Source organism: Tardiphaga sp. 172_B4_N1_3 (assembly GCF_052076035.1).
GTDB classification, from domain to species: domain Bacteria; phylum Pseudomonadota; class Alphaproteobacteria; order Rhizobiales; family Xanthobacteraceae; genus Tardiphaga; species Tardiphaga robiniae.
Genome location: NZ_CP197238.1, coordinates 3,470,447 through 3,525,918, shown reverse-complemented (window position 1 = coordinate 3,525,918; position 55,472 = coordinate 3,470,447). Strand labels below are relative to the sequence as shown.

The window sequence follows — 55,472 nt, the reverse complement described above, 5'->3', positions numbered from 1 at the left end:
TACTGTTCGGCCGCGTTAGTGTCGCGCTTCCAATGAAGGCCGCAAGCGCCACGCCAAGAACAACGGCAAGCGCCCACGCAGCGAGTCCATGTAGACCATCGCGCTGTTCAATTTCGGCGGTATCCAAAGCAGCGAGACCGACATTTGTCCGCCCGGCAATATAGCCTCCCACTCCGAAACTCAGCGCGGCTTGGAGAATGAGATAAAGTCCCGACAATATCCAAAGCGCAGCGGAGGCGTCCCGCCAAGTCGGAGCCGTGGATGAAACGCCAAGTCCGAGCGCTACGCCAAAGGCCAGCAGAATTGACGAAAGCGCGGTCGCTATGAGGGCACCGAGGATTACGGGCGTCCAGCTCAAATACCTTGAGGGGACTTCAATGGAAGCTTCGGCAGGTTCAATCGATTTAACCATCTCAGCGCAGCCCGAAAAATGACAACACGGCCAAGATGACGACGATTAATCCCACCAGATAAATCAAACCATTCATCGTTCTTCTCCTCGTTTTGTTACCGTCAGAGCCTGCAGTCCTCACCGCTGTATTCAAAAGCATCGCTCGGCCGTCTGCTGCATGAATCGACTTTTTTGCCCTGCGTTTTCAAACTCTCGAATATTGCTTATTGTTCCCGACGCGTTGAGGCTCGCGGCCTTAAGTGACGGTGGCTCTACCTGCCGCCAGGGGCTGCGGCGCATCCTCATCGCTCGCTTGTGTCTTCTCGGCCTCCAACGTATTCCCCAACCGGGAAAAAGATGATTGTGGCCGAAGGCGCCCATCGGGATGGCCTTCGGGCGGTAAAAACGACCTCGCGTCCAAACGGCGAATCGGCCTGCTGTCTCCTTGATTGATCGTTCGCGGCGGTCCTTAGCCTCCAGCGCCACGGCGGCGCTTCCGGGCCGTCGAGGAGCAAAACGATGAGCTACCATCTTTCAAATGGATGCCCAGTCCGGGCTGCGGGACAAAAATGTACTGATCTATTGAACGTCAATTTACGGCGACACACCGCGCGCTTCTCCGCTATGGCCGACGTTTCGGGAAGAACTGGCAACTTTCGCCGTCGTGCTGAGTTGGCACCGACTGTAAGCAATCGCCGGAGCGAGAATGGTTGACGAAGTGGCGGTGAGAAGGGCGGCAGAGACAGCATGGACGGTGTACAGGGCGGCGCATCCCGACGTCGATACACAGGACAGCCGCCGCTGCCTGCTGGAGCGCTATCTGCACAGGAGGGGTGAAAGGCGAGAAAGCGATACCGAAGAACTCGCCAGCTTCGGCATAGCGCACCTGCGCCGGCTTCCCCAAGACGAATGTTGACGGGCATGAAAATGCTCGCTGGATGGGCTCAAGGAAGCACAAGGCCGAATTGGACACTGCTCGCGATTTCATTCCTCATTTCCGCGACCATCGTGACAGTCCTGCGGTTCGTGTTCGGAGGCTAGCCGATGCGGATTGACCAACTTGCTTCGTTGTAGGTTGCGGCGAGCTTGACACCCCGGCCCGTGAACGGGTCGGCAGGATGCCGAGCGTCGTCTAGTCCTGAGCCGGCGCATGGACATGGCGACGACGAAAGTTACGATGAGGGGGTGCGAAGCCAGGACGGAACCCGCATCATCCGTCCATCAGGACCCGGCGGCGTCCGCGGCTTCGCGAGCTTTCTCGCCCATGCGTTGCACAGTCCTTTCACCGACCTTCTCGGCAGCAGCGCGTGCCTCGCACTTGGTCCGGATATCCTCTAATTCCTCGTCGGTCAGATGCTCGATGCCGACGAATGAGTTATGAGCGGCACTCGTTCGGATGAGTTCGTCTAGCTTCACCTGAATGGCGGCGCTGTCTCGGTTCTGAGAGTTCTGGATGAGAAAGACCATCAAGAACGTCACGATCGTCGTCCCCGTGTTGATGACAAGCTGCCACGTGTCCGAGTAACCGAACAGAGGACCGGTCACGGCCCAGATGATCACGACGGCGGCTGCGACGATGAACGTCGTGGCTCGACCCGCGAGTTGAGAAGTCTTGTTAGCAAGGTCTCCAAAAAAACGGGAAAATCCGCTTCGACGTTCGTTGTTTGACACTATTGAATCCATTTGCCGGTGCGACCTTCCACAACATGCCGTGCAAATTCAAGGCGATGGTAGTTTATTGCTCGAGCGCTTGGGCGCGCCAGGCGCGACATTTCTTGGCACCCATGGATGACGTGACGCTCAATAGCCCAACAATCATTACGCGCAAACGCTGTAGCAAGCTCACCAGGTCAAGGGTAGTTGCTCGGAATCCTCACGTTGCATCACTTGTGGCCTTGAAATGCGCCGGCTTGCATAGTGCGGCGTCTGGCGCATCTTACGCCGGCGGGGCGTTTCTGTGACTTGGCGGAACTCAGTTGGCTTGCGCTCGGCGGTGTTTGTAAAGGCGAGGATAGGTGTCGGCTTCGCCGGCTCGACAGCAGCCGGTTGTAGGTGAACTTGACGCGGAGCGGATCCGCCGCCTTCGCCGCGCAGGCATTCTTCGGAGTAGTATGGCCAGTTTTGCTTTTCGCACACGCTATCGGCAGCAGTTTGCGAAACCCGTGCGGCGTCTTGGTCCATAGGCGCTCTGCCTGATGCGATTAGCGCGTCAGAAGCTCCTGCGGGGGCATTAGGCACCGCGGAGCCCTGGGTCGCAAATGCTAACGTGATGGAACCAGCGAAGATGATTAAGCCAGCTGCACGTCGATCGAATGTCTTTAGAAAAGTCATGCGGATAACCTTGTCAGAAAGGGAGGAGGTGGCCCAAGCGGGCCACTTCCTAGGATCAATCCCAACGATGACGGCGCTGCTTAATCACTACCACCCGGTCGCGATTGCGCCAGCCGCGGTGCCATCCATGATCGCGGCGATATTCCGCGCGAGGGCCGCGGTAGCCGCGGTCATAGTCGCGGGACATTCCGTGATCCTCGCCGATGCGAACGCGCACGTCCTGCGCACTCGCAAAGGTCGGGGTAATTATGGTCGCCACGACGGCAGCGGCAAATGCGTAAGTTGATAACTTCATCTTCAAGCTCCCTTGTTCAACCGCGACGCCAACGGGATAAAGTGGCAATCGTTCCGCTGTAGCTGCAGTGATCCGCACAAGGCCAAAAAAAACTGCCCGCGGATGTGGACCCGGGGCAGTAGAGTGAACGAGGAACGAGTGTCTAGCGCCACAAGGCGGCGCCGGGCCTAACCTTCGATGATGTAGACGATTTCATGCGTCTGCGGTCGAAGGATAACGTAACGACCATTGACCAGAATGAAGTCGTATCCGCGCCATTCTGGATAGATTTCGATCACTCGCGTTGGGAGCGGGTGCACGCGCACTGTAGACGGTACCGTCACGCCTACTGAGATGTTGAAGTTCACATTGCGAACTTCCTCGACCTTTTCTTGCCGGATCGCACTAGTGATCTGCGTGCGCTTTTCAGCAGGAAGGGCAACGGTTGCAGACGTCGCGGCATTGCCCGTCGTAGAAGCGGAGCCGGCCTTGCCGTCGCCGGTCTTCGCGTCAGTGGCAGCCTTGGTATCAGTTGTCGACTTGGTGTCCGTCGCGGACTTCGCGCCCTTGGTGTCGGTGCGCTCTTGCGCAGAGGTCCCGGCTTTATCCGACGGAGCGACGGCAGGCTTATCCTGGGCGGTCGTTGCTGGTTTGGCAGGCGCGGCCTTCTGGTCGGAGGCGGCCTTGGCATCAGGTGCAGACCTGGAATCGGTCATCGACTTGCCGTCACTTGCCGTCCCCTTTGCAGCGGGCATGTTGGTCGAAGGAGCCTCGCCGGCCCGCGGTGCTGATGCGGCAGGTGCATCGCCGCCCTTTGATCCGCTCGCGCCGCCGCCCTGCGCCAGAGCGAAAGCAGTCGTGGCAATCAAGGCAATGGCCGCAGCCGATCCCATCAATCTCCTATTCATTTTATGACCTCCACTGTCGAGACCGCTCATTCGGTCTTGCGCAACAACAGCGAAAGCAGTTTCTTGGTTCCGTTCTTGGATGACGATTCCGGGTAAAAGAAGCAATACGGGTGGCGCCATATTCCAGAAGGCGCACTGATGCCAGTAGTTGTCTTCGTAACGCCGAGCTCAGGAACTCATCGCAACCCGGGAACTTGTGTCAACGGCCGCATGGTGCGGTCAAAGGAGAGCAATATGAAACGGATGATGATCGCCGGGGTCGCGGCCCTTTTGCTGACGGCGGGAAGTGGAGCGGCCGTGGCCGCTATGCCGCTAGCGCCGATGACAGCTTCGGGCGATGCGATCGAGATAAAGGGCGGCCACGGTCATGGTCATGGCCACATGCATCGTGGTGGACGCGGACATCATTACGGCTGGTCCCGCGGGCGCGGACATCATTACGGCTGGAGCCGCGGCCGCGGTCATCGTCATCATTGGTGATAAGTCCGGCGGACGCGATTAAGCGTCCGCCACTCGTTCCGCGCCTGGCCCACGCACGCAATGCAGCAGCGTTTCCGCAGTGAATTTCGCGCGGATCCGGCGACAGGCGTCGCGCCTCCCTAAGACTGTGGCGGCACTTTCTCCCATGTCATAGCAACGCTAGCCACTTGTCGATCCACGTCCTTAGGCTTTAGCCTGCGGCTGATGGGAGCTGTGCCGAAAGAAGTGGCCAAGACTTGATCGTGAAGAACTCTAATTTAAGCCCATCTCGACGGCTATACGGATAAGATCGGAGTGGTTCCGTGCGCCCAGCTTCTGCTTCAGTAGGGACGTGGTATTTGCTACCGTCTTGTAGGAGATGCCGAGCGCGTCGGCGACCTCAACGATCTTGTCGCCCCGGCCGAGGAGCCGAAGAATTTCCAGTTCCCGGGCCGACATGCTGGTGGCCGGATTTGCCCGGATAGCAGCGCCTGAGAACGTTACTGTCTTTGCGAGATGCGGAGAAATGAAGTTCTCACCCGCAGCCACTTTGCGTACTGCCTTGATGAGCAGGCGCGGATCGTCGCCCTTAGAGACATAGCCTTGGGCACCGAGCTCGATGGCTCGGACCACAAAGGCTGGATCGTCATTCATGCTGAACATGATAATACGCGCGTCGGGATCATCCTTGCGGATACGACGCATCAACTCGAAGCCGGAAAGATCCGGCAGATTGATGTCGATGATCGTCACGTCGGGCCGTTTAGATAGATAGGCGCGGTGCCCCGATTTCTCATCGACCGCCTCGTCGATGGATATTGTAGGGTCCGACGCAAACAGCGAACGGCAGCCCGACACCACGACGGGGTGGTCATCGACAATCAGGAGCTTCACAGGCTGTGCCATCGGCGGGACAATCTCGCAATTATGCTATGCATATTGGATTTCAACGCTTTGACCAGAGGAATGGTGCCGGGTTGACCAATTTAATGATTCCAATGTGGACGACTTTGTCGCTGCGTGCACGCATTTGCGTGCTGCTGGGCGGCATGTTTCTGAGCGCCCTGATTGCCGGCCTCGCTTTGCTATGGATTTTCTCCTCGGATCAAATTTTGGAGGAAAACGAGCCATCGGCGCGGTCGGCGATCACCGTCGCGGCGGGTTTGAACGCCGCTCTCGCGGCCTCCACAAGACCCGACGCAATCCTTGCGGCGTTCGTCGATCAGCTCGGTTCGACACCTGCGGACGCGATCCGGTTTCGCCGTGATGGCGAGGTGCATGCACCGGAGCAGGGCAAGACGTCCGGCAGGGTCCCGGAATGGTTCGTGAAAGCGCTGTTCGTGCCTGACCTTGCGCAGCATATTCCCGTCCTGGTCCAAGGTCGCCGGGTCGGCGATCTTATTTTCGAACCAGATCTCTCTGCGCAGATCTACGAGAAATGGATCGGCTTTCTCTCGCTTCTCGGGTCACTCGTCGGCATGGCATTGCTTGCCGGCCTCTTGTCGTTTGTGACGATTGGCGCAGCGCTGCAGCCCTTACGCGATCTCGCTGAGGGGCTGGCACGGCTCCGCACTGGTGACTTCTCGAAGAAAGTCGATTGTTCCGGCCCCCCTGAAGTTCGGGAAAGCTGCTTGTCCGTGAACGAGCTTGCTTTGACTCTCGGTCGCCTCAGTTCAGAGAACCGAAGTCTATTACGAAGGATGATCTCCATCCAAGATGAGGAGCGACGTGACATCTCGCGTGAGTTGCACGATGAACTTGGTCCGCTTCTGTTTGCTATCCGGGCTAACGTTACTGCTATGATCGACGACTGCGGCAGCGGCACCAACCGGTCCATGGGAGAGGAGCGTGTGCTGCAGGCGGTGGAGGCTTTGCAAATCGCCAACCGCCGCATTCTTGAGCGGCTGCGACCAATGCTCATCGAAGAGCTGGGTCTCGATGCTAGCATCCAAAAGCTTTTGCGTGACGTACACACGCAGGTGCCTGAAATGGCCGTGACATTCGAGATCGATCCCCGGATCGTCACGGCGGACAGTGTGGTCGCTCAGACCGTATACCGTTTGCTGCAGGAAGGCATCACCAACGTCCTGAAACATGCCGGTGCGTCTAAGATGAGCGTGAAGACCGAGGTGACGAACGAAGCTATTCTGGTCGAGGTTGCCGATAATGGTGCGAGGGCGCCCCTAGAGCCGAAATTCGGCCGGGGCCTGACGGGGATGCAGGAGCGCCTCCGCGCCTTAGAAGGAAAGTTTGACTACATCCGTGCCGACGGATGGACAACAATCCGGTGCAGCCTACCGCTGGCAGCGCCGGATTAGGTTGGACCGGCCGTCTTTGCCATCGGCGTGATCTCAAAACCGGCCAGCGAGAGAGCCGTGATCACTACCTTTGCAACGCAGGTCGCTTGTTCGCTCGTTATCGGCAATTTTTCTCCGTTGCGGTTCTCGATAGCACAAGTGCTAATAGCCTCGGCTATGATCGTCATTAGCTGGAAGTCATCCACCTCTAGCAACTCCTGAACAAAGCAACGACCTGCTTAAGTCTCTAGGAACGGCACGTTGAATAGACAGGGCTTGGGGCCTCCGATCTATTATTTGACGATGCGAAACGCCGCGTCCCGGGCACGTGGCGGGTCTTCCGGCTGACGATGATGCGCCATGCTGCGCAGTGAATCGGTGGGCCTCCAGCCCTTTGCGGAGGAGCTTTTTGTCGGAGAGCTGTCGCTTTCGCCGATGGCAAATAGAACTCCCAGCAGTACGGCGCCGACCCACACGAAATATTGAAATATGGGCAAGATGATCCTCCCACAAAGACGCATCGAACTGGTCGAGGCGGCCCTTTCGGCCCGCCTCGAAAAGCGCGCTTAGTCGATCACTTCGACAATACGATGGGTGCCCGGGTCGACCAGTACGGTCCGATCGTTGACCACCGTGTAGCGATAGGCAGTGGAACCGTACTCTCGCGGAACTTCATAATAGGTGACGTCGCTGTCGGGCAATACGGCACCGACGCGTAGCTCGCGGTCATACCGGTATGACGGGTGACGACGCTCGGTGACGTAGCTGTGGAAGCGGGGACGGTTGGCCTCGGAAATGCCGCCTGCCGTGGCGCCGGCGGCAGCGCCAACGGCGGCACCGACAGGGCCGCCGACGGCGCCACCGACGATTGCGCCGCCGACGGCTCCGCCCGCCGCTCCATTCTGAGCGAGGGCAGGCGAGAAGTAGGCCAGCGAAGCGATTGCAATGGCAGCCGTGGAAATGAATTTCATGATCGTCCTCCTGGTGTGTTGGCGGAGTGAAAACTGCCAACACTTAAGGTCGTTCCGTCGAATTGCCGCTTTATCCCGACATTTTCCGTCGACCGTGTGGAAGGCGGGGAAACGATTTCTAACCGAATGATCGGGGACCGCGCGCCAAGTTGGTACTCACCAATACATTGACTTATATGACCTATCATAACTATTGGATGTGATTCAGAAAACGTGGTGCTGACTATTATGAGCACTGGCAGAAATGGACGAGCGGGAAATCCTGGTATCTCGATTGCTGCCGAGGAGGAAGGCTGCATATAGAGAGCGGGGATTTGGACGCGTATCCGGCGTCGGAGGAATTGTTTGTCGACATCGCCGAGGCGGCTGACGCTCCATGCCGGGATTGACCGCTATGAGCTGGTGGAAGGTCAGATTTTCTGACGTTAGAAAATAGTGGGACCGATAGCCGACTAATGCATAACCGAACTATAAACAGAAATCCTAGGCGCGAAATGAACACAGACGATGGTGCGGACGAACACGTCATCTACCAAACGAGATTTCAGGGAAGGGTACTGGATTTCCGCGGGCGTCCCGTTTTCCTGAGATACGACTGCTGTGAGTTCGTCAAATGCCAGATACTGCTCGATGAGGGGACCACCAGCGTCGCTTTCACGTACTGCACGTTCGAAGATTGCAACATCGATGCAATCCAAGCCGACGAGCATCGAGGCGTGGTCGCTCGCGATAATATTTTCAAGCCGCCAATAGAAGATCGCAGGCTTAACTTAGAACGACGCTTAGCGTTGGCGCTCGCTGCGAGGGATGTGTCACGCGGACGAAGGTTCCCTTAATCGATCGATGTGCTCCTGAAATTGCAACAGAGGCGTGATGCCCACTCGCTAGCACTTCGGCAACGGGACCCATTGAGTGATCGATTCATGCGTGTCCCGCTTTCCGCTACGCGCGAAGGCGGCTGGGCACTGCCATTCGCTAAGGCGCGAGCCGCGCCGACATGTGCTGCAAGCGCGAGACGTCGTGGAGCGCTGGACAAGCGATTGCGCATCCTTGCGATTAGTCGCGTCGACTCTCGCTAATCGGAACCGCGATACCGTGACCGGTCGGCACAGCACCCGTCACCGATCGAAGTGACGGGTGCTGACGCGCGTCAGTTCTCTGTGCAGACCTTCATGGTCTTCATGCCGGTTTCGGCTTCCGTTCTGGTCTTGAACGTTCCGTTGTCGACAATCGTCGTTGTCGTGGTCGTTGGCTTCTTATCAACGATTGTGCACTTCTTGGTGGTGGCATCGCGCACCACGTAGTAGTCGCTGGAAACCGTCGTCGTTTGAGCGAAGGCCGAGGTACAAGCGAAAGCAGCTAGCGCTCCGGCGAGATAAAGTGTTTTCATGGCGTATCCTCCAATTGCAAAATTTGCGAGACGCAATCAATCAATCCGCGCAATTGCCGAAAGTTCCCGATCATGGTGTGGCGGTGAGTCAAACACAGGCACGCAAGCCGGCCATATGATCCGCCGTTACGGGAAAGAATGGCATAAGCAAGGGATGTCGCGCCGCTATCGTAGGTCCAGGCCTTTTTTCGGCAATCAATGGAACGCGTCAGCTAACAGCTTGTTGGAGGATCCCAAACACCAACCTATGAGGGACCTATGAAACGCGTTTCGACTATCTGTGTCGCCGCTCTCCTGATCTCGGGAGTAGCCCATGCCCAGAGCCCGGCGGCAAAAGATCGTCCGGGCAACAATGCCGTCAACAGCGAGCAGAAGAACTCCAATGCGCCGGTCGCCGGACGCAACTCCTTCACCGAGGGGCAGGCCAAGAGTGCCATCGAAAAGGCTGGCTACACGAACGTCACCGAACTGAAAAAAGACGACAACGGCGTATGGCGCGGCAAAGCGACCAAGGGTGGCTCGACCAGTGCGATCAGCGTCGATTTCCAGGGCAACGTCAACGCAGCAAAGTAACCGGAAGGTAATCTCATGACCGTGACCATTTCACGTTTGTACGACTCGTATACGGAAGCGCAGAAAGCTGTCGGAAGCCTTGAGGCCGCCGGCGTTCCTCATGGGGACATCAGTATCGTGGCCAACAACTCCGAGGGCTGGTTCGACGGCAAGAAGGACCGCGACGGTGATGGCGTCGATGATCGCGCCGAAGCAGCCGGCACCGGTGCCGGAATCGGTGCAGGGATCGGCGGCGCTGCGGGCCTTCTAGCCGGACTAGGGCTGCTTGCAATTCCTGGCCTTGGACCAGTTGTCGCGGCAGGATGGCTTGCCGCCACGGCAGTCGGCGCTGCCGCCGGAGCAGCAACCGGCGGCATTGTTGGTGCTCTGACCGAGGCTGGCGTCTCCAAGGAAGATGCACCGCTTTACGCGGAAGGCGTTCGCCGCGGCGGCACGTTGGTCTCGGCAAAGGTCAACGAGGCCGATCGCGCGCGCCTCGAGGCGCTGATGAGCCCATCGTCAGTCAATCTCAATGATCGCCGTGTGGCCTGGGAGAAGTCGGGCTGGAGCGGGTATGACCCGGCAAGCCCGCCCTACGATGCGGGGCAGGTGCGCAAGGAGCGCGAATTGTACGGTCGTTCCCGATAACAACGATGGCCCGCTTCGGCGGGCCATTTTTTTCACCGGAGGTCAAGCTCAGCAGTCAGGGCGGAGTGGTGTGGCGTGTCAGGCGGCCGATGCGAGACACCGGGCTACGCGACGGGGAATTATGAACAACCGGCGGGATAAATTGGCAGCACTAATGCGGATCAATGCAGCATCGTCGAAGCGCTGCGTCCGTCGTTGAAAGCTGATCTTGAGGGTTTTCGTGAGTCATCCGGCAGGGGGCGTCTTGGCTACCGCATTGAATGGTGACTTAGCGCCGTCGCACGGCGTGGACCGAGTGATTCAACGTCTATCGACAACCGGACAGCGCTATTTTTACTCGTCTATGGTCAGTTCGCGCGCCGTCGACTGGCATTTGACACCGGCCGAGCGCGGGTTGGGAAACGCCAGCGTTTAGTGAGGTAGAGTCGGGAAACACCGGCAATCAAGGCAAGCGCAGAGCGCTGAATGTTCCAGCTCGCGGAACTCGATGGTGCAGCGCGTGTTATTGCATATCACTCTGGCGTTTGGAGACACCTTGAACCGCAGACAACTTCTCGGCGCTTCGGCCGCTTTGCCATTGATGACGATTATCCCGCGCAGCGCCCGCGCAGCTCCCGGGCCTGTGCCGTTCGACGCCGCCGTGGTGCGGCAAATGGCGCGGGAAGCCGCCGCCAAGGCGTTCAAGGCGCCAGACAACAAGCTGCCCGACTCCCTCAAGGATCTGGACTACGACCGATACCGCGCGCTGCGCTTTAATCCGGAGAAGGCTTTGTGGCGCGGCGAGAAGCTGCCCTTCGAGGTGCAGTTCTTTCATCGTGGCTCGTTCTACACCAATCGCGTCGATATCTATGAAGTGGCCAATGGCCAGGCGACCCAAGTCCCTTATCAACCTGAGCATTTCTCCTTTGGCGCTACGCCGCCCCCGCCGGCCGGCGCCGACTTAGGCTTCGGCGGCTTCCGGCTGCATGCCCCGATCAACAAGCCCGATTACTATGACGAGGTCTGCGTTTTTCTCGGCGCCAGCTATTTCCGCGCGGTGGCCAAAGGCCAAGTATACGGCTTGTCCGCACGGGGCCTGTCCATCAACACCGGCGAGGCGGCCGGCGAGGAATTCCCACAGTTCAAGTCCTTCTGGATCGAGAAGCCGGCGTCCAACGCCAACTCGATCGTAGTGCATGCGTTGCTCGACAGTGAAAGTGCCGCGGCCGCCTATCGGTTCACCATCCGGCCAGGCGATACGACCATCTTCGATGTAGAAATGGTCATTTACCCGCGGGTGGAAATAAAAAACACTGGCCTCGCGGCGATCACGAGCATGTTCTTCTTCGGTCCGAACGACCGCAAGGAAGTGGACGATTTCCGCCCTGCCGTGCACGATTCCGACGGTCTGGCAATTTTCAACGGGCGAGGCGAGCAGCTCTGGCGACCCCTGCATAACCCGCGCGATCTGCAGATCAGCTCTTTCGGAGACCGAAATCCGCGCGGCTTTGGACTGATGCAACGGCAGAAGGACTTCTCCGACTACCAGGATCTCGAATCAAGTTTCGAACGGCGCCCCAGTCTCTGGGTGGAGCCGATTGGCGATTGGGGCGAGGGATCGGTGCAACTGCTGGAAATTCCGACCAAGGAAGAGATTCACGACAATATCGGTACCTTTTGGCGTCCGAAAAACCCGCTTCCAGCAAAGGGCGAACTCGCGTTTACCTACCGCCTGCATTGGGGGCCCGATCAACCGAAGCCGTCGGCGCTGGCGATCTTTTCACGCAGCGGCATCGGTGCGCGCGGGGACGATACCAAGCTATTTGTGCTCGATCTGATTGGCGACAAGCTCAAATCCATCGATCCCACCAAGATCAAAGGTGTTGTCACGGCCGAAAAGGCTGAAATCCGCAATATCGTAACACAGCGGAATCCGCAAAACGGCGGCTGGCGCCTGAGTTTCGAGATGCCGGTCAAGAGTAAGGCGCCGGTCGAATTGCGCGCTTCTTTGATGCAGGACGATCAGGCGATCTCCGAAGTTTGGGTCTATCGATGGACACCATGAATGTGAAGAAACAAATGCCGTTGGTTACCGTGCCTGCGGCTACGTTGCCGGCCGGCGCGGGCGAGAGGTTTCTACCGCCAGAGATGCCGTTGACGATGATATCGGATGGGCTCGCAGGGCCAGCTTCCTCCCAACGACGCGCGCAGTTCAGGCCCATGCCGACTGTTCTGCGGCGCGCTTACATCCTCCTCGGCACCGTGGCCCTGACCGCGGCCGGCGGCTACGAGATGTTCGAGGTGCTGAAGGTCGGCGGCGTGACCATCCTCGAAGGCATGGTACTGGCGCTCTTCGTACTGCTGTTCGCCTGGGTCGCGTTCTCGTTCATGTCGGCACTGGCCGGCTTCGTCCTACTGTTGATGCGCGCACGGGATCCGCTCGCCATAGAACCGCTTACGCCACTTGCGATGATCTCAAGCCGCAACGCGATGCTGTTACCGACCTATAACGAAGATCCCCATCAGATCACGGCGCGGTTGCGGGCGATGTGGGAATCTATATCGGAGACCGGTTACGCCGCGCAGTTCGACTGGTACGTGCTGAGTGACAGCACTGACCCTGCAATCTGGGTGGCCGAGGAAAAAGCCATTTTGAAACTGCGCCGCGAGACTGCCAGCGATCGCATCTTTTATCGCCATAGGATGCGCAACACCGCGCGCAAATCGGGAAATATTGAGGATTGGGTCAAGCGGTTCGGCGCTGGGTATGATCACATGATCATCCTGGACGCCGACAGCCTCATGACTGGTGACACGATCGTGCGCCTGGTCGCCGGCATGGAGCAGCATCCCGGCGTCGGTCTGATCCAGACGCTGCCTATCGTTGTCAATGCGCGGTCGCTATTCGCACGGATGCAGCAATTCGCTGGCAGGCTTTACGGCCCGGTAATCGCCTCCGGAATCGCTTGGTGGCACGGCTCGGAAGGCAATTACTGGGGACACAACGCCATCATCCGCGTGCGCGCCTTTGCAGAACATGCCAGCCTGCCCGAACTTCCCGGGCGCAAGCCGTTCGGCGGCCATATTCTCAGCCATGACTTCATTGAAGCAGCTTTCATGCGGCGCGCCGGATGGGCGATCCACATGGCACCGAAACTGGGCGGCAGTTTCGAGGAATGTCCGCCGTCGCTCCTCGATTTTGCAGCGCGCGACCGCCGATGGTGTCAGGGCAATCTGCAGCACCTGGCTGTGCTGGGAGCGCCACGGCTTCATTGGGTCTCGCGGTTGCATCTCCTGACCGGCATCGGTTCTTATTTAACTGCGCCGCTGTGGCTTATGTTTCTGGTGCTCGGGATTCTCATCTCGCTGCAGGCCCAGTTTGTGCGTCCGGAATATTTCGCAAAGGGGTTTTCGCTGTTTCCGCAGTGGCCAGCCCAAGATCCGGTTCGCGCGGCCTGGGTCTTCGCCGGCACGATGGGTCTTCTGATCGTACCAAAACTGCTTGCCTACGTTTTGCTGCTCACCCAGGCCGAAAATCGAGCGCGGTTCGGCGGCGGCTTTCTTGCTTTGTCCGGCATCATCGTCGAGACTTTGCTGTCCGGCCTGATCGCGCCAGTGATGATGATCTTCCAATCGTCGGCGGTCGGCGAGATTCTGCTTGGTCGGGATGCCGGCTGGCAGGTTCAGCGCCGCGACGACGGCGTTGTCCCGATCCGCGAAGTGGTCAGAAAGTACGCGGTACCGACCGTGTTCGGTGTACTGATGGCGATTAGCGCTTATGCGGTGTCGATACCGCTGTTCCTGTGGATGACGCCGGTAATCGTAGGTTTGTGGCTGTCGATGCCGCTGGCCATCGTGTCGTCGCGCGCGCTGCAGCCAGGCCAGCACGCCGGCTTATTCGCAACTCCCGAACAGAATCTACCGCCGAAAGTACTGACTCGCGCAAAAGAGTTGGCCTTGGCGGCACCGATCTACGGCGCAAGCTCGCTGCACGAATTGCGTAAGGACATGGATCTGTGCGCGGCCCATTTGAGATCGCTGGTTGATGAGCCACGCAGCCGTGGCCAGATCGATTCCGACCTCGCGATCGCGCGAGCAAAAATTGTAGAAGCTGAGGATTTTGACGAGGCCGTCAGTTTCTTCAGTACGCGCGAGACTTTTGCGGCGCTGAACAGTCGGATCGCGCTTCAGCAATTGGCTGCACTGCCCGACAAGGCACACGCCACGAAGTCAATCTGAGTAAGACCTGCCAAAATATAATACGGAAAAGTGCGCGAGCCCCCATATGACAGCCATCGCACCCGAGGTTTCGGCCTTTGTAATGACATTGCGAGAAAGAGGCGGCCCATTGGCCGCCTCGATTCACTTTGTGAAGTCGTGTCAGTCAATTTCGTCGATCACCACGCGCTCTCCGGGGTCGACCAGATAGGTGCGATTTTCGCGGTGGATGTAGCGGTAGTCGCGCAGTGAAGGAGCTTCTCGGTAAACGACGTCGGGAAATTCTTCAATCTCGACCGTTTCCGGTAGACGCTCGCCGCGGCGGATAACCGTCTTGGCCGTACTGCCGGTCGTTTGGCGCTCGGTTGTCCTTGTCTTGACGTGCTTGCGCACAACGTCCCGGTCCTTGTCGGTAAACGAGACCTTGGAGCGGGCCGGTGCAGGCGCGGCGGCCGTTGATCCACCGGAGCGCGGCAGCACAGTTACGATTTGCAAGGTCGAAGGTTCGACGATGACGATTTCGTCGCGCACCACAAAGAAGCTGTAGCCTCGATATTGCGGTACGACTTCGACGACCTCAGAGGGAAGCGTCTGCAGACGGGTGTCGCGGGGAACAGAGGTGCCCACGGTCAGGGAAAAATTAACGTTGTTAAGAGGCTGCACGTTGAGCCGAGAAATCGACTGGGTAACACGCGTGCGCTGCTGGTCATTGATATTGACGGAAGCATTGACGCTGGTCGATTGCGACTGCGCATTGTTGTTCGTCGAGGGAGCTTGCGCCGCGTTGTTAGAAGGAGACTGCGCCGTATTACTCGTTGTCGTTGGCTGCGCTGCAGCGTTAGCACCGCCGCTGGTCGGAGCCTGCATCTGGCCGCCGGCCGTTGCGGGCGGCGTGTTGGTCTGCGCCTGCGGGGGCTGCGATGTCGAAGACCCGGCCGCCGACGATGGAGCAGTCGTCTGCGCCTGCGAAGAGCTGGTGGATGTGCTTGGTGAGGTGGACGTGGACCGATCGTTGGTCGTATCGGGTGCCTTCTGAGTCGTAGGCGAAGAGGTGCTCGGGGACTGCGTTTGTTGTGTGCTAGGGGAGGTTGCTGTCGCGCTTGGCGACTGAGCAATTGCTGCGGTGGCGAACACCAAGCCGACCGCCGTGCTAAATAAGAAACGCGCCTTCATGATCAATTCCTCCATTTTTCGTAGTCATCGTGAACGAGGAAGACACACGGTAGTTCCGATGGAAGTCGGGAATAAGTGGCAAATTCTAATGACAAGGGGTCTCTTCTCGGTCGCGTAGGCATTGATGGCCGCGTGGCAGAGCCGGAGAGCGAGGGCCTGGTGCAATTGCACGGTGCCTGCTGATCTTAATGCGAGCTGCGGCATCGTTTTGCTCAACGCCGTCCCTGCGAGTTCAAGTCTGCTAACCGGCTCCCTCCTTGTATTCTCGCAAAATTCGCCGGACTGCTCCGGCAATCAAGCAACCATTGTAATTGGGGAGTACGTCAAGGCAGACACATGCTCGCGGCGCACCCGCGACGCTCGCAACGTGACGGGAACCGTATGGTGTTTTAGCGGGACCAAAATTATTTGTAGGCGGGACGCATTGCGGGCCTACCGGGAACGGCGTCTCAACGACTACCCGGCTTCGGAATTAGACGACCTTCAGCCGGTCCGCAGCGGGGTCGCAATTGCATACCTTTCCCACCACCAGTCGCTTGGAACAACGCTCAATTAGAGCTCTTGATCCCACGTCCTTGCATGCACGCAAACTCTTGCATAGACGAACTCGCCGCGCGGGCCTTTGGGTTGGCGCGGCTCCTTTATGTGATCGTAACGCTTTACAGAGCGCTAACCTGCGCGACTGGCGCCAGATGTGTCTGTAGCGGTCTTGGCGGGAACTTGACGCCGCTGTCCGCCGTTTAACACGCGAATCGAGGCTGTTATGGACGATCTTAAAAAAAACTCCGCAAGGTCGCAGCAAGAGTTCGATACTGGACCAAGCACCTCAAGGTTACGAAGGAGGAGTTGCAAAGCGTTGTCGAAAAAGTTGGCAACTCTGCCGCGACCGTGCGTAAAGAGCTCGCAATTTCATAACGGGAGGCGACCCTGACTACTGTCTCGCTCGCTGCGCTTCTTGATGAGTCCGTCGATATCGCTTTCGATTTTCTGCGGCGCTCGGGAGACTTGGAAGATGTTCGTGAGGCTAACCAGTTCCTCACATTTCACGTAGCCAGACTGATGCGAGAGGGCATCACGAGCCGCCTTCTGTTGTCCAATCGGGCTATCGCGGCATATCGATCCCGAGCGGCCAATGGCCCGCCAAGGGATGTCAAGCGCTCAGCGGGCTAGCGTGGAGTTTTACCGGTCCTACCTTCGCGCGTCGCCGAAGGTTTGACGCCGACTTGGCCTTCGCCAACTGGGAGATCCCCGGCTAAGTCCTCAGGCCAAGTCTGCGCTCATTCTGGCCGCAACGCTCGTTGGATGGGCCCTCATTCAACGTCGAGGCCAAGCTCACGCAACGCTCGGGCTGGCTCAACCGAACCGAATGCGTCTCGGCGCTCCTCGGGATCATAGCGTCCCAACCGAAATGGAGAGCGGCGACGCTTTTGTGCCGCAGTATCCGGAATCCTATCGCCCAGATGAGACAGGAATGCCGTTCGACGACGGGCCGAGGAAAGCTTCCGGCTCCGTGAAAAGTCAGCACAAACTAATTCGTTCCTCGGGAAGGATCGGCCCGGCGGCGGAGGGATTTCGCCGCCGGCCGCCTCACTGAACTCGGTGCGGAATGCCGCTCAGCTCGGCCAACAGCTTCTGCAAAGGCTGCCGGCTTGTGAAAATTGGATCAAATGGTTTCGTTCCGGCGGCGCTTCATCAAGCCCCCAATAACATAATGGAAGGCCCGGCCGCCTGAGGTTGAGGGACATGGTGAGCCGCCGAGCCCGGCGACAGCTTAAGGGATCATCCGCCAGCTGCCGGAAAGAACAAACTTCTTGGAATCCTTCCTGGGCCGACGGAAACCGGAGTGTATGACCTTGGAAGAACGACCATCGGCTCCTCAAATAATCAGATCTGATCGACAACGTTCCGGTCAACATCCGCCTAGCTTAGTGGGGCCGCTCATATTGCAATTGAGCGACCCCGTGCCACGCAATTGAAATGTTGCCGGTACGAACGACAAGTCCGGCAACGTCACGCGACACTTTTGACGCTAAGCCCTTCGTTCATGTTCACAACACAAGCCGCTCCTTAACCTAACTACTCAACCTTACCGGCGAAATTCGTTAGCTGCTTCTCACGGCTTGCGGAGCGGATTTCGCCATCGCCTGTCACCGGCGGCGCAGGGCACATCAGCTGAGTACAATCATAGGAGGCTCGGCGGCGTTGGGTTTTGGGGGTGGGGAAGCCGCCGAGCCCGGCCGACAGCACCACACAACTGCCGACCGCAGGAAAAAGCGGCAATAATAGATTTCGTTCCATCAAATAGCAGCCAATAAAATGGCCCGATGCTCAGCCGAATCCTTGAGCAGCGGGCCGACCGTCGCGTGTGCTTCCTGGGATCGCTCCGGCCGGGAAAATCTAGCATCAACACAAATGGAAACTCAATGACCCGCCTTTTAGCGGCAGCCTGGCTGTGCGTGCTCTCCGTCAGGCCTGCTGCTGCTCAGAACTTCCTCGAAGGCGTCGTATCCCTCAACCTCACCATGACCAAGGAGGAAACTGCATCGCTAGCCATACGGCGTAGGAGATGGCTATCACGGCCGCAGGACGGCCTCGGGCGAACGGTTCGACTTACGCCCTGGCGGCCGCACACCGCACCACGCGCTTCGGCAGCCACGTCACGATGATAACGCCAATGATCGGTCGGTAAAAGTTCGGATCACGGCTCGCGGCCCGTTTATCAAGGGTCGTTGCATCGATCTGTCTCGAGCAGCAGCCAATGCAATCGGCGTGGGTGGTATCGCGCGCGTCACCGTCCGGTAGCCCCACGAGCGGGTGACCCGGTCGTGTTTGCCTCCGGAACTTGCCCGGCTGTCGAACGGAGGCCGGGCTTTTTGTAATCCGTCGCGATGGAGTGTCTAATAGCCGGACAGGCACGGTGCCGACAGGGAGGTTGCAATGCGCGAGCAAAATCCATCCCGGACGATTAACTTTGGTCAGGCCATCGTTTTAATCGTTCTGTTCGCCATGCTGCTCTTCGCAATTGTCTGGTCGATGATGGCATGGACGTCAGCTGAGGACGCTGAGATGTCGATCCATGGTTGGATCGCCTTGGCGCTCGGGACGGTTTTCTCACTCGTTATTGGATGCGGCCTGATGGCCTTGATGTTCTACAGTAATAGAAGCGGCTACGACGACACGGCAAACACCGATTGGCGCAGCGAAAAAAAAACCGCCAGATGATGAAGTCGGGTAGGTACCCGCGATTAGCCTGCAGCCGCTCTTGCTCGGCGCCGGTGACCGGGCTTTTTATTCGACTAGCCTGATGACCCTCAGCGCGTTTGCGCGGTCAAGTGGCCCTAATTTGGCGGGCCGCATTTTTGGAAGGTGATCTGGCCAGCAGCATCAAATTCAAAGTCAGCCCGGATATTTGAGCCGTGGCAAACGTAAGTAATGGCAACGCCATCACGGGCCGGTTCGAGATTGTCCAAGTCCGCGGCCGGAGAATCTCTTAGGCGCTGCTCCCAATATGCACGTAAAGCCTCGCGACCATTTATCGTCGTGGCGCCGCCGCAACCACATTCGATCGTAGCGGCTTCGGCATAAAGGCCGAGAATACTTTCAAGGTCGCCTGAGCGATAAGCATCTAGCCAATCAACTACCGCGGCCATCGGGTCAAAGGACATTTTCTCACCTACTTGCCAAACGTATGCGTCTAACAAGCGATTTAGAAGCAGTCTAATGAATGCGTCCTGAATGGTTTATTCAGGGAAGTGGCCTGAAACCCACCGTGGACGGTATACGAGTATGTTAGTGGTGTTTGGTGATCGCCGTCCTCTTAGCACTTTGAAATCTGGGGATTGCTCCGATGGTCGGATCGACAGCACGAGCGAGCGCATTAACGATGCGCTAACCAAGCTCGATCAGCCTATCCAAGAATGCTGCGGCACCGGACTTGGAGCCGGCAGCCGCATCAGGATGCCGGCCGGTGTCATGCCCGGGCGGCTTTTTCGTCATTCGATCAATCGGATCACTTTGCGCCGATAGAGCCGATCCAGCGTGGCAACGAAGTCCCGATCGTCGAGCACGTCGATCAGCCGATCGACTGGATCAACGGCACTTCGCGAGCCCGGCCCGATGTAGTCTTTCAAAAGATTTCTGGCCGCGGTCACAGAACGTATTAGATGATCGATCTCATCTCGCTCACTCATTGGTCCCTCGCCAGCTTGGTCGCGCCACGCCGGCTCCTTCTTGCCCTAGTGATAGAAGGGTTCATCCATCGGAAAAGGTTTGCATCGAGCCAAGCCGAGCGAATATTTGCGGTCTAGAAACTGGCCCCCGACACCAACAGAACCGCGCCGATTACCATTAGGAGAATGCCCGGCCAGTTGGTTCCGAGCCCCAAGAATCTCATGCCCCGCCGCGGTGGCTCCAGAGTGTCGCGAACTGGCCGGGAGGAATCTGGGCCGCTAAGCGATCCCCGCCAAATAGCGGCGCGTGCCATGTACAAGACGCCGCCTAGGACTAGCAGCGCGCCAAGGCCCATCAGGAACATTCTCGCCTCCGCATTCATCGCTGACACACGCACGGACCGGGATTTTAAGAGCCGGCCGAATAATTCGTTCCGGGCTGGCCGATCGACAGGCGAGGCAGATTGCTGACGAAGTATACGCTAACAAAAAAAGCCCGCCGAAGCGGGCCTTTTCTCAATCAGAGAGAACCATACAGCTGGCGCTCTCTGCGCATCTCGTCCGCATCGAAGGTTTGCTCGCCGGATCGTAGCCAGTCCAGCCGCTTTTCTGCCAGGCGGGCTCCCTGGAAAGTAGAGAGCGAAGACGCTCATCGATGCAATACGTTTCATGTTCTTCACGAGCAGGGGGCCCGTCCAACTCGCACGTGCGAATGGTGTTCCAATCCCATCGCGCTCGATGGTGCGGTGCGATCCGACCAAGTGGCCAGCCAGATGATGTTTCCAATTGGTGAGCCGTGGAGGAACAGAGCAAGGCGAAGAGCTGTTATCAAGGGCAGATAGGAGTTACTGATGACACGTTCGATCCTTTTAATAGCTGCGGCAATCGTATTCTCCGGCACAGCCCTCGCGCAAAGCAGCGGAACGCTGGAGGAGCAGGCTGCGTGCCGTGCCAGCGTGAAGCGCTATTGCGCACAAGCGATTCAGGGCGGGGATATGATGGTGCTTTCCTGCCTTCAGCAGAATAGGCCGCGCATTTCGAAAGCATGTCGGCAAGTGTTATTGAAGCATGGCCAATAGGCGTGCTCAGGCGAAGGGCCCCGGCACTTGCTCCGGGGCCCCAGCTGTCCAGTAGAGTACATCCGTCCAACTGGGCAGTTAGTTCCCGCCGCCCGCGCCACCCCCGGCACCGCCGCCTGCGCCACCACCTGCGCCGCCTGCACCGCCCGCGCCGCCGCCGCTAGTGCGGCCTTGGTCAACGTTGTTCATTGAGTTGGCGCCACCGGCTTTTCCTGCAGCTGCGTTTGAACCGCTGAGAGAGCTGGCGTTGTTGCCGCGTTCCGAGCCAACTGCGCCGGTCGTCCGGTCCGACGTTGTTGGTGCAGTGGGCGAGCTCGGCGTCGTCTGGGCGAGCGCCGGCGCTGCAATAAGTGTCAGTGCTGCACTTGCAATAAGAAGTTTTCGCATGTCGTTTCCTCTCGTGACGCCCCAACCGAGAAATGCAAACTAACAAAACCTGTTCCCGAACGACTTCACTTTTAGATGGGAACAATTTCTGGTTCTCGCATTTCTCAGAATGCCTCGCATGAGTGTGTCTTCGTAAGGCGTTCAATTTTCTGGTTGCCTCGCCGCGGCGCCCCGAGCGCCGGGGGACCCTTGAAAGTAGCCTCTATGTTGAAGAGTCCGCGACGATCCATCCGACCGATTTACGGCTACGCGCTCGGCTTCATCTTGTTGCTGGGTCTCATTGGAGCCGCGGTCTCGGTCATCAGAAACGAAGGTAAGGCACCTGTCGATCAGCAAACCAAAACGGTGAAATAGCGTGCCTCAGCCGAAAAGGAGAAAGCAGGGACTCGTTAAAGCCGACGGATCGAAGTCGAGCGTCAGCCTTGAGCCTGAGTTTTGGAGCGCTTTAAAGGAAATTGCCATTGAACGAGGGACGAGCCCAGCAGCCCTTGTCAGACTGGTTGACCGCAATGGGCCTCAGGTGAACTTAACCTCGGCCGTCCGTCTGTTCGTCTTGCAGCATTTCAAAGCCAAAATAAAGGACGGGTCTCCCGCCTAACTTAGTCGGCAATTGGCAACGTTCGCATTGTGAATTCAATGCGGTCATCAGCAACCGGCCGGCAATGCTCAATCATCGTCATGTATGCCTCCGCTGGAAATCCGCGAAATAAGCGCGCGCTCGTTGTCTGGCGGCATGACGGGCCGGGTAAATGTCTCGCGGACGGCCCCACTGTTAAGTCGAAGCTTTTCACGTCGTGATCGAAGCCGTTCCCTCAACGACCGGGGCTTCGTTTACGATCCTCAACTGGCCATAGCCCCTCTGCAAATTCTCAGAGCGGCGATTTACATCGTCACGGTCAGGTATTTCAGGCATGCGGGTCGCGAAGCCCAGGGTGTAGTCCCATAGAAGCCGCAGGTCCATTTCCAGATGCCAGACCTTTCCGGGTTCGCATTCCAGTCTTGCTGAGCGATGGTGCCCACGTCTACGTCGCCGGACCAGATGTCCATGTCTCGAGCAGGGCGGAAGGGCGATGGCGGGAGAGTTCGGGCGGGCATCACAGCGCCTTCGTGGCGTGCCGCTGTCCGGGCGGCGCTATAGAATGGGACGCCCAAAGCAAAAGTCAAACTGGACGACGCTGAGGGATCTGCGGCGAAGCTGCGCTGGCGCGAATGGATGGGCCGCGTCGAAGCGGTGGTCTCTGCCTAGCGCGAGCCGGTCAACCGCGCCATGCTGGCGCGGGTCGTCGGCCGCGGCTGCAATCTCGATCTGATCATCGACGACATCCAGGCCGAGCTGCGCGGCCGCCCCCATGAGCTCGTGCCGGTCGCCGGCGGCTGGCAGCACCGCACTCGCAAACAGTTTGCCGATGCGATCCGCACAGCGATCGGTGCGAGCGAGCAGGATAGCGCGCTGTCGGCGAGCGAGATGCAGGTGCTGCTGTGCATTGCCTATTACCAGCCGATCACCCGCGGCGAGCTTGGGCAGTTCTTTGGCAAGGAGATCAGCCGCGACGTGACCGGACAACTGCGGAGGCTCGGCCTGATCGGCTCCGGACCGCGGGCGCCGCGGCCCGGCGCGCTGCACACCTATCTGATGACGAAGACGTTCCTGGCGCAGTTCGGATTCGATACGCTGCGCGACCTATCGGACATGCAGGCGCTCAAGGACGCCAGGCTGCTCAGCAAGGATGAGCTGTTCGCAGGGGACATCCTGCCGGGTGAAGGGAGCGATGATGAGTAGCCTGATGAACTCCTCAAAAAGGTCGAGGGCACGGCGTGCATCCCAGGTTTTTTTGCCCGGTCGGCAATCTTTGCCGGCGCGCCGCGACGTCCCGGATCCCCGCTGGGCTGACAATGGGCCGATTATGCCGACCGTCGGAAACTCGTCGACTTCCGCGCCGTCCAGTCGCTAGCATTCTGTCATAGTCGACACTGACACCAAACGAAAACTCCGCTTTATTCGCACATGCTGTTTATAAGGATCGCTGTGTTGACGGGAACCATTGATAGCACCCGTAGTTTAATCGACTTCACCGCACGGCCAAACGTAATTGCGGCTCATGTAGGCGATGGATCTTTTCTTCGCGTCGAGCTCTCATGGTTCAGGACTTAAAACGGCGGTGCGATTTTGGACGTGTGCGCCATCGGCAAGCTCCAACGATTCCGCGTGACTCCCGGCTATCGACGCGACCCGGTCGCGACACAACCACGGACCAAAGGGCCACATGATCGACGACCTCTGGTACAAGAACGCCGTCTTCTACTGCCTCTCCGTAGGCAGTTTCATGGATGCTGATGGCGACGGTTGCGGCGACTTCAAGGGCCTGACGCGCCGGCTCGACTACATTCACGGCCTCGGCATCACCGCGATCTGGCTGATGCCCTTCCAGCCCTCGCCCGGCAAGGACGACGGCTACGACATCTCCGACTACTACGGCGTCGATCCGCGCTACGGCACGCTAGGCGACTTCGTCGAATTCACCCATGGCTGCCACCAGCGCGGCATCCGCGTCATCATCGACCTCGTGGTCAATCACACCTCGGACCAGCACGCCTGGTTCAAGGACGCGCGCAGCGCCAGGGATTCGCGCTATCGCGACTGGTATGTGTGGTCGGACAAGAAGCCGCCCAATGCCAACAAGGGTATGGTGTTTCCCGGCGTGCAGAAATCGACCTGGACGCATGACACGACCTCGAAGTCCTGGTTCTTCCACCGGTTCTATGACTTCCAGCCGGACCTCAACACATCCAATCCCTATGTGCAGGCCGAGATCCTGAAGATCATGGGGTTCTGGCTGCAGCTTGGCGTCTCCGGCTTCCGCATGGATGCGGTGCCCTTCGTGATTGCCACCAAGGGACCGAAGGTCAACAAGCCCACCGAACAATACGACATGCTGCGCGCCTTCCGCGAATTCCTGCAATGGCGCAAGGGCGACGCCATCATTCTCGCCGAAGCCAATGTGCTGCCGGAAACCGACATGGAATATTTCGGCAGCGACGGCGACCGCATGCAGATGATGTTCAACTTTCACGTCAACCAGAACCTGTTCTATGCGCTGGCCTCCGGCGACGTGCGCCCACTGGCTGCGGCGATGAAGGTGACCAAGCCACGCCCGGCGACGGCGCAATGGGGCCTGTTCCTGCGCAATCATGACGAACTCGATCTCGGCCGGCTGACCGAGGAGCAACGCCAGACGGTGTTCGCGAAATTCGGCCCGGACAAGGACATGCAGCTTTACGATCGCGGCATCCGACGTCGGCTGGCGCCAATGCTCGGCGGCGACCGACGCAGGCTCGAGCTTGCTTACAGTCTGATGTACACGCTGCCGGGTACGCCGGTGCTGCGCTATGGCGACGAGATCGCCATGGGTGATGATCTCACGCTGCCTGAACGCAACTGCGCGCGGACGCCGATGCAATGGTCGAACGAACCCCGTGCCGGCTTCACCAAGAGCGAGAAGTCAAAGAATCCTGTGATCGACAAGGGCCCCTACGGCTACAATCACGTCAATGTCGCCAAGCAGCGCCGCGATCCCAATTCGATGCTGAACTGGACCGAGCGCATGATCCGGATGCGCAAGGAGGTCCCCGAAATTGGCTGGGGCGACTTCACCATCATCGCCACGCGCAACCCTGCCGTGCTGGCGATCCGCTACGACTGGCGCAACAACTCCGTGCTGTTCGTGCATAATCTCGACGAACAGCCACGCGAAGTGTCATTTGCACTCGGCCTCGATGGCAAGCAGGGCGACCACCTGATCAATCTTCTGACGGAAGACCATAACCGCGCCGATGCCCAGGGCAAGCACCACCTGATGCTGGAAGCATATGCCTATCGCTGGTACCGCGTCGGCGGTCTAGATTATCTGCTCCGGCGCAGTGACATCGACAGTGATACGGATGCGCATCCGGCGTGAGGGTGCCTGCGCCCGGATCGCGGGACCAAGCCTGCGGCCATCAGCAAGTACGCCGACATCAGCGGAAGGCAGATGAAGAAGCTTCGCTCTAAAACCTGGAGAGCGATACGACCTGGAACATGGACAGGCCTTCGCGCCAGTCTCTTGATAGAGTAGCCGCTGCGGCCCAGCTGAGGGAACATGCATCGAACCTGGCGATTAGCAGGCGCACCTACGCCAGGACGCTCCGCCTTATGAATACGAACATCGAGCCTTTCGCGATCGTCACCATTCCGGCATGCAACGAAGCCGACCGGATCGAGCGGTGTATCGCTGCGCTGGCCGTCCAGCGCGACCGTTTCGGCGCGCCCCTTGCCGCGGACGCGTTCGAGATCCTGGTGTTCGCCAACAATTGCACTGACGGTACCTCGGGAGTCGCCAGACGTTTCGCCGACTCGGTCCCGCAGAGGGTGGTGGTCATAGAGGAGGAATTGCCGTCGGAGATGGCCAACGCCGGCTGGGCGCGGAAGCGTGCAATGGACCTTGCGGCCGACCGCCTCGATGCGCTCGGCCCGGGCGGCGTAATTATGAGCACGGATGCCGATAGCTGCGTCGGCCCCGCGTGGCTTTCGTCTAACCTCCATGAGTTGGCGAACGGTGTGGAGTGCGTGGCAGGCTACATCGATGCAGAACCGCTCGAGATCGTTTCGCTTGGACGGGATTTCCTGTCCCGCGGTAGGCTCGAAGATACTTACCTCAGCCTTGCCGCGGAAATCATCGCGCGCTGTGATCCGCGAGCCCATGATCCCTGGCCGAACCATCGTGTCTCTTCGGGCGCGAGCCTGGCCGTAACCGTGGCGGCCTATCGGGCCATCGGAGGACTTCCTGCACGCGCTCTCGGCGAAGACGTCGCCCTTACGGCTGCGTTGGACGAGGCGGGATTCAAAGTTCGTCACTCGCTCGACGTCGTCGTCCAGACGTCCTGTCGGATCTTGGGGCGGGCGCCTGGCGGAGCGGCCGACACCATGCAACGCCGGCTCGCCGATTTGAATGCTCCTTGCGACGACGATCTTGAGCCCGCCTTGCAGATCGCCCGTCGCGCCATGTACCGATCGCTTTTCCGCCGGGCGTGGCAGAGTGCGCTCGAAGACGGTCCGATGTCCGCCCGGTTGTGCATTCCCTCCGACTTCGTTCGTCACCTCCGTGCCGAGGAGGCGACGCTTCGTGAGGCATGGGAAGCCGTATCGGGCAGAAGTCCTGTTCTCACGGTTCACCGGACGCTACGCCCCTCGGAGCTGCCTCGGCAGATCGCGATCGCCAGAATGATCGTCGCAAGCCTGAGGGCCGCCGCAATCACGCGGACAGCCGCTCCAGGCGGTAGACTTCATCGCGAAGGATCCGGCGAGCCGGAACTCGCTTGACGACGGCGTAGGCGAAAGCGTCGCTGGCCTCCGTTCCCCTCAGCGGATAGTCAGTCTCGCCCAGCCAGTGGCAGAGGACGATCTCTCCGTCGGGAGCGAGGACCCTGCAGCAGTTTTCGGCCACCGAAAGGAGATCGGCCCGGCTGAAGTAGTACAGCACTTCAGACAGCACGATGAGGTCGAAGGCGCCGTCCGGGAATTCGGTCGGCAGCACACATTCCTCGAAGGCGACGTTCGGCGGCGCGTCCTTTCGCGCAGCTTCCAGCGCCGTGCGGGACGCGTCGATCGCCAGCAGTTCTCCGCCTCGCTGCGCGAGCCTTGCCGTCAGGACCCCGATCGAGCAGCCAACTTCGAGGATACGATCGTAATGGGCGCGCGTAAGAGCCGACAGAGTGCGGTCATATTTCTCCCGCTCGTAGGCGCTGGTTCGGAATCCCCAGGGGTCGATATCCTGCCGGTACCGTTCCTCGAAGTATGAAGCGGGCAAACTCTCTATGTGCCTCGTCATCGGGAGACCTCGTAAACGTACTCGTGCTCGCCAAGGAACGGCGCCAACGTCTCTTCGGTGAACCGGAAGCCCGTTGGATCGTCTTCGATAAGCGTGGACATCTGCGAAGCGTGGGCCGCGATAGCACGGTGCTTGAGATCACGTTCTCCAGCGATATCCAGCCGGTGGCCCCGCGGGAAGCCTGGGACATCGTCGTCCTGATCGAGGTGCCACCCCCAGATGGGGTAGGCCCAGAGCCTGACAGCTGGGTTGGCGACTCCGGCCGCCTTGGCGATGGCAGCGGCCGCCTGATGATCGCAATGCGGATCCCGATCCCACGTCACAAACAAGGCCTTTGCGCCCGTCTCCTGAAGAAGGTCGGACACGGCGCGGACCGCCGCGTCGAACTGGGGTCCCTCCAGAGGGGCTTGCGTGTCGGGGAGGTCGAGATGGCGTACGAACGCCGGATGGAGGCCCAGAATTTCGCCTGCCGCCCTGACTTCCGCCTTCCGGAGATCGACCAGTCGTTCCGGAGGGTACTGGACCGACCGGGGGTGCGAACCCGCACCATCGGTCAAAACCACGACGTGAACCTTCTGGCCTGCTTGGCAGGCCTGAGCGATCAGACCGCCAAGACCTAACGTCTCGTCGTCCGGGTGGGGCGAGAGAATTAAGAAGGGCGCACCCTCCGTCAGCGCCTCGCGCGAGATGATAGGAAGCGCCTTCGTCACTTCGAGATATTCCGAAACCTTCACTAAAAGTCTCCTGCCGACCGCGACGAACTCAGAAAGACCTGAGCCCCATCGCTCATGGCGCGGTCCGGCACCGGTTGCCGCAGATACGTCGCCAGGTCGCGGCAGATGCGCTCAACGTCGTGAGGACGCACAAACGCCCGAAGCCCGATGCCCCTCTGGACGGTCTCCATGACAGTCAGGGCGGATCGTTCGACAACCATCCGGGTGAGGTTGGCGAAAGCCACGATGCTTTCTGGATCATCTTCGACCGCCAGACGGCGCGCGGCGTCCTCCACCCAAAAGCGCGCCGTCGTCGCGTCGGCGACACAAGTCGCAAGGCGCTCGAGCTGATACGCGTCTTCGCCCCTTGCTGAGGAATTAAGGTGCTCTCGGAACAGGTCGACTAGCCGTTCCGTTGCGCCGGTATGGACGGCGCAGAAGCGCCATGCGCCGCCCGAGAAGTGCGGCTGTCGCATGAAGTCGCCGGGAGCGCCGATCCGCTCACGATCCGTGATGCGTCGCCCGGTGAAGTCGACCGTCCCGGTCGCCGTCGCGCGCATGCCTTGCGCCTGCCAGCTGGACGTGTCGTGCGCATATCCGATCTCGAGGTCGAGCAGGCACATCTGCTGCCCCTCCGGTGCTGATGCGGTAACCAGGGGACGCGTCACGAACCCGGCGCCCGACGCCAGGATCTTGCGGCCTTTGAGGACGTTGCCATCCCGCTCCGGGGTGATCCTCAGGCCCTGCGCGTCGTCGGCGCCCCATACTGCGGACAGCGCACCATCACGCACGCTTCCCGCGAGACCTTCGATCTGCGCTTGTGTTCCGTAACGGCAGACCAGCCCCACCGCGTTGACGTGGCCCTCAAATATACGGGCAAGCGAGAGGTCCGCTGCGCCGAGTAGACGCAGGATGGTGCAGAGTTCGGCGCCGAAGCGCGGGTCCCAGAGACTGCTGCCGCCGAGCTCATGAGGCAGTGGGCTCATGGCCAATCCGCTGAAGCGGAAGTCCGTCCAGACGTCCGGTGCGATGTCAGCAGTTCTGTCCGTATCAAAGGCGCGGCTTGAGAGCTTCGCGGCGAAGGCCTGCGCATTCTCCAGCAGCTTATGACGTTCGGAAGGGGCGAGAATGGCGGTGTCCTCACGACAGTTGGCGAGCATGCGATGAAGTCCGCAGCGCACCGATAGTTCCGATCTGCTGGAACGACTCCCAATCTTGGCGTTGTCCTCGGGCACTCCTTTTGGACGAACTATATGGCGACCATCGAGCTGCAGCCACACAACGAGAACTCCCAGACGTGGCTGCTCGTCTGGGCCGAGCGTCAGGAGATCGTCGGACGCGTCCGACGGGGGGAGGATGGGTGGTTCCATATCACCGCTCACGGACCGCACTGGAGCCCCATGAAGAGTTTCGCCGGCGACAAGTTCGACGACCCGTCCGAGGCTCTGAAGCAGGCTCAGGCGTATTTCGGAAACCGGTAGGGCACTGTCCTACAATAAGCAGATAGGACAAAGGCCACGTCGTCATGGGCGATGCGGCCTTTCTTTTTAAGCATTATCTAGTCGATCGTTCGAAGGACCAACCGCACATGCGAAGGGCCGTAGGCGCCAGCGGGCCGCGGCCATCCTAATGCGGTTTGAATAAACTCACGACGAAGTCGTCGCCGACAAGGCGAAACGACGCTAGGTCCGTTCCAGTCCGGTCCATTTCCTCGATTGGAATCCGTAATGGACCGCCGCCAAGCCGCTTCAACATGACGATCAGCAACTGATCTTTGAAACGATCGACGAGACCATCGCCGTTAAGTCTCGGATCACTTCCTAGTGCAGTCTTCATGAAACGCTCCGCGGCCGCTTAACGGCCTTTGCTGGTGAATCGTGGGCAAAGACGCTGCCTCCAAAGAGATCCAAGCGAGTCATCGCCCAGGCGCAAGCACGCCGGAAAAGGTCGTTAGATAGCCAAGGCTCAAGGCGCGGAGAGCTAGGCGACCTTGATCGTTGAGACTGCGAAAGCGAGTTCAAGCGTCCGGCGACTTCACTGTATGACCAAGTGAAAATTGTTAGCGTTGTTCCCAAGATGTACCGCTGACATTGGTCCATCCACCGAGCAGAGCCGCCTGCCATGCAAATTATTACTACTGCCGCGGCGGCAATCAGGCCGACAGCGTCAACGTCACCAAGATCCGAAGTCCCGCCCCATTAAGGCGATCCGCTGGGCCCGCTGGCGTCCCGTTGCCGACCGCCGGCCGCAAGATGAGCGCAACCGGGCAGGCCGTGAAGGAGGAAGCGAGGCCTAGTCCTTCGCCGCCTTTGCTAGGATAGCCCGTGCCTGCTCCAAAATCCGACGTGCAATTTCAAGCTTGGCCACCTGCTCGGCGTCTATCCCGGGGATTGTGGTTCCGTCCCTTGTGACCATGGCAAACACTTCCACGCTGATGAACGCGAAAACAGTTTGATCTTCAAAAGCACGTTCCAAAGCTGGCGCGAAACGGCGCCGCGGCCCTCAAGGACAACGAACAAGGCGGCAAGCAAGACGATCTGCAACGTGGAGTCTGACAGAAGGGACATGGCGCCCTTACTACGTTCATTTCGCAGATGCGTTCCAATCTAAATTGCGTTCTCAACATTCCGCATTTAGATAAAATTACGGCCACGCAATCGAAGGCATCGTCGCATCGCGAACCCATGAGGGACCTTCGCCTTGCTCCATCGGCTCTCGCCATGGCAGGCAAAGTGTCATAAGCCGATGAGGCTGACGCTAGTCAAGACAGGTGGGCGTAAGATCCGGTGCATTGTTTGTGGTTCAATTTAATAGAGCGCCCTTCGATCTTTGGTGAAGGGCTGTCTGTAAGGCACTACTCAGCTCATGAAGCTCGTAAGGTTTTCGCAACAGCAAAAATTCAGAGCCCAGTTTCCGCGCTGCCTCACTGTAGCCCGTTGCGAGAACGACGGGGATGTTCGGGTAATTCTGCCTAAGATGGCGGGCCAGGCCGAGACCATCCATTTTTCCAGGCATCACGACATCGCTGAAAACGAGGTCGATGCCGTCGTGCTCGATCTCGCGCAATGCGGACTCCGCGTCCGGTACGCATTTCACGCGATATCCCAACTCTTCCAGAAATACGGCGCTGGCGGTGGCAACATCCGGATTGTCTTCAACAAGAAGGACATTGCCGGCGCCTTTGGCCAGAACCTCTGCTTCGTGCGCACCTGCATGGCCTTCGCCACGCGGAAGCCGAATGGTGATTTCCGTACCAGCGCCGAGCTTGCTTTGGATTTCGACACGACCGCCGGCCTGGTTGGCAAAGCCATGCACCTGTGAGAGTCCCAATCCTGTTCCTTTGCCGACGGGTTTGGTCGTGAAAAACGGATCGAACACCTTCGCAATGACGTCCTCGGGAATACCTGCGCCGGTATCAGCCACCTTGATCTGCACGTACTCGCCTTTATCCTCTCCATCCCTGACCCGGTAATTTGCTGCCGTAATCGTCAAGGTGCCCCCGTCGGGCATGGCGTCACGAGAGTTGATGCTGAGATTGATGAGTGCAGTTTCGAGTTCGGTTGGATCCGCGAAGATTGGCCAAACTCCGGCCGGTACGGAGATTTCGAGCTTGATCGCGCTACCCAGAACGGTAGCCAAGACCTCGCGTACAGCTTGCACGGTCTCTTCAAGATTGAGCAGCGTCGGAGCGACTTGCTGACGCCGCGCAAACGTCAGCAACTGACGAGTAAGTGCCGCGCCGCGACGAACGCTTGCCTCAATCGCTCCTGCTGCCTCGATCACGCGGGGGACAATGGCATGCCGTTTGATCAGCCGAACGTTACCCGTGATTGCCATAAGGAGGTTGTTGAAGTCATGAGCCACTCCGCCCGTCAGCTGACCGAGCGCATCCATTTTCTGCGCTTCCGCCAGCTGCTTTTGCATACGTTCAAGCTGCTGTGCTGCTTGACGTCGCTCTGTGATGTCGCGCGTAATCTTGGCAAATCCGATCAGCTCGCCTGCGTCATTGCGGACGGGATCAATGACCACACTCGCCCAAAAGAACGTGCCGTCTTTGCGGACGCGTAAGCCTTCTTCTTCGTAACGGCCCTTTTCACGTGCAATGCTGAGAGCACGCGCTGGTTTTCCAGCGTCCCGGTCGCCGGGGGTATAAAAGCGCGAAAAGTGCTGACCGATAATCTCGTCAGGAAGATAGCCTTTGATCCGCTGACCGCCGAGGTTCCAGCTGGTGACATGACCTTCCGGATCAAGCATGTATAACGCATAGTCCGTGACATTGCTCACCAACAGGCGAAAAAGATTTTCGCTTTCGCTCAATGCGGAGCGGGCTTGCATCCGTTCGGTGATGTCCCGCGTGATCTTGGCAAAGCCGACAAGGACATCGTTTTCATAGATGGCGTCGATAACCACGGAGGCGAAAAACCGCGTACCGTCTTTCCGCATCCGCCAGCCTTCCGCTTCGAAGCGCTTATTCCGGCGTGCGGCCTCCAATGCGGTGGCGGGAAGTCCGGCTTCGCGATCCTCCGGCGGATAGAACACCGAGAAGTGCTGGCCCACGATTTCGTCGGCGCCATACCCTTTGATCGTCTCGGCGCCTGCATTCCAGTTTGATACGACGCCGTTGGGGTCGAGCAGATAAATCGCATAATCTGTGACGCCTTGAACGAGAAGTCGGAAGGCGCGTTCGCTTTCTAAAAGATCGCGGTCGTTTTTTGTTTTTGGCATCATTCACTTTCCGCGAACCAATCCCTCTGGTAGAGGCGATAACTGCCATCGTTTAGCGGCACGGGAGTCGCAGGTCAGAGTAGGCTCCCCCACATACGCGGCACAAGAACACTTTTACCGTCAGATTTGGAACCAAAGTTTGCTTTAAGGATTATCTCTGCCTTCTCAGATTAGCCGCTCGTTACGGCGATAAATTCAAATTTCTAGAAGAGGGCAAGGCGGCCGGCCGGAGGATCGCCTAAGCCGCGACCTTGTGCGGGCGCGGGCTCTGTCGGTGAGGATCAGGCTTGGGTCTGAGAACGGCGCTCAGTTCAGCTAGTTGGTCTGAAGGGCGGCCCGCTCGCAGTGCCTTTTGCTGCACGGACAAATCTGTTGTGCCGTCCCCAACGGGACGATTCGCCGTCGATAATCGCTGACTTGGTTTTTAAATGCCACGCGTCGGTTGCGATCTTCTTAAAGCGTCCCCGCCAGTCGTGAAGAAGTAAGGCGATGCTCCCTTGGCCCAACATTCTCGGCGCTGTAGCCCTGCCGTTGCTACCCGGCAGAGCGCTTATTCTGCGTGACGCCGGCTCGCGCGAACCGCCCGACCAGGTTTTCAAGGCGCAACGGGAATGATCTTGGACCGGGAAGAACCGTCTTGCCCGGAACAATACTCATAGTGAGTGCTTGTGCAACGACCCGATGAGGACGCGCCATGACCGATCAAGAGACGCCATGTGTAAGTGACCAATGGTCTGATCTGAAGGCCACCGTGGCGGATGGTGTCAAAGCCGTCGCATCAACAATAGGAGAAGCAATCGAGGAAGGCAAAAAGCCCGGAAAGCCGCTCGACATACTAAGCAAGCTTACGCGTGAAGCTCCGCTCGGTATGTTGTTGGCAGCATTTCTCATTGGCCGGGCACTGGCACGGCGGCAATGATTAGGCCGGTTGCCTTTTGAGATCGTCGAGCGTGACGCTTTTGGGAAACATGAATCTAGCAGTGGCTCGTGACCGACAGTTATTCCGGAGGACACTATGGGTTTAGCAACTTATGCCGTCATCGAATCTAACGATGGCTGGGGCGTTCTGCACGATGGAGACGTGGAAGGGAAATTCCTGACCAAAGAGTCTGCTTTCGAAGCAGCCGTGGCTGCAGCGTCTCTTGCGATCCGCCAGGGACACGAAGTCCATGTCAGCGCCCCGAGCAGCGAAGCCGGAAACAAGACAGCGCTTGGCGGTCCAACAAATTGACGGGGGCTCAAGCTGCGTGAAAGGATATGAATTGGGACGAGATGATGATGGCGCCGAAGTAAAGTCAGCGCGCAAAGCACGCGGCGCCGAGCCAGGGCCGTCGGTTCGCAACGTTTTAATTTGGAGCCTTGGCTTAGTTGTGGCCGCTTTTGCCGTTGTATATTTCCTGTTTTTCAAAACCTAGCCGACCGTCAGCTGGTGGCGACGTACCCGCTTGGAGACGCCGATCAGGTTGCCGCCTGTTACTTAGAAACGACTTACATTCCTTCCTCTTTTGAGGTTGAGCGTCCTGTTCGCATGGTGGCCGTTCCGATGGCCCTGCCATCGCTCCAAACGTGGCGGAGCTTTTGCTGTCATAGCCGTTGGTATGCAGTAGCCGGATGAACTCGTCCATCGAGGCATTAACTGTTGGTACGCTCGGCAGCTTCCGGTGTGAGGGTGCGGCCAAAAAGCCGGCTGATGGATTCGCGAAAAGCCATGCGAGTCCCCTTTTTTCGTGACAGCGCTTTGCTGCGCGGACGAGAGAAAGGTTCATTCGGGAGCGACAGTCCTAACGGAATATTCTTGGACGGGGAACTGGTCGCATAGTGGCGTCTTAAGCGCACAAGCAATTATAGCGATCGATGCGCTCGCCTGCATGACTGTACCAAAGCGATTCGCCGCCGCAATTATCCGTTTTTGAGGAGAGGCCGATGCCCCGATACTCTGAAGAACAGATCCGAGAGTACGCTCACAAACTTTGGGAAAGGGAAGGTCGCCCGGAAGGTAAGGCCGATGACTTCTGGCACCAGGCCAAAAGCGAGCTCGAAAGCGATGCGCCTGGCGACGAAGACCTGAAACCGATGCCAGAGTAGGAAAAAGCGCTGCCCAAGCGCCCCTTCGTCATTGGGCGGGCGATGTCGCCACCGGCGGAACGCTGCATCCAATCAAGCGTTTTCGATTGGCACTTATCTAGGAGCTGGTTCATGCCCCATTCTTATCCCGCGCCTCCGTTTGCTTCCCAGAAACAACCGATGCCCGGCCGAACGGAGGCCATGCAGCCTCGTCCCGATCATGGCGAGAGCAGCTACAAGGGGGGTGGTCGATTGCAGGGCATGAGAGCGGTAATTACCGGTGGCGACAGCGGGATCGGCCGCGCTGTCGCGTTGGCCTACGCACGCGAAGGTGCCGACGTCTTGATTTCTTATCTCGATGAGACCGAGGATGCCCTCGAAGCTAAAGCTTTAATCGAGCGCGAAGGCCGCAAGGCCATAATGGTCCCAGGTGACATCCAGCATCGGCGCCATTGCGACGTGATTATCGATAAGGCGGTAAGGGAATTGGGCGGGATCGACATCCTCGTTAACAACGCCGCGCATCAAGCGACCTTCAAGGACATCGGCGACATTTCCGATGACGAGTGGGATTTGACGTTTAGGACAAATATCTATGCAATGTTCTACCTGACAAGGGCCGCCGTGCCTCACATGAAGCCCGGAAGTGCGATCATCAATACCGCGTCGGTCAATTCGGATATGCCGAACCCCACCTTGCTGGCCTATGCAACGACGAAGGGGGCCATTCAGAATTTCACCGGCGGCTTGGCGCAGATGTTGGCCGATAAGGGCATCCGCGCAAACGCGGTGGCACCGGGACCGATTTGGACGCCGCTCATTCCATCCACTATGCCAGACGAAGCCGTTAGAAATTTCGGCAAGCAGACGCCGATGCAACGTCCCGGACAGCCCGCAGAGCTTGCAACCGCCTACGTGATGCTCGCAGATCCACTCTCAAGCTACGTTTCCGGGGCCACGATCGCCGTTACAGGCGGTAAACCGTTCATCTAAGCGGATCGGGCGTTTCGCTACCAAGCAGTGGGGTCTCATCGTTGTCCAGCATTTTGCCGTGGGTGGGAGGCCTCTCCGCTGTTCTGACTTCGCTGTCGTACCTTCCACAGGTCCGGAAAGCATTACCGCGGGGCTCGACCAACGATCTGTCGCTCAAGATGCTTGTGGTGCTGACATCGGGCCTCGGTCTCTGGATCGCATACGGTCTGCTCAAGGGCGACTGGATCATCGTTCTGGCGAATAGCATCGGCTGCGCTTTAACAGCGACCGTGCTCGGCTGTAAAATACGAGACATTCGCGGGGAGGACTCTGCATAGGGAGAGGAACCTGGCTGCATGATCAGGGTTTAGAGTGCCTGTTATCTAGGTGTCATACGGAGATGCCATGCGGCCAATAATGGTACCACCCACTCTCCTTGATCGCGAGGTCGCAGCAACCGCCGTTCGGCACGCACATGCCGCAAGCGAACAAGTGGCCGAAGCTCTGACGTGGGGCGCGGACGAGCATGTTCTCGTTGTTGCTGCAGCGGCCTTCTGGCTCCTGTCGCGTAGCGGCTCCCCCCGGAAGCGAACTGTCGGTACGCATTTTCTGGCGGCCTCGGTGGCCACGGCCGTTGTGCCGCATGCACTGAAGCATGTTTTCAATCAACGTCGACCGGATAGGCTCACGATTCTTGGCCATCTACACGGAGTACCGATCTCAGGCCGCCCGAATGATGCGTTCCCCTCGGGGCACGCGATGCATATGGGGGCTCTCGCGAGCGCAGCATCCTCATTCGATCGGCCGTATCGCGAGCTGACCTGGACGGCTGCGGTCGGTATCTCGCTGACGAGGATCTATGTTCTCGCGCACTGGACGAGCGATGTGGTCGCGGGCTTCGCCAGCGGATATCTGATTGATCGGCTATTGAGACGCTGGACCGGCTACGGCAATGGGACGACGACGCCATGACGGATTACGCCGTCCGATTTTTCGTTGGAGGGGCAGTCGTCTCGATATTCGCGCTGCTCGGAGACGTGTTACGGCCTAAGTCCTTCGCGGGACTCTTCGGCGCCGCGCCATCGGTGGCCCTGGTTTCGCTCGCGCTCGCAATCTCCAGGCACGGACCGGACTACGTCTCTACGCTGGCTGCTTCGATGATGGCCGGCGCGACCGCTCTTCTCGTGCTCAGCTTCGTGACGTGCCGTTTACTCAAACGCACGGGGTTGTCAGTTCTATCTGTTACCCTGCTCGGGTTTCCCCTGTGGCTGGTAGTCGCGTTTGGCCTCTATGGGATGGTGGGCTGAATGCTTGTTCGAGCCTCATTCTCGTCGTTGAGCGATGGTCGCTGGTACGAATACATCGTCCGGTTCCTGCTGGGCGGAGCATCGACTGCAATAACTGGCCTGATCGGCACACGTTGGGGTCCGGGCGTCGGAGGTCTGTTCCTGGCATTTCCAGCCATGCTCTGCGCCAGTGCCACGCTGGTCGAGGCGCACGAAAGGCGCCGCAAAAGGGAAATTGGCCTGCAGGGCAAGAGACGTGGTGAAGACGCCGCTGCGCTCGAGGCCGCTGGAGCGGCTCTGGGAAGCATGGGCCTCGTTGCGTTCGCTCTCACAGTCTTCCTCGTAAATGCCGCGGCTCCCTGGAGCAGCTTGGCGCTGGCAGCTCTGGTATGGGCGGCGACCGCAGGTTCTTGCTGGTGGACTTACAAGAGACTTCGCAGGACGTGGACCTGAGATGGGCGAGCTCCGATCAAGAATAGACACCAGTCGGGCAGTGCACTTGTGTCTGGACATGCAGAGGCTGTTCGGTCCCGAAGGGCCTTGGCCGACACCTTGGCTCGAACGTGTCATGCCGGCGGTGGAAAGCCTCGTCCAACGTGACCCGGCACGGACTGTCTTTACGCGCTTTATTCCCCCGGCGTCGCCCGAGCATGCAAATGGGATGTGGCAGAGCTACTTCCGAAAATGGCGGTTGGTCACGCGCGAACGTCTGGACCCACACCTCCTCGAGCTTATGCCGCCTTTGCAGCGACATGTCCCACCGGCGATTGTCTTCGACAAGTCTGCGTATTCTGCGTTCTCGAACGGAAGGCTTCACGATATTCTGCAAGACGGTAACGTCAATACCTTGATTGTGAGCGGCGCGGAGACTGACGTCTGCGTTCTCTCAACCATCTTGAGTGCTGTTGATCTGGGCTATCGCATCGTCGTTGCGCAAGATGCGATGTGCAGCTCAGCTGACGAAACTCACGATGCCTTACTTGGCTTGTACGCCCGGCGTTTCGACCTACAGATCGAACTGGCAGATTGTGCCGAGATCCTTGAAAGATGGTCGCGGGCTTGAATGCAGTCAGGGCTAGGCTGGGCGGGCGAAGTGTTTGGCGCGCGCCACCGGCGCGGGCGACCAAGACCCACAAAAAGGAGACCCCGATCATCGGGGTCTCCTTCTGGTTGGCATCACGCGCTAGTTGCCGCCGCCGGCACCACCACCTGCGCCACCACCACCACCACCGCCGCCCGAAGTGCGACCTTCGGCAGAGCTGTTAGACCCGGTAGTTCCAGTCGCTGCATTCGATCCACTAAGGGAGCTGGCATTGTTGCCAGTCTGCGATCCTGCAGCGTGCGGCGCCGCGTGTGGAGTGCTCGAGGTCGGGCGATCGACTGCCGTCCCCGTACTGGTAGTGCCTGGCTGTGTAACGCCGTTGCCTGCGGAATTGACCTGAGGCGCGCTCGGATTTGCACCGCTCTGTGCGAATGCGGCAGGAGCAGTCATCAGTGCCGCTGCCGCAACTGCTATCAACGTCTTCTTCATATCGTCCTCGTTCGTTGTCATGCCCCGAGCTGGATGAATTAACTTGCTCGCTTGTTGTTCCTGGCGGGAATCGCGCAACAGTGGAACAATACTCGCTTCTCCTTCACCCATTTGCCCGCGGCGGTTCCCCGACAGCATCCTGGCGGCCTTCCGACGGCGCGCGTGAGACGCCAGAAGCGGGAAGGTTGGCCTCGCCGATCGGTGCGGGCAAGCCGACCTGAGGGCGGAAGAAAACGGAACATCCTACGATTAGAATGGTTCTGATGGCGAACGCATAGCGAGGCGCCCCGTGAACCAGATCTCACATCATCCACAGATCCCAATTTTCCTGACGATCAACGGAACGTTGCACGAACTCAAAGTAGAGCCGTGGGTGACGCTGCTGGACCTGTTGCGCGAGCGCCTCTCGCTCACCGGGACTAAGAAGGGATGCGATCAGGGACAATGCGGCGCCTGTACCGTGCTCGTCGATGGCAAACGCGTCAATTCGTGCCTGGCACTCGCGGTGTCGCGCGACGGCGCCGAGATCACCACTATCGAAGGGCTGGCCGAGAATGGCGAACTGCATCCGCTGCAGGTCGCCTTCATCGAGCGCGACGCGTTTCAATGCGGCTACTGTACGCCTGGCCAAATTTGCTCAGCGGCGGGTCTGCTGGCGGAAGGCCACACCCGTAGTCGGGCCGAGATACGCGAGCATATGAGCGGCAATCTGTGCCGCTGCGGCGCCTATACCAATATCGCCGACGCGGTCGAGGACGTGCTGATGCCGCGCATCGCGGCGAAGGAGGCCGCCGAATGAACCGGTTCGAATATATCCGCCCGGCCACAGTGGCCGATGCCATCGCGGCGCTGAATGAACCTGCAGCGCGCGCGCTGGCGGGTGGCACCAATCTCGTCGACCTCATGAAATATGATGTGGCGCAGCCGTCGCGGCTGGTCGACATCAACCGGCTTCCGCTCAAATCGATCGAAATCACTCCCAGTGGAGCGCTGCGCATCGGCGCGCTGGTCACCAATACCGATCTGGCGTGGCATCGAGACGTTCGGGAAAAGTGGCCGATACTGTCAAGCGCCATTCTTGCCGGCGCATCGCCGCAATTGCGAAACGCAGCTACAGCCGGGGGAAACCTGATGCAGCGAACCCGCTGTTATTATTTTTATGATCCGTCGACAGCCTGCAACAAGCGACAGCCCGGAAGTGGCTGCTCCGCCATTGGCGGCGTCAATCGCATTCACGCCATTCTCGGCGCCAGCGATAGCTGCATTGCAGTCCATCCGTCGGACATGTGCGTCGCGATGGCTGCACTCGATGCATCCGTCGAAGTCGAGGGGCCGGACGGCAAGCGATCGATTCCGATGTCTGGTTTCCACCGCCTCCCCGGCGGAGAGCCCGAACGCGACAACACGCTGAAGGGCGGCGAGCTCATTACATCGATCATTATCCCCAAGCCCGACTTCGGTGCCCATCACACCTATCTCAAGATCCGGGACCGGCTCTCCTATGCCTTCGCGCTGATCTCCGTCGCCGCCGCGCTGCGTGTGGAGGAGGGCATCATCCAGGACGTCCGGATCGCGCTCGGCGGGGTCGCGCATAAGCCGTGGCGGGATTTTGACGCAGAAAGATCGCTGAAAGGCGAGCGAGTCGGGACCCAGAGCTTTAAGCAGGTCGCTGATTTCATTCTTCGTGATGCGAAGGGGGAGGGCGACAACGACTTCAAGATCGAGCTTGCTCGCCGCGCTATCGTTCGTGCGCTGGAGCAGGCGGCTGCGGGCACACCGCAGGATCAGGCCGACAAATCGATTCACTAGAAAGTTAACGGGACCATCGCATGTCAGTTGGTGAAATCACGCATATCGGACGTCCGACCAACCGGGTCGACGGTAAACTGAAGGTGACCGGCCAAGCGCACTACGCGGCGGAGTATCCTGCTGACGATCTGCTCTATGGCTACATCGTTGGTAGTACGATCGCCGCTGGACGGATCGCGGCGATGGACTTGGATGCAGCAAGGCAGTTTCCAGGCGTCGTCGAAATCTTCACGCACGAAAATCGCAGCAAGGCGGCATGGCTTGATCGTAGCTGGCGGGACGAAGTCGCGCCTCCTGGCCATCCGTTCCGGCCGCTGAATTCGGACCGTATCCTGTTTGACGGTCAGCCGGTCGCGTTGATTGTCGCCGAAACGTTCGAGGCCGCGCGCGATGCGGCCTCCCTGGTTCGCATTGCCTATGATGTCGATGCGCATTGTACCGAGCTTGAGGCGAAGCGGGCAGAGGCCTATGTGCCTCCGAAGAAGCGTAGCGGTATTCCGCCGCCACCGGACCCGCGCGGCGATGCCGAGCAGGCGTTTCAAAATGCGCCCGTCAAGATCAGCCGCGATTACCGGATCAATGCCGAGCACCACAATCCGATGGAGATGTTCGCCACCACCTGCGTGTTCGAGGGCGACGGCAAGCTGACGATCTATGACAAGACGCAGGGTTCCCAGAATGCGCAGGGCTATGTCACCTCAGTGTTCGGCCTGCGCAGCAAGGATGTCCGCCTGGTCAATCAATATGTGGGCGGGGCATTCGGCGCCGGCTTGCGGCCGCAGCACCAATTGTTCTTCGCCGTCATGGCCAGTCTCGCACTCGAACGCTCGGTGCGGGTGTCGCTGACGCGTGCTCAGATGTTTCATATCGGCTACCGGCCGGACAGTTACCACACCGTCTCGCTCGCCGCCGATCGCGATGGGCGGCTGCAGTCGATCATGCATGATGCCGTTGCCTCGACCTCCCGTTACGAGGATTATCAGGAGGCTGTCGTCAATTGGTCGGGCATGATGTATCACTGCGACAACGTCAAGCTGACCTATCAGCTTGCCAAGCTCGATACGGCCACGCCGTGTGACATGCGCGCACCCGGCGCAGCCATCGGCGTGACAGCGCTCGAATGCGCGCTCGATGAACTTTCATACGAACTCGGTATCGGTCCGCTCGAAATTCGGCGGATCAATTTCGCCTCGAAGGACGAAAACACCAACAAGCAGTTCACATCCAAGGCGCTTCTGGAATGCTACAGCGAGGGCGCTGCGGCATTTGGATGGGAGAAGCGAAGCCCCAAGCCGCGTGCCATGAAGGAGGGTCGCGAGCTGATTGGATGGGGCGTCTCAACGGGAATGTGGGACGCCTTCCTGCAGAAGGCCCAGGCCACTGCGACTCTCAAGGTGGACGGGACGCTGGAGGTGGCAACGGCGGCGTCCGATATTGGCACTGGGACCTGGACAATCCTGACGCAGATCGGCGCCGAAGCGTTCGGATTACCACTCGAAGACGTTCAGGCCAGGATCGGCGATTCGACTCTGCCGATGTCGCCGGTCGAAGGAGGTTCGTGGACCGCAGCGTCGAACGGCTCGGCAGTTCAGGCCGCATGTGAGGCGGTCAAGCATTCTCTGTTCAAGCAAGCCAGGAAGATGGCCAATTCGCCTCTTGCGGATGCAAGTTTCGAAGAAGTCGAGGTTCGGGATCGACGCATCTTCCGGAAGGATGATCCGGCGCGCGGGCTTTCCGTTTTCGAAGTCATGCACGCCGCCGAACTCACGGAAATCACCGAGCAGGGCAAAGTCAGCCCGAACCTGCGGCAGATGCTGAAATATATCAGCTACACGAATTCCGCCGTGTTCGCGGAAGTGCGCGTGGATGAAGATCTGGGGGTCGTTCGCGTGACGCGCGTCGTGTGCGCGGCGGCGGCGGGCAAGATCCTTAATCCCAAGACGGCCCGCAGCCAGATCCTAGGCGGTGTGGTGATGGGAATCGGCATGGCGCTTCACGAGGAAGCCATGACGGATCATCGCCTCGGCAAGATTATGAATGCCAATCTCGGCGAATATCACGTTCCGGCCCATGCCGACATCGAGGATATTGAAGTAATCTTCGTCGATGAAAAGGACGACAAGGTCAGCCCTCTTGGCGTCAAGGGCCTGGGCGAGATCGGCATCGTGGGAACCGCGTCTGCCGTCGCTAATGCGATCTTTCACGCAACTGGTGCGCGGGTGCGTGATTTTCCCATCACGATTGACAAGATTTTGAATGCTCCACGACCGTCCTGAGTTCGTCTCGTACAGACCCAACGGTGGCATACGCCGATGGAGCTCCACGGCTTTGGAGCCCGGGCCGCTGCATGACTGAGCTAAATGTCCGTAAGCCTCGGATCGGGAGAGCGCGTGAAGATTGCGACCTTCAACGTGAACAACATTAACAAGCGACTGCCCAATCTGCTGGCGTGGTTGAAATCGTCCAAGCCGGATGTGGCCTGTCTTCAGGAGTTGAAGGCCGCCAATTCCGAATTCCCGGAAAGTGCGTTGCGTAAGGCGGGCTATTTTGCCGAGTGGGTTGGGCAGAAGACTTGGAATGGCGTCGCAATCCTCGCTAGAGAATCCAAGATCGTGGTAACGCGCAGGCGGTTGCCTGGTGACGAGAGCGACGAGCAAAGCCGATACATCGAGGCTGCCGTCGACGGCGTTCTCGTTGGCTGCGTCTACGCACCCAACGGCAATCCGCAGCCGGGACCGAAGTTCGATTACAAGCTCACCTGGCTGAAGCGTCTGAACGTCCACGCCGGCAAGCTGCTCAAGTCCGGTGCTCCTGCCGTTATCGCCGGCGACTTCAACATCGTGCCAACGCCCTTCGACATCTACCCGACCAAGTCGTGGGACAAGGATGCGCTCGTGCAGCCGGAAAGTAGGGCGGCGTTCGGCAAGCTCCTCAAGAAAGGGTGGATCGATGCACTGCGCGAACAGCATCCGGATGAGCCGATGTATACGTTCTGGTCGTATTGGCGGAACCGCTACGAGCGTGACGCTGGCCTTCGCATTGACCATCTGCTTCTCAGTCCTGCGCTGAGCCCGCGGCTTGCGCAGGCCGGTGTCGACCGAAAGGTGCGCGGCAAGCTGGATCCAAGCGACCATGCTCCAGCGTGGATAGTGCTGAAGTAGCGCTACGCCTTACTTTTTTGCTTTCCGATCGACCCGGACGTCGCGGAATTCCTCGGGCCCTTTGAGCAGGCGCCGCTTCCGACTGGCCTGATCGTCCGCACTGGCGCCCTTGTCCGTCAGCTTGTCGATTGCGCCGGCGGCCATCTCACTGGCACGGGCTCTATGAGCGACGTTCTTTCTGCGAGACGGTTTAACGGTAAGGCCCAGTTCGACAAGGCGGCGCACAGCTTCTGAGAGTTTCGGAGCGTCCGGCTGAAACTCGGCCCAATGAACAATCCTGCCGCGTAGTTCGTCTGCGGCGCGAAAGCCGAGCATTGGCGTTCGGCCGGTCGCAGGTCGGCCTTTTGATTTTTGCTTTGCTACTGTCGTTTTCTTCATAAGATAATGTTTAGCATAAATGCCAAACCGCGAGAAGTTGGAACTCTGCGTCATGTTATTGAGTTGCGATCTCCGAGGGCACGCTGTTTTAGCGGACTTTCCCCCTGCGCCTTGCTAAACAGTGTGAGAGCGGCCGACCGCCGCATGATGGCGAGGAAGCCGTGGCGAAAGAACTGACAGCGTCCGAACAGGCCCTGCGCGATCGGGAAAGCGAACTCGCGGAGGTCCAACGGATCGCGAAAGTCGGCGGTGTGATCGTCGACCTGCGCGATGGATTTCAGAACCGACGATCACCTGAATATCTCGCCATACACGGGTTACCCCCTGAAGCTGCAAACGAGACACATGAAGACTGGGTCGCCAGGCTTCATCCGGACGACCGGGAGCGCGCTGAGCGGCAATTTCTGGACCTTCTGAAAAGCGATGCGGAACGTTATTCTTCGGAGTATCGCATCATTCGGCCCAGCGACGGGGAAATTCGCTGGATCGTAGCAGAGGCGCGTATCGAGCGTGATCCAGAAGGCCGACCGCTGCGGATGATCGGCGCTCATATCGATATCACGGAACGTGCGATCGCCAGAGAGGCGCTACGCGAGAGTGAAGAGCGGTTCCGATTGATCGCCGACAGTGCGCCAGTCCCGATGTGGGTGACACGTCTTGATCGGACGCGGTCCTTCGCAAACAAAGCCTACATGGAATTTCTTGGCCTTGAATATGAAGAAGCGTTGGCTTTCGATTGGAGGACCATCCTTCACCCGGACGATATGGCGCGCGTCGTGCGCGAGAGCATTGCAGGTGAGGCATCCCTAAAGCCGTTCGTGCTGGAAAGCAGATATCGACGTGCGGATGGCGTGTGGCGTTGGGTCAGATCCGAATCGCAACCCCGATGGGACCCGGCGGGTAAGCATATCGGCTTTATTGGGGTTGCCCACGACATCACGATTGCAAAAGAAGCAGAGATCGAACTGCGTGGGTTGAATGAGGTGCTTGAACGGCGGGTTGAAGAGCGAACCGCGCAACTTCATACCCACGAGGCTCATTTACGAGCCATTTTGGAGACGACCAACCAGTATCAGGGATTGCTCGCGCTCGATGGTACGCTCGTTTTCGCCAATGCGGTCGCACTTGCCGCCATCGCGGTCGAAGCGAAGACAGTGCTCGGGATGCCGTTCTGGGATACGCCCTGGTTTGCTGCGACGCCCCGTATGCCCGAACGAGTTCTCAGCGCGTTTAAAACCGCACTGAGCGGCGATGCGTGGCGCGCCGAAGTTCAATTGAACCTATCCGGCGCGGGGCGGCATCTCGACCTCGCCATGCGCCCAGTATTTGGAAGTGGAGGTAGGATTACAGCCGTCTTGGCAGAGGCCGTCGATGTGACCGAGCGTCGCCGGAACGAGGACGCTCTGCGCCAGGCTCAGAAGATGGAGGCGGTCGGACAACTCACCGGAGGCGTGGCGCACGACTTCAATAATCTCCTGACGATTATCAGGTCAGCCACAGATTTTCTTCGTCGGCGCGATCTTCCCGAGGAGAGACGAGGGCGGTATATCGACGCGATTTCCGATACAGTTGACCGTGCGGCCAAGCTGACCGGACAGTTGCTTGCATTCGCTCGCCGACAGCCGCTTGCTCCGCGCGTCTTCAATGTTTGTACGCAGGTCGCGAGCGTGGCGAATCTGATCCGACCACTGGTCGGCGGCCGAATTCAGATTGATCTGGAAGTTCAGACTGCCGACCAGTTCGCCATGGCCGATATAACGCAGTTCGAAACCGCGTTGGTCAATCTCGCTGTTAATGCACGCGACGCCATGAACGGCGAAGGGCGCCTCGTCATTGGTGTCGCGGCAGTGGGTTCGATCCCGGGGATGCGTTCTCATCCTTTGAGGGAGGGCGACTTCATCGCGGTTTCCGTAACTGACTCTGGCGTCGGCATAGCTAGCGAGTACCTGGATGCGATCTTCGAACCATTTTTCACGACCAAGGACGTGGGAAAAGGAACGGGCCTCGGCTTGAGTCAGGCCTTCGGGTTCGCCAAACAGACGGGCGGCGAGATCGGCGTCAGCAGCACGCTTGGAGCGGGCGCGACGTTCACAATTTATCTGCCGCGGGCCGAAACTGGCGCCGAAGTCGAAAGCAGCGCGCCGCCATTAGCAAGCGCAGCGACAAGCGGGCGGGGGCACCGCGTTCTTGTTGTCGAGGATAATACGGATGTCGGGGGATTCTCGACAGAGCTTCTGCAGGATCTCGGATACGCAACCGACTGGGTGACGTCAGCTTCCGCGGCACTGGACGTTCTAGCCAAGGATGAATTCGCATTCGACCTCGTGTTTTCGGACGTCATCATGCCCGGCATGAACGGGGTGGAGATGGCCACGATTATCCGCGACCAATACCCTGGATTGCCGGTCGTTCTGACAAGTGGCTACAGCCACGTTCTAGCCGAAAACGCCCATACAGGCTTTGAACTCATCCAGAAGCCGTATTCGGTTGAGCTTTTGTCGCGCACGCTGCGCAAGGCGATCACTGATCGACGGACTGAATCGGCTTAGCGCTGCTAGATTGGTAATTGGAACTGGGATTGCGCGTCGTCCCCCTTCGTCTGAAGTGTCGATAGCGAAACACCGAGAAGCCGCACGGCTTTCGGCAGTGGCATCGAGCGTTCGAGAAGCGATGCCGCGACCCGTTCGAGGTTTGATACGGCTGTCGGCATTGATTGGCTTCGTGACATGATCTCGAAGTCAGTGAACCTCACCTTCAGCGTGACGGTTCGCCCGCGGTTCCCTGTGTTCGCACAGTGTTGCCACACTTTGTCGACGAGGGGCTGCAGCGCGGCAATCATGGGGTCGAACTCGGTGAGGTCGTCGAAGAAAGTGTTCTCGGCGCCGATAGATTTCCGCATGCGGTTGGCGCGGACAGGACGCTCGTCGATGCCGCGTGATATCCAGTAGTAATAGGTCCCGGCTTTGCCGAAGTGCGCCTCCAGGAATGTCAGCGACTGGTTCCGGATGTCGAGGCCAGTCTGGATACCCAATGGGCCTTTATTCATCGCGTAGGAGTGGAGGGAACAAGAGCGGTCGCATTACTTAACCTTCATCGCTGCTTGGATTTTGGCTAATAATCAGTGATGAGAGCATAGCTCCAGCCTGAAATGGGAGCGCAATATGTGTACCAAGTGCATCGGACTGGAAGATCAGATCGCCCGATATCTTGGTTTTGCCAGGGGCGTAGACGCTTTGACGAGGGGGCGCATCTACGATCTGGTTTTGCATCTCCAGAATGATAAAGAAGCGATTGTACACGGCCAGGATGCTCTTCGGCCGCGGCTTCTTATGCTCACCTTGCCTGCACGCTTCTCGTTAGTTTATCTGACCGCCACGAGAAGAGCTTGGCGGGCCGGTTCGGGGATTGCCACGAGGCTGTTATTGGGGGCCCGACGCGGAACGAGTCAGGCAGCGCCACGTTCGACTGAAAAGGGCTTCATGAACAGATTGGCTTTGGTTCAATGCAAAAGATTATAATGATCAGCGCTACAGCGCTTCTCCTCGTCGGTGCCACGATGTCGTCGGCGTCCGCCGAAAAGTCCCGCCGGCACCACACTCAGCAGGGCGTCACCTCCGGTCAAGGCATGACCACCGGTACCGGCCGCACATATACTGGCGGCAATACCGCTCTGAAGGGCAACAGCGGCAATTCGGGGCAAGGGGACAACTCGCTGGGCAACATCAAGGGCGGCAACATCGGCGCCGGCAAGTAGCATTTCGGAGGGACCATGAGCAAAGAAAATCCCAAAGATGATCCCCGCACGGAGTCAGATTGGGCTCCGACGAAACAGACCGACAAGCCCTGGAAAGGCGTGCCGGAAAAGGAACAGTTTGCTCAGGACCGGGAAAAGCCGGACCTTGAAAAGTGGAAAAGGACCGACACTCATTGACGTTGCGGCGGACGTGCATCGATCTTTTCGATGGGTCGACGATTGAGCCGTCCGAGCAATATGCTCGGGCGGCTTCTTTGCGAAAATGGTTTCGCGTCTTATGGATGGATGTCCGCTAAACGGCGGCGTCGATCCTCTCCTACGGTCTGGCCCACGGCTCGGACACGTATGGGTGCTTCCGGCAACGGCATTCGCGACGTCTTCGGTGGGGGACCGTCATCCTCATCAAGGGATCGGAGAGCTGCGAGAATATCACCAATCCTAACAGTCTCATGGGAGCCTGGAATTTGGCGTAGCCATGGCTTCCCTTCGACAGTAAACGCATCCGATGCCCAAGCGGCTAGGATGCATCGCTTTTGCAGCGTGTCTAAGAAGGGATTGGCAAGAACCTCCCGCGGGTGCGAGAAGGTGCTGGCGAGTAGAGAATTTGCGTGGATTTCATTCATCGACATGGCAGCGCTTGTCATGCTGGGCCTCCTAACTCCTTTCGTTTAAAGGCGATTATCGATGTAGATTTTCGCTGCTTTCGGTCAAGGGGTGACGCTAAAATTTTCGGGGCGCTTCTCAGACTGGCGGGCGCTGTCTTAGTGTCGCACGGGAAACTAACAAGGGAGAGAAAAAATGGATTGGAACAGGGTCGAAGGAAATTGGAAACAGATGAAGGGCAAGGTCAAGGAGCGGTGGGGCAAGCTCACTGACGATGACCTCGACGTCATCAACGGCAAACGGGAGCAACTCGAGGGTCGTCTTCAAGAGCGTTATGGCTACGCCAAGGACCAGACCACGAAGGAAGTCGACGACTGGTATGGACGTCAGAGTTGGTAATCAGAACGTACTTCGCTCCAAAGTTGTTCCACGTTCACTTTTCGAGAACAGGATTGAGCGAGTTGCCTCAATCTAACGGCTGATGGATTTGCGGTCGGAGTTAACGCAGGATGACAGCGACCGAATCTTGACCCCAGAAGCCTCGCTTCGGTCGGCCCGGCGGTAGAGCGACCTACCCGCCAGGCCTTTAAGCAACAATGTTCCCTAACGTTGCTGTTCGAGCAACCAAGACAACACCCTCCAGTATCGACAAGCCGGTCAGGCCCGACGCGCACTTGCCTAGCTCCCAAGGACGTTAATCTTCGATCGCAGGCTTCTGCTGCCTCAACTTGCGCGTTGAGCCTCGGTCGAGGACATTTCGGAAGTCTGACATGGAAGGCACCAGACGCGATTACATCGCCAGCATGTTGGAGACGACGCCGTGGGTGGCAAGGATCCGGGTGGCAAAACGGCGAAGGTGCACCGCAAAAAAACATTGAGATCCGCTCTCGGTAATTCGTCTCAAATGAGACGATGTCACCTCCTGGCTTGTGGTTCCATCCCGAGGAACCGTTGGAGGAACCGACATGAATGAGCGTCAGCTGATAACCCGCGCATGGCAAGATGCGGACTTGGAGAAGCTCAAACAGTTACATGCAGAGGGGGCTACGCTACTACGAGCATGTGCGGCTATGAAGCGACCAATGGCTTCCGTCAAAAAACGTGCTCGTGAACTTGGCCTGCATTTCGCAAGTGTTCGAGAAGTTCGGCGAGAGATCAGCGCTCGCGAGCAAACCCAATGACAGTTATTGGGTCTTCAGCGCCGAAATGCCCAAAGTGCAATCGCAAGATGACGTCATCTGAAAAGGGAGATTTGGAGTTTAGATGCGCGAGGTGCGAGGTCGATCCGATGGAGCGCAGCAAGGGCTGGCTTTCGAGCGAGTTGAAGCCACCGTCAAGATGACTAGGATGCTGAGCGCAGCCGAACAGGTTCAGCCGCGTAGGAGGCTACAATCGACCCTCTAGTCGTCCTTATAAACAAACTGAAAGAGCACTCGCACCTGAGCCAAGAGGACCTTTTGGAGATCCGCCGGCTGCCGTGCTCTGTCCGCGAATTGGATAGTCATGAGGACTTCATTCGGCAAGGCGATCGACCCAAGGTGTCCGCAATCGTCGTCGAAGGAATGCTGGCTCGCTATCATCTCCTGCCGAACGGCGCACGCCAGTATTTGTCCTTTCATCTCGCTGGCGACATGCCGGATTCACAGTGTCTTTTCATCGAGGTGATGGATCATGCCGTCTGCGCGATCGGCAAGGCCGTCGTCGCCTCGGTCCCGCATCGGGACTTGATGAAGTTATTCGATAGTAGACCAAAGGTTGGCGCTGCAATCTGGCGTGAAACCCTGATCGACGCAGCCATCTTCCGTGAAGCGATCACGAACAATAGCGCGCGGTCCGCCCCTGCCCGCATGGCTCATCTCTTCTGCGAACTCTTCTACCGATCGCGGGCTTCCGGCTTAACGCGTGACGATACGTGTATTCTGCCGATAGGTCTTAATCAGCTGGGAGAGGCTCTCGGGCTGTCGCTAGCTACCGTAAACCGCGCTTTGGCCAACCTTCGAGACACCGATCTTGCCGACCTCAAGAGCGGGTCTCTCACCATCAGAAATTGGGCGGGTCTGGCGGACTGCGGCGAGTTCAATCCTCGCTACTTGCATCTGCGACGCGAGCCGTTCTGACATCGCGAATGTCAACGAACAGCACAATGGCGGCACCTATGCCAATCTCAAGACCGCTGTCGAGTTTGTAGAGAGGCTGCACAACGCGATCACGGTTCTTAGCATCTCGCAAGCTCCCTTGTTCTGTGTGAGCCAAATCAGAACACCAGAAGATCGTCCTTCGGTAGGAAGGCTTCACTGGATCTTCCGATTTCCGGCCTCCGTCAGTTTGACCTGGTCGTCCACGATTTCGACGAGGCCCATCTCCAGGAGTTCGCTGAGTTGGTGTTCCGTGATCGGGGACAGCTTCAGCCGGCCGCCACCGATATCGCGGAGCGTCCAGTCGAGCTCGAAATCGTCTCTCCAGTATTTCATCTGGTGGGACCGTCGCCGGCAGAGGTTGAAAAATTAGAAGCTCGCCGGATCGTCCGCGCGGCCTTTCACTATCTAATTCCGAAAACCAACGTAGAGACCAATCATGGTGATGGCCGATACCAAGATGAAGCAAAAAAGCCCCCACGCGATAATCGTGGCTTCATCTGGGGTATTCCGATTGGTCTTCTGAAGAACGTTCAATGGTCTCTCCCTGTAATCTCTATCGTCAACGCTCGCATTTTGAAGCGAACTTGTGCAAAGCGTAGCGACGGTAGATCGCAGGGTCCAGAATGAATTGATGGTGCGCTGCAGCGCGGCGCGTCACAGCGGGTTGCCCATTTCGGTAGCCGCCGTAAGCACCGCAGCTCCCATTGAAGGAACTAAAACACCAAATGCACGATATAGGAGAAAACAAAGGAGGTCGTCATGTTGATGGAAGATGGAATTGCCGGACGGCCAGTCGCCAGCGCACCGCCATTGGTCGCGCAGATGGTCGACAAGCGAACAATTCTTGAGATGGAGATAGCCCTTACCAAAGCGTGCGAGGTCTTGCCGCGCGAGTTGGACAACCACAAGAACCGCTGTTTCGTCGCCAAGAAAATACTGAAGCGCGTGAATGCGGGTGAGCGCACGTTCGGCGGCATGGTGTCCGCGGGGATGGCGGCGGTGGAGACGCTACGGCGCAGGCAAGAGCAGGTTTGACGGCGTTTCCTGAACAATCATTCAGGAAATTTATCCTGAGACGACGGAACGGCCCCTATAGTCGCGCATTCAATCTCCGCTCATCAAAGGAGAAGATAATGCGCAAAGTTCTTTTGGCTATCGCTGCCTTCGCTACCATCGGCATCGCTGTTCCTGCCGCTACTTCACAGGCTGATGCTCAGACCGTAGTGGTGCGGCATGGCGGCGGCCATCACGGCGGCTACCATCGCGGTCATCGTGCCAACAAGGTTGTTATCGTGAAGCGCGGTCATGGTCACATGCATCGTGGAATCCACCACGGCCATCGCTGAACGCGTTGCTCTTCAAAACAAAAGGCTCCCTCCCGGGGGCCTTTTTCGTTGGGCGCTATCAAGGGTAACTGAACAAAGGCCATCGCGTTTTGGAAAGAAGAGCGCAGCTCCTCATCGGAACTTAAGTTCCAGCGGTCTGTTGGGCTGGCGTGATAAGCCGCCCCAGCTCACCAGGGCTACTGGAGGAAATTTCCCATGGCCAAAAAGCCGAAGCTTCTTGCCGACCTTTTCCATGACACGCTCAAGGATGTCTATTTCGCCGAGAAGAAGATTCTCGCCACGCTGCCGAAGATGGCAAAAGCCGCACAATCGAAAGAACTCAAGGCCGCCTTTCTGAAGCATCAGAAGGAGACCGTTGGTCAGATCAAGCGGCTCGAAGGCGTGTTCAAGATATTCGGCAAGAAGCCGACCGCCAAGAAGTGTGAAGCCATCATGGGTATTACCAAGGAAGGCGCAGAGATCATGACCGAATACAAGGGCATGCCTGCTCTCGATGCCGGCCTTGCTGCTGCGGCACAGGCGGTGGAGCACTATGAGATCTCCCGCTACGGAACGCTGGCGACCTGGGCGAAGGAGCTGGGGATGCCTGAAGCTGTCTCGCTTCTCGATGCCACGTTGAAGGAAGAGAAGGCCACCGACGTTGCGTTGACCGCGCTGGCCAAATCTGTCGTCAACGTCGAAGCAGAGCAAGATCTCTAAGGCTAAATGTCCGGCTCCGTCACTGGAGCCGGACTACGTAAGTCCTCCCACCCGTCGAAGAAACCTTTAGCGCAACAGTGGCTTATGTTTTCGCTGAAATGGAGAGCGAAAATGCGCCAAGGTACGTCGTTTCGGTTGATGGCATCCGATGCAGCGAAACAGGCAAAAGAAGCCACGGACCAGGCTGAAGCTCTCCGGCTTTTACAGATGGCACACTACTGGATCTCAGCTGCAGACAACGAGGACTGGCTGAATGCCAACTCGATCCATCATCCGGTAAGATCACCTAGCTCCGACTGAAAACTGAGAAATTTCGGAACGATAGGAAGTAGCGGGACTTGACTTCGACAACTGTCGCACGTGGCGACGGTGAACGGGTGGCTGTGGCCATCAGAAAGCTCGCCATGAACATCCCGGCCGTCGACCGCGCCATCGATATTTATGGCGCTCTCTCAGGACATTCGGAAGCACCGGGCGTCCGCGCCCAGCTTTCCCAGCATCTTGACCAACTGCACAGTGAGGGGGAGACCGATCATCACCGCCTTACGGTGCATGGCCTCTCGTTCCTTCGGCAAAACGATCTTCAGCGCAACAGCTAGCCGCGCTGCATAGCTCGCTGCTTCTGCAATGATTTACGGAGCGTCGCTTTCGCAGAGTGAGCACGTTCCTTGTCGCTCGCCGATTTCTTGATCGGACGAAATGGGCCGGTCTTGGAATTTCCGGCCATCGGCATTGTCGGCATCATCTGCGAGCAGGATTCCGACTGGGAAGGTTGAAGGCCCATAGGGGCCGATGTCCGTGTGCGCTTGGGCATATTTCTCAACCCGCCACTCAACCCAAAGTTCATTCGTGCAGATCAAGCGGCGGCAAAAAGACACCTCGTCCCTTTAGAAGGCCGGCATCAGTACCGCGAAGAGGCGCGGCGACCTACCGCGGCGGCCGCCATACTGGCCGCGCCGGAACAAGAAAGTCAGAAATGCGTTCCTTTAGGCATCAAACACTGGAGGATGCCATGGACGATCTGAAGAACAAGGGGCAGCCGGATCGCAGCAAGATCAACATGCACGAGGCGCATGAGGTCAAGTATTGGACCAAGGAGCTCGGCGTGGATAAAGACAAGCTGCAGAAGACGGTCGCCAAGGTCGGCAACTCAGCCGCCGCAGTTCGCAAGGAGTTGGCAGCCTGAGCCAGTCAACGGAATCCCTGCACGAGCAATCTGTAAAGATCGCGCTGGATTACCTGGCGGGGGTTGGCCGCTTGCGCGACCTGCAAGAAGCGTTTGAATTTATTGGAAAGCATGTCGCGTACCAGATCGGGCAGGGAGTCGTCAGTCCTCTGCTGCTGTCGAACCAGGCGATTGCAGCCTACGAGCGCAATAGGGAAAAGACGCCGCTTCGGTTGGTGGAGTATGAGTGATGATGCCGCTAATCCGGCCTTGGTCGGCCGAAGAAAGTGAAAAACTTAAAGCCATGGCTGAAGCGGGTGCATCGCCGATCAAAATTGCTGCGGCCATGAAACGTAATGTGCAGGCCGTCAGACGTCAGGCGAATCGATTGGGGATCTCTTTGCCCACAACGCGAGAGACGCGCAAACGACAGCGTGCGTTAGAGGCGGACGCCACAAGGTCTTCAGCATGACATCGCAAATAGGAACAAGCTGCGCGTTCGGTAGTTGCTCGGGAAATGGAGGTTCCCATGCTTACAGACGATCAACTGATGGTTCTGCGGGAAATCGATAACGCCTTTGCTTTTGACGATACAGCGAAGGCTGAAGAGTTGGTGCTGGACGGCTATGTCCAGAAGGACGGCGACCTTTATCAGCTCACGCCGAAGGGTGAGAAAAGCCTGCTCGACAATGGCGTCTCAGCATAGACTGCATCGTGAAGGGATCCAGACCTCACACAGAGCTCAGGGAGGACGACGAGGCGCTCCGGGACCGGTCGTCGCTCCAGGGGCGCCAAATTACATCGCACAATTGAGGGACATTGAGCCAACCGAAAGCTGCCGGGTTCTGCGACTATGGCTAAGCACGATGTTGCCGACGATAGGTTTAGTTTGCCCCCTGCACCGTATCGGTCACAACTAGCCCTCCGCAACTTCACAGGAGGCTGTGAGATAGCATAGATCTCGGTAGGCAAGCATGACAGCCGCCATGCCCGTCGCGACTCATTGTTGTGGCTGATGCGGTCAGTGAAAATTCTCCTCACCGCCGTTGATGTCCGGATATGCTCGAAAAGTCCGTCGAAGTACGCTGTTGTACGCGAGGGCTCTCGGTTGCTCGCATTGACGTTGCTCGTCGCGCGGTCAACTCTCGCCGTCGAACGCTTTGCGATTGGGAGGCTTCGTGAGATACAGACGTCGAGAGAAGAACAGAGGACAGCAGTCACAGGCTACTCCATGCCTTCCAAAATCCGCTGAACCGCAGACGATTGCATTCTCCCAGCGGTTCACCTGTACGATCGACGAAGCATGTGAGGCGACCGGTTTGGGACGCACGAAGCTTTACGAACTGATAGGAGCGGGACATCTCGCGACCACAACGGTCGGACGTCGGCGACTTGTGGCAGTACAATCACTTCTGTCGCTTCTTAAAGCGAACATGTCGGCGTGATGAGGCTACTTAAGTGGCGCGGCTACATTTCGGTTCGTGTTTTCCTTCACACTCTCACTCTGAGGAGGCGACCGTTCTCCCTCAACAGGTCAAGCGCGTCGGCCCAAAAACGCATCATCCGAACACGCTCCTGCCAGAGTTCGACGGCGTGGGTATAGGCGCTACGGATTTCGTTCGCGCGGCAGAGCCAAATTTGTAGAGGTCGATTCTCGCCTATTTTAAATCAGCGTCGCGGGTGCTCGGCCAGATGGGTATTAGTTGATCAAGATATCGGGCAATGTTCACAGGCCCGTCGTGTCCGAAGCTGCGAAGTGTGCGATCCTACCGAAGCCAGTTGGTGGGTCTGAGCCTGTCCAACGCTTCGAGTATGCCACGAGCGCTACTGGACGCGGCGGTGATCGGGGGCGCCACGCCTCCCCTTCGAAGTGCTGGTCCACCTTGTTGCTGAAGCCGTCCCAAGTGACCTGATCGGCCTCCTTTAACTGTTCGCTACTATCCATATCGAAGCGGTTTTTGGCGAAGCACGCTCCCAGGTGATCGGTCTCATCGAAAAGCAACGCCCTACCCATATCGGGAATGGTGCCGTAGTCTGC

The 55,472-nt window shown here is 58.5% G+C and carries 60 protein-coding genes and 4 pseudogenes (2 of these 64 running past the window's edge); 42 read left to right on the top strand and 22 right to left on the bottom strand.

Annotated features, from left to right (window positions below; genetic code table 11):
• Positions 1-412 carry the beginning of a hypothetical protein gene (locus AB7783_RS16730; protein ID WP_439064756.1) on the bottom strand. It extends 452 nt beyond the left edge of the window, so only the first 412 of its 864 coding nucleotides appear in the window; its start codon is at positions 410-412; its stop codon lies beyond the left edge, outside the window.
• Positions 413-1,097: 685 nt separating this feature from the next.
• Here AB7783_RS16730 and AB7783_RS16725 point away from each other — a divergent pair.
• The gene (locus tag AB7783_RS16725) at positions 1,098-1,307 is read left to right on the top strand and encodes a hypothetical protein (RefSeq protein WP_441278245.1); all 210 of its coding nucleotides are present in this window, start codon (positions 1,098-1,100) and stop codon (positions 1,305-1,307) included.
• Positions 1,308-1,612: 305 nt separating this feature from the next.
• Here AB7783_RS16725 and AB7783_RS16720 read toward each other — a convergent pair whose 3' ends face one another.
• The 4 genes from AB7783_RS16720 to AB7783_RS16705 form a co-directional block, all read right to left on the bottom strand.
• Positions 1,613-2,074: a low affinity iron permease family protein gene (locus AB7783_RS16720; RefSeq protein WP_068738758.1), complete on the bottom strand. Its 462-nt coding sequence runs from the start codon at positions 2,072-2,074 to the stop codon at positions 1,613-1,615.
• Positions 2,075-2,233: 159 nt separating this feature from the next.
• Positions 2,234-2,572 carry a hypothetical protein gene (locus AB7783_RS16715; protein WP_441278244.1) on the bottom strand — a complete coding sequence of 113 codons (339 nt, stop codon included), beginning with the start codon at positions 2,570-2,572 and terminating at the stop codon, positions 2,234-2,236.
• Positions 2,573-2,777: 205 nt separating this feature from the next.
• On the bottom strand, positions 2,778-3,017 hold the full coding sequence (locus tag AB7783_RS16710) for a hypothetical protein (protein ID WP_439061883.1): 240 nt from the start codon (positions 3,015-3,017) through the stop codon (positions 2,778-2,780).
• Between the two features lie 167 nt (positions 3,018-3,184).
• A complete protein-coding gene (locus AB7783_RS16705) occupies positions 3,185-3,934 on the bottom strand; it encodes a DUF1236 domain-containing protein (protein ID WP_441278243.1) in 750 nt (249 codons plus the stop codon).
• A 343-nt stretch (positions 3,935-4,277) separates the two neighbouring features.
• Here AB7783_RS16705 and AB7783_RS16700 point away from each other — a divergent pair, with 343 nt between their 5' ends.
• A complete protein-coding gene (locus AB7783_RS16700; RefSeq protein WP_441278242.1) occupies positions 4,278-4,406 on the top strand; it encodes a hypothetical protein in 129 nt (42 codons plus the stop codon).
• Between the two features lie 230 nt (positions 4,407-4,636).
• Here AB7783_RS16700 and AB7783_RS16695 read toward each other — a convergent pair whose 3' ends face one another.
• Positions 4,637-5,269, bottom strand: a complete 633-nt coding sequence (locus AB7783_RS16695) for a response regulator transcription factor (RefSeq protein WP_081422136.1) — start codon at positions 5,267-5,269, stop codon at positions 4,637-4,639.
• A gap of 26 nt (positions 5,270-5,295) precedes the next feature.
• Here AB7783_RS16695 and AB7783_RS16690 point away from each other — a divergent pair, with 26 nt between their 5' ends.
• Positions 5,296-6,681: an ATP-binding protein gene (locus AB7783_RS16690; RefSeq protein WP_441278241.1), complete on the top strand. Its 1,386-nt coding sequence runs from the start codon at positions 5,296-5,298 to the stop codon at positions 6,679-6,681.
• Here the strand turns inward: AB7783_RS16690 and AB7783_RS16685 are convergent.
• The 3 genes from AB7783_RS16685 to AB7783_RS16675 all read right to left on the bottom strand — a co-directional run bounded on the left by AB7783_RS16685 (position 6,678) and on the right by AB7783_RS16675 (position 9,021).
• Positions 6,678-6,866 carry a hypothetical protein gene (locus tag AB7783_RS16685; protein WP_139069975.1) on the bottom strand — a complete coding sequence of 63 codons (189 nt, stop codon included), beginning with the start codon at positions 6,864-6,866 and terminating at the stop codon, positions 6,678-6,680. The genes AB7783_RS16690 and AB7783_RS16685 overlap by 4 nt on opposite strands.
• A gap of 360 nt (positions 6,867-7,226) precedes the next feature.
• Positions 7,227-7,631 (bottom strand): DUF1236 domain-containing protein, encoded by a 405-nt coding sequence (locus tag AB7783_RS16680; protein WP_441278240.1) that lies wholly within the window; start codon positions 7,629-7,631, stop codon positions 7,227-7,229.
• Between the two features lie 1,150 nt (positions 7,632-8,781).
• On the bottom strand, positions 8,782-9,021 hold the full coding sequence (locus AB7783_RS16675) for a hypothetical protein (RefSeq protein WP_184511638.1): 240 nt from the start codon (positions 9,019-9,021) through the stop codon (positions 8,782-8,784).
• 258 nt (positions 9,022-9,279) lie between these two features.
• On the opposite strand from AB7783_RS16675, the gene AB7783_RS16670 reads away from it, so the two are divergent.
• The 4 genes from AB7783_RS16670 (at position 9,280) to mdoH (ending at position 14,439) form a co-directional block, all read left to right on the top strand.
• The gene (locus AB7783_RS16670; protein WP_068738741.1) at positions 9,280-9,594 is read left to right on the top strand and encodes a hypothetical protein; all 315 of its coding nucleotides are present in this window, start codon (positions 9,280-9,282) and stop codon (positions 9,592-9,594) included.
• 15 nt (positions 9,595-9,609) lie between these two features.
• Positions 9,610-10,221: a hypothetical protein gene (locus AB7783_RS16665; protein ID WP_068738739.1), complete on the top strand. Its 612-nt coding sequence runs from the start codon at positions 9,610-9,612 to the stop codon at positions 10,219-10,221.
• 580 nt (positions 10,222-10,801) lie between these two features.
• Entirely contained in the window at positions 10,802-12,265 is a 1,464-nt protein-coding gene (locus AB7783_RS16660; protein ID WP_309943909.1) for a glucan biosynthesis protein G, read from the top strand.
• A gap of 14 nt (positions 12,266-12,279) precedes the next feature.
• Positions 12,280-14,439, top strand: coding sequence for a glucans biosynthesis glucosyltransferase MdoH (gene mdoH, locus AB7783_RS16655; protein ID WP_441279711.1), 2,160 nt, complete (start codon positions 12,280-12,282; stop codon positions 14,437-14,439).
• Between the two features lie 141 nt (positions 14,440-14,580).
• Here the strand turns inward: mdoH and AB7783_RS16650 are convergent, their stop codons facing one another.
• Positions 14,581-15,591 (bottom strand): DUF1236 domain-containing protein, encoded by a 1,011-nt coding sequence (locus tag AB7783_RS16650; protein WP_231079556.1) that lies wholly within the window; start codon positions 15,589-15,591, stop codon positions 14,581-14,583.
• An 813-nt stretch (positions 15,592-16,404) separates the two neighbouring features.
• Here AB7783_RS16650 and AB7783_RS16645 point away from each other — a divergent pair.
• The 3 genes and pseudogenes from AB7783_RS16645 to AB7783_RS16635 form a co-directional block, all read left to right on the top strand.
• Positions 16,405-16,506: pseudogene (locus AB7783_RS16645) on the top strand (DUF3606 domain-containing protein); the annotation flags it as partial.
• Between the two features lie 1,668 nt (positions 16,507-18,174).
• Positions 18,175-18,393 (top strand): annotated as a pseudogene (locus AB7783_RS16640) (RlpA-like double-psi beta-barrel domain-containing protein); the annotation flags it as partial.
• Between the two features lie 204 nt (positions 18,394-18,597).
• On the top strand, positions 18,598-18,813 hold the full coding sequence (locus AB7783_RS16635; protein WP_441279710.1) for a hypothetical protein: 216 nt from the start codon (positions 18,598-18,600) through the stop codon (positions 18,811-18,813).
• 116 nt (positions 18,814-18,929) lie between these two features.
• Here the strand turns inward: AB7783_RS16635 and AB7783_RS16630 are convergent, their stop codons facing one another.
• Positions 18,930-19,256 (bottom strand): nuclear transport factor 2 family protein, encoded by a 327-nt coding sequence (locus AB7783_RS16630; RefSeq protein ID WP_081422157.1) that lies wholly within the window; start codon positions 19,254-19,256, stop codon positions 18,930-18,932.
• Positions 19,257-19,583: 327 nt separating this feature from the next.
• A complete protein-coding gene (locus AB7783_RS16625; RefSeq protein WP_139069974.1) occupies positions 19,584-19,781 on the bottom strand; it encodes a hypothetical protein in 198 nt (65 codons plus the stop codon).
• Positions 19,782-20,611: 830 nt separating this feature from the next.
• On the opposite strand from AB7783_RS16625, the gene AB7783_RS16620 reads away from it, so the two are divergent.
• From AB7783_RS16620 to AB7783_RS16600, 5 genes and pseudogenes are all read left to right on the top strand, one after another.
• On the top strand, positions 20,612-20,839 hold the full coding sequence (locus AB7783_RS16620) for a hypothetical protein (protein WP_081422133.1): 228 nt from the start codon (positions 20,612-20,614) through the stop codon (positions 20,837-20,839).
• 742 nt (positions 20,840-21,581) lie between these two features.
• Positions 21,582-21,824 (top strand): ribbon-helix-helix domain-containing protein, encoded by a 243-nt coding sequence (locus AB7783_RS16615; RefSeq protein ID WP_184511632.1) that lies wholly within the window; start codon positions 21,582-21,584, stop codon positions 21,822-21,824.
• A gap of 615 nt (positions 21,825-22,439) precedes the next feature.
• Positions 22,440-23,006, top strand: a pseudogene (scpB, locus tag AB7783_RS16610) (SMC-Scp complex subunit ScpB).
• Between the two features lie 484 nt (positions 23,007-23,490).
• Positions 23,491-25,182 (top strand): alpha-amylase family protein, encoded by a 1,692-nt coding sequence (locus AB7783_RS16605; protein ID WP_068738729.1) that lies wholly within the window; start codon positions 23,491-23,493, stop codon positions 25,180-25,182.
• Between the two features lie 233 nt (positions 25,183-25,415).
• A complete protein-coding gene (locus tag AB7783_RS16600; RefSeq protein WP_441228170.1) occupies positions 25,416-26,582 on the top strand; it encodes a glycosyltransferase in 1,167 nt (388 codons plus the stop codon).
• On the opposite strand, the gene AB7783_RS16595 is transcribed toward AB7783_RS16600, so the two are convergent.
• From AB7783_RS16595 to AB7783_RS16585, 3 genes are read right to left on the bottom strand one after another with little or no spacing between them, the layout of a single operon-like run.
• On the bottom strand, positions 26,515-27,090 hold the full coding sequence (locus AB7783_RS16595; RefSeq protein WP_439061875.1) for a class I SAM-dependent methyltransferase: 576 nt from the start codon (positions 27,088-27,090) through the stop codon (positions 26,515-26,517). The two genes, AB7783_RS16600 and AB7783_RS16595, sit on opposite strands and share 68 nt — an antisense overlap.
• On the bottom strand, positions 27,087-27,824 hold the full coding sequence (locus tag AB7783_RS16590) for a PIG-L family deacetylase (protein ID WP_120286792.1): 738 nt from the start codon (positions 27,822-27,824) through the stop codon (positions 27,087-27,089). The genes AB7783_RS16595 and AB7783_RS16590 overlap by 4 nt, the downstream gene beginning before the upstream one ends.
• Positions 27,824-28,963, bottom strand: coding sequence for an acyl-CoA dehydrogenase family protein (locus AB7783_RS16585; protein WP_439061873.1), 1,140 nt, complete (start codon positions 28,961-28,963; stop codon positions 27,824-27,826). Before AB7783_RS16585 ends, AB7783_RS16590 begins: the two co-directional genes overlap by 1 nt.
• Positions 28,964-29,056: 93 nt before the next feature.
• On the opposite strand from AB7783_RS16585, the gene AB7783_RS16580 reads away from it, so the two are divergent.
• Positions 29,057-29,284 (top strand): hypothetical protein, encoded by a 228-nt coding sequence (locus AB7783_RS16580; protein ID WP_068738721.1) that lies wholly within the window; start codon positions 29,057-29,059, stop codon positions 29,282-29,284.
• A gap of 145 nt (positions 29,285-29,429) precedes the next feature.
• Here the strand turns inward: AB7783_RS16580 and AB7783_RS16575 are convergent, their stop codons facing one another.
• The gene (locus tag AB7783_RS16575; RefSeq protein ID WP_120286791.1) at positions 29,430-29,639 is read right to left on the bottom strand and encodes a hypothetical protein; all 210 of its coding nucleotides are present in this window, start codon (positions 29,637-29,639) and stop codon (positions 29,430-29,432) included.
• Between the two features lie 966 nt (positions 29,640-30,605).
• Complete coding sequence (locus tag AB7783_RS16570) at positions 30,606-32,528, bottom strand: PAS domain S-box protein (protein WP_441228973.1); 1,923 nt, start codon at positions 32,526-32,528, stop codon at positions 30,606-30,608.
• Between the two features lie 694 nt (positions 32,529-33,222).
• On the opposite strand from AB7783_RS16570, the gene AB7783_RS16565 reads away from it, so the two are divergent.
• From AB7783_RS16565 to xth, 12 genes are all read left to right on the top strand, one after another.
• Complete coding sequence (locus AB7783_RS16565; RefSeq protein ID WP_081422128.1) at positions 33,223-33,447, top strand: hypothetical protein; 225 nt, start codon at positions 33,223-33,225, stop codon at positions 33,445-33,447.
• A 96-nt stretch (positions 33,448-33,543) separates the two neighbouring features.
• A complete protein-coding gene (locus tag AB7783_RS16560) occupies positions 33,544-33,759 on the top strand; it encodes a hypothetical protein (protein WP_081422127.1) in 216 nt (71 codons plus the stop codon).
• A 692-nt stretch (positions 33,760-34,451) separates the two neighbouring features.
• Positions 34,452-34,613, top strand: coding sequence for a DUF2934 domain-containing protein (locus AB7783_RS16555; RefSeq protein ID WP_439061872.1), 162 nt, complete (start codon positions 34,452-34,454; stop codon positions 34,611-34,613).
• Between the two features lie 111 nt (positions 34,614-34,724).
• On the top strand, positions 34,725-35,585 hold the full coding sequence (locus AB7783_RS16550; protein ID WP_068738716.1) for an SDR family oxidoreductase: 861 nt from the start codon (positions 34,725-34,727) through the stop codon (positions 35,583-35,585).
• A gap of 62 nt (positions 35,586-35,647) precedes the next feature.
• The gene (locus AB7783_RS16545; RefSeq protein WP_441228972.1) at positions 35,648-35,902 is read left to right on the top strand and encodes a SemiSWEET family sugar transporter; all 255 of its coding nucleotides are present in this window, start codon (positions 35,648-35,650) and stop codon (positions 35,900-35,902) included.
• A 67-nt stretch (positions 35,903-35,969) separates the two neighbouring features.
• Positions 35,970-36,536 (top strand): phosphatase PAP2 family protein, encoded by a 567-nt coding sequence (locus AB7783_RS16540; RefSeq protein ID WP_068738712.1) that lies wholly within the window; start codon positions 35,970-35,972, stop codon positions 36,534-36,536.
• On the top strand, positions 36,533-36,871 hold the full coding sequence (locus AB7783_RS16535; protein ID WP_439059611.1) for a DUF3147 family protein: 339 nt from the start codon (positions 36,533-36,535) through the stop codon (positions 36,869-36,871). Before AB7783_RS16540 ends, AB7783_RS16535 begins: the two co-directional genes overlap by 4 nt.
• 433 nt (positions 36,872-37,304) lie before the next feature.
• On the top strand, positions 37,305-37,913 hold the full coding sequence (locus AB7783_RS16530; RefSeq protein ID WP_441278239.1) for a cysteine hydrolase family protein: 609 nt from the start codon (positions 37,305-37,307) through the stop codon (positions 37,911-37,913).
• A gap of 757 nt (positions 37,914-38,670) precedes the next feature.
• The gene (locus tag AB7783_RS16525; protein ID WP_439061869.1) at positions 38,671-39,180 is read left to right on the top strand and encodes a (2Fe-2S)-binding protein; all 510 of its coding nucleotides are present in this window, start codon (positions 38,671-38,673) and stop codon (positions 39,178-39,180) included.
• A complete protein-coding gene (locus AB7783_RS16520; protein ID WP_441278238.1) occupies positions 39,177-40,190 on the top strand; it encodes an FAD binding domain-containing protein in 1,014 nt (337 codons plus the stop codon). The genes AB7783_RS16525 and AB7783_RS16520 overlap by 4 nt, the downstream gene beginning before the upstream one ends.
• A 20-nt stretch (positions 40,191-40,210) precedes the next feature.
• On the top strand, positions 40,211-42,466 hold the full coding sequence (locus tag AB7783_RS16515) for a xanthine dehydrogenase family protein molybdopterin-binding subunit (protein WP_441278237.1): 2,256 nt from the start codon (positions 40,211-40,213) through the stop codon (positions 42,464-42,466).
• Positions 42,467-42,580: 114 nt separating this feature from the next.
• The gene (xth, locus tag AB7783_RS16510) at positions 42,581-43,351 is read left to right on the top strand and encodes an exodeoxyribonuclease III (protein ID WP_441278236.1); all 771 of its coding nucleotides are present in this window, start codon (positions 42,581-42,583) and stop codon (positions 43,349-43,351) included.
• Between the two features lie 9 nt (positions 43,352-43,360).
• Here the strand turns inward: xth and AB7783_RS16505 are convergent, their stop codons facing one another.
• Positions 43,361-43,783 carry a hypothetical protein gene (locus tag AB7783_RS16505; protein ID WP_441278235.1) on the bottom strand — a complete coding sequence of 141 codons (423 nt, stop codon included), beginning with the start codon at positions 43,781-43,783 and terminating at the stop codon, positions 43,361-43,363.
• 107 nt (positions 43,784-43,890) lie between these two features.
• Between AB7783_RS16505 and AB7783_RS16500 the strand changes: the two genes are divergently transcribed.
• On the top strand, positions 43,891-46,278 hold the full coding sequence (locus tag AB7783_RS16500; RefSeq protein ID WP_441278234.1) for a PAS domain S-box protein: 2,388 nt from the start codon (positions 43,891-43,893) through the stop codon (positions 46,276-46,278).
• Positions 46,279-46,283: 5 nt separating this feature from the next.
• Here AB7783_RS16500 and AB7783_RS16495 read toward each other — a convergent pair.
• A pseudogene (locus AB7783_RS16495) lies at positions 46,284-46,760 on the bottom strand (DinB/UmuC family translesion DNA polymerase); the annotation flags it as partial.
• Between the two features lie 52 nt (positions 46,761-46,812).
• Positions 46,813-47,028 (bottom strand): hypothetical protein, encoded by a 216-nt coding sequence (locus AB7783_RS16490; RefSeq protein ID WP_441278233.1) that lies wholly within the window; start codon positions 47,026-47,028, stop codon positions 46,813-46,815.
• Between the two features lie 218 nt (positions 47,029-47,246).
• Between AB7783_RS16490 and AB7783_RS16485 the strand changes: the two genes are divergently transcribed.
• From AB7783_RS16485 to AB7783_RS16470, 4 genes are all read left to right on the top strand, one after another.
• Entirely contained in the window at positions 47,247-47,483 is a 237-nt protein-coding gene (locus AB7783_RS16485; protein WP_441278232.1) for a hypothetical protein, read from the top strand.
• A gap of 15 nt (positions 47,484-47,498) precedes the next feature.
• Positions 47,499-47,660, top strand: coding sequence for a hypothetical protein (locus tag AB7783_RS16480; protein WP_184511611.1), 162 nt, complete (start codon positions 47,499-47,501; stop codon positions 47,658-47,660).
• 621 nt (positions 47,661-48,281) lie between these two features.
• Positions 48,282-48,485 carry a CsbD family protein gene (locus tag AB7783_RS16475; RefSeq protein WP_441278231.1) on the top strand — a complete coding sequence of 68 codons (204 nt, stop codon included), beginning with the start codon at positions 48,282-48,284 and terminating at the stop codon, positions 48,483-48,485.
• 992 nt (positions 48,486-49,477) lie between these two features.
• Positions 49,478-50,203, top strand: coding sequence for a Crp/Fnr family transcriptional regulator (locus tag AB7783_RS16470; protein ID WP_441279709.1), 726 nt, complete (start codon positions 49,478-49,480; stop codon positions 50,201-50,203).
• Between the two features lie 174 nt (positions 50,204-50,377).
• Here the strand turns inward: AB7783_RS16470 and AB7783_RS16465 are convergent, their stop codons facing one another.
• On the bottom strand, positions 50,378-50,557 hold the full coding sequence (locus AB7783_RS16465) for a hypothetical protein (protein ID WP_439059594.1): 180 nt from the start codon (positions 50,555-50,557) through the stop codon (positions 50,378-50,380).
• A 426-nt stretch (positions 50,558-50,983) separates the two neighbouring features.
• Here AB7783_RS16465 and AB7783_RS16460 point away from each other — a divergent pair, with 426 nt between their 5' ends.
• The 9 genes from AB7783_RS16460 to AB7783_RS16420 all read left to right on the top strand — a co-directional run bounded on the left by AB7783_RS16460 (position 50,984) and on the right by AB7783_RS16420 (position 54,879).
• Complete coding sequence (locus AB7783_RS16460; protein WP_439072818.1) at positions 50,984-51,259, top strand: hypothetical protein; 276 nt, start codon at positions 50,984-50,986, stop codon at positions 51,257-51,259.
• A 98-nt stretch (positions 51,260-51,357) separates the two neighbouring features.
• Entirely contained in the window at positions 51,358-51,570 is a 213-nt protein-coding gene (locus tag AB7783_RS16455; RefSeq protein WP_141137210.1) for a hypothetical protein, read from the top strand.
• Positions 51,571-51,765: 195 nt separating this feature from the next.
• A complete protein-coding gene (locus tag AB7783_RS16450) occupies positions 51,766-52,269 on the top strand; it encodes a YciE/YciF ferroxidase family protein (RefSeq protein WP_120293195.1) in 504 nt (167 codons plus the stop codon).
• A gap of 338 nt (positions 52,270-52,607) precedes the next feature.
• Positions 52,608-52,868, top strand: coding sequence for a hypothetical protein (locus AB7783_RS16445; protein WP_441278230.1), 261 nt, complete (start codon positions 52,608-52,610; stop codon positions 52,866-52,868).
• A gap of 413 nt (positions 52,869-53,281) precedes the next feature.
• Entirely contained in the window at positions 53,282-53,455 is a 174-nt protein-coding gene (locus AB7783_RS16440) for a DUF3606 domain-containing protein (protein WP_120293199.1), read from the top strand.
• A 71-nt stretch (positions 53,456-53,526) separates the two neighbouring features.
• On the top strand, positions 53,527-53,685 hold the full coding sequence (locus AB7783_RS16435) for a hypothetical protein (protein WP_439072816.1): 159 nt from the start codon (positions 53,527-53,529) through the stop codon (positions 53,683-53,685).
• The gene (locus tag AB7783_RS16430) at positions 53,682-53,906 is read left to right on the top strand and encodes a hypothetical protein (RefSeq protein WP_441278229.1); all 225 of its coding nucleotides are present in this window, start codon (positions 53,682-53,684) and stop codon (positions 53,904-53,906) included. Before AB7783_RS16435 ends, AB7783_RS16430 begins: the two co-directional genes overlap by 4 nt.
• Positions 53,907-53,963: 57 nt before the next feature.
• Complete coding sequence (locus tag AB7783_RS16425) at positions 53,964-54,140, top strand: hypothetical protein (RefSeq protein WP_172980498.1); 177 nt, start codon at positions 53,964-53,966, stop codon at positions 54,138-54,140.
• 472 nt (positions 54,141-54,612) lie between these two features.
• Entirely contained in the window at positions 54,613-54,879 is a 267-nt protein-coding gene (locus tag AB7783_RS16420; protein ID WP_439072815.1) for a helix-turn-helix domain-containing protein, read from the top strand.
• 281 nt (positions 54,880-55,160) lie between these two features.
• Here AB7783_RS16420 and AB7783_RS16415 read toward each other — a convergent pair whose 3' ends face one another.
• Positions 55,161-55,472, bottom strand: the 3' portion of a protein-coding gene (locus AB7783_RS16415; RefSeq protein ID WP_439072814.1) for a hypothetical protein. 48 nt of this gene lie beyond the right edge of the window; 312 of the gene's 360 nt are visible here — the last part of the coding sequence; its start codon lies off the right edge, out of view — the gene reads right to left on this strand; the stop codon is at positions 55,161-55,163.

Bases quoted from the DNA above. Each gene is read 5' to 3' on its own strand.
- AB7783_RS16485 (WP_441278232.1), top strand. From the start codon at position 47,247: ATGATCAGCGCTACAGCGCTTCTCCTCGTCGGTGCCACGATGTCGTCG.
- AB7783_RS16560 (WP_081422127.1), top strand. From the start codon at position 33,544: ATGGGTTTAGCAACTTATGCCGTCATCGAATCTAACGATGGCTGGGGC.
- AB7783_RS16455 (WP_141137210.1), top strand. From the start codon at position 51,358: ATGCGCAAAGTTCTTTTGGCTATCGCTGCCTTCGCTACCATCGGCATC.
- AB7783_RS16480 (WP_184511611.1), top strand. From the start codon at position 47,499: ATGAGCAAAGAAAATCCCAAAGATGATCCCCGCACGGAGTCAGATTGG.
- AB7783_RS16665 (WP_068738739.1), top strand. From the start codon at position 9,610: ATGACCGTGACCATTTCACGTTTGTACGACTCGTATACGGAAGCGCAG.
- AB7783_RS16630 (WP_081422157.1), bottom strand. From the start codon at position 19,256: ATGTCCTTTGACCCGATGGCCGCGGTAGTTGATTGGCTAGATGCTTAT.
- AB7783_RS16505 (WP_441278235.1), bottom strand. From the start codon at position 43,783: ATGACGCAGAGTTCCAACTTCTCGCGGTTTGGCATTTATGCTAAACAT.
- AB7783_RS16585 (WP_439061873.1), bottom strand. From the start codon at position 28,963: ATGCTCGCCAACTGTCGTGAGGACACCGCCATTCTCGCCCCTTCCGAA.
- AB7783_RS16725 (WP_441278245.1), top strand. From the start codon at position 1,098: ATGGTTGACGAAGTGGCGGTGAGAAGGGCGGCAGAGACAGCATGGACG.
- AB7783_RS16575 (WP_120286791.1), bottom strand. From the start codon at position 29,639: ATGAAGACTGCACTAGGAAGTGATCCGAGACTTAACGGCGATGGTCTC.
- AB7783_RS16620 (WP_081422133.1), top strand. From the start codon at position 20,612: ATGACACGTTCGATCCTTTTAATAGCTGCGGCAATCGTATTCTCCGGC.
- AB7783_RS16535 (WP_439059611.1), top strand. From the start codon at position 36,533: ATGACGGATTACGCCGTCCGATTTTTCGTTGGAGGGGCAGTCGTCTCG.
- AB7783_RS16595 (WP_439061875.1), bottom strand. From the start codon at position 27,090: ATGACGAGGCACATAGAGAGTTTGCCCGCTTCATACTTCGAGGAACGG.
- AB7783_RS16605 (WP_068738729.1), top strand. From the start codon at position 23,491: ATGATCGACGACCTCTGGTACAAGAACGCCGTCTTCTACTGCCTCTCC.
- AB7783_RS16425 (WP_172980498.1), top strand. From the start codon at position 53,964: ATGCTTACAGACGATCAACTGATGGTTCTGCGGGAAATCGATAACGCC.
- AB7783_RS16700 (WP_441278242.1), top strand. From the start codon at position 4,278: ATGGCCACATGCATCGTGGTGGACGCGGACATCATTACGGCTGGTCCC.
- AB7783_RS16450 (WP_120293195.1), top strand. From the start codon at position 51,766: ATGGCCAAAAAGCCGAAGCTTCTTGCCGACCTTTTCCATGACACGCTC.
- AB7783_RS16540 (WP_068738712.1), top strand. From the start codon at position 35,970: ATGCGGCCAATAATGGTACCACCCACTCTCCTTGATCGCGAGGTCGCA.
- AB7783_RS16710 (WP_439061883.1), bottom strand. From the start codon at position 3,017: ATGAAGTTATCAACTTACGCATTTGCCGCTGCCGTCGTGGCGACCATA.
- AB7783_RS16570 (WP_441228973.1), bottom strand. From the start codon at position 32,528: ATGCCAAAAACAAAAAACGACCGCGATCTTTTAGAAAGCGAACGCGCC.
- AB7783_RS16550 (WP_068738716.1), top strand. From the start codon at position 34,725: ATGCCCCATTCTTATCCCGCGCCTCCGTTTGCTTCCCAGAAACAACCG.
- AB7783_RS16515 (WP_441278237.1), top strand. From the start codon at position 40,211: ATGTCAGTTGGTGAAATCACGCATATCGGACGTCCGACCAACCGGGTC.
- AB7783_RS16475 (WP_441278231.1), top strand. From the start codon at position 48,282: ATGGATTGGAACAGGGTCGAAGGAAATTGGAAACAGATGAAGGGCAAG.
- AB7783_RS16520 (WP_441278238.1), top strand. From the start codon at position 39,177: ATGAACCGGTTCGAATATATCCGCCCGGCCACAGTGGCCGATGCCATC.
- AB7783_RS16695 (WP_081422136.1), bottom strand. From the start codon at position 5,269: ATGGCACAGCCTGTGAAGCTCCTGATTGTCGATGACCACCCCGTCGTG.
- AB7783_RS16690 (WP_441278241.1), top strand. From the start codon at position 5,296: ATGCATATTGGATTTCAACGCTTTGACCAGAGGAATGGTGCCGGGTTG.
- AB7783_RS16460 (WP_439072818.1), top strand. From the start codon at position 50,984: ATGTTGATGGAAGATGGAATTGCCGGACGGCCAGTCGCCAGCGCACCG.
- AB7783_RS16530 (WP_441278239.1), top strand. From the start codon at position 37,305: ATGGGCGAGCTCCGATCAAGAATAGACACCAGTCGGGCAGTGCACTTG.
- AB7783_RS16650 (WP_231079556.1), bottom strand. From the start codon at position 15,591: ATGAAGGCGCGTTTCTTATTTAGCACGGCGGTCGGCTTGGTGTTCGCC.
- AB7783_RS16600 (WP_441228170.1), top strand. From the start codon at position 25,416: ATGAATACGAACATCGAGCCTTTCGCGATCGTCACCATTCCGGCATGC.
- AB7783_RS16670 (WP_068738741.1), top strand. From the start codon at position 9,280: ATGAAACGCGTTTCGACTATCTGTGTCGCCGCTCTCCTGATCTCGGGA.
- AB7783_RS16705 (WP_441278243.1), bottom strand. From the start codon at position 3,934: ATGAGCGGTCTCGACAGTGGAGGTCATAAAATGAATAGGAGATTGATG.
- AB7783_RS16555 (WP_439061872.1), top strand. From the start codon at position 34,452: ATGCCCCGATACTCTGAAGAACAGATCCGAGAGTACGCTCACAAACTT.
- AB7783_RS16625 (WP_139069974.1), bottom strand. From the start codon at position 19,781: ATGAGTGAGCGAGATGAGATCGATCATCTAATACGTTCTGTGACCGCG.
- AB7783_RS16680 (WP_441278240.1), bottom strand. From the start codon at position 7,631: ATGAAATTCATTTCCACGGCTGCCATTGCAATCGCTTCGCTGGCCTAC.
- AB7783_RS16675 (WP_184511638.1), bottom strand. From the start codon at position 9,021: ATGAAAACACTTTATCTCGCCGGAGCGCTAGCTGCTTTCGCTTGTACC.
- AB7783_RS16635 (WP_441279710.1), top strand. From the start codon at position 18,598: ATGCTGCTCTTCGCAATTGTCTGGTCGATGATGGCATGGACGTCAGCT.
- mdoH (WP_441279711.1), top strand. From the start codon at position 12,280: ATGCCGTTGGTTACCGTGCCTGCGGCTACGTTGCCGGCCGGCGCGGGC.
- AB7783_RS16715 (WP_441278244.1), bottom strand. From the start codon at position 2,572: ATGGACCAAGACGCCGCACGGGTTTCGCAAACTGCTGCCGATAGCGTG.
- AB7783_RS16580 (WP_068738721.1), top strand. From the start codon at position 29,057: ATGGCGACCATCGAGCTGCAGCCACACAACGAGAACTCCCAGACGTGG.
- AB7783_RS16465 (WP_439059594.1), bottom strand. From the start codon at position 50,557: ATGAAATACTGGAGAGACGATTTCGAGCTCGACTGGACGCTCCGCGAT.
- AB7783_RS16440 (WP_120293199.1), top strand. From the start codon at position 53,282: ATGGACGATCTGAAGAACAAGGGGCAGCCGGATCGCAGCAAGATCAAC.
- AB7783_RS16720 (WP_068738758.1), bottom strand. From the start codon at position 2,074: ATGGATTCAATAGTGTCAAACAACGAACGTCGAAGCGGATTTTCCCGT.
- AB7783_RS16565 (WP_081422128.1), top strand. From the start codon at position 33,223: ATGACCGATCAAGAGACGCCATGTGTAAGTGACCAATGGTCTGATCTG.
- AB7783_RS16660 (WP_309943909.1), top strand. From the start codon at position 10,802: ATGACGATTATCCCGCGCAGCGCCCGCGCAGCTCCCGGGCCTGTGCCG.